This is a genomic window from Agrobacterium sp. SORGH_AS_0440 (assembly GCF_031453135.1).
GTDB lineage: Bacteria > Pseudomonadota > Alphaproteobacteria > Rhizobiales > Rhizobiaceae > Agrobacterium > Agrobacterium pusense.
In genome coordinates this window covers 1,139,580-1,195,522 of sequence record NZ_JAVIYR010000002.1, presented here as the reverse complement: position 1 = coordinate 1,195,522, position 55,943 = coordinate 1,139,580, and the positions used below count along the sequence as shown (strand labels likewise).

The 55,943-nt window shown below is 58.4% G+C and carries 58 protein-coding genes and 2 tRNA genes (2 of these 60 cut by a window edge); 33 read left to right on the top strand and 27 right to left on the bottom strand.

What is annotated here, in order from left to right; all coding sequences use genetic code 11:
* From QE453_RS15175 to clpP, 5 genes are all read right to left on the bottom strand, one after another.
* On the bottom strand, positions 1-884 hold the beginning of the coding sequence (locus tag QE453_RS15175) for an esterase-like activity of phytase family protein (RefSeq protein WP_309777376.1). Its footprint begins 1,315 nt before the window's first position; only the first 884 of its 2,199 coding nucleotides appear in the window; the start codon lies at positions 882-884; the stop codon falls past the left edge of the window.
* Between the two features lie 341 nt (positions 885-1,225).
* Positions 1,226-1,501, bottom strand: coding sequence for a DNA-binding protein HupB (hupB, locus tag QE453_RS15170; RefSeq protein ID WP_003502360.1), 276 nt, complete (start codon positions 1,499-1,501; stop codon positions 1,226-1,228).
* A 285-nt stretch (positions 1,502-1,786) separates the two neighbouring features.
* Positions 1,787-4,204, bottom strand: a complete 2,418-nt coding sequence (gene lon / locus QE453_RS15165; protein ID WP_004441301.1) for an endopeptidase La — start codon at positions 4,202-4,204, stop codon at positions 1,787-1,789.
* 414 nt (positions 4,205-4,618) lie between these two features.
* On the bottom strand, positions 4,619-5,896 hold the full coding sequence (gene clpX, locus QE453_RS15160) for an ATP-dependent Clp protease ATP-binding subunit ClpX (RefSeq protein ID WP_003521528.1): 1,278 nt from the start codon (positions 5,894-5,896) through the stop codon (positions 4,619-4,621).
* Between the two features lie 292 nt (positions 5,897-6,188).
* Positions 6,189-6,821, bottom strand: a complete 633-nt coding sequence (gene clpP / locus QE453_RS15155; RefSeq protein WP_004441299.1) for an ATP-dependent Clp endopeptidase proteolytic subunit ClpP — start codon at positions 6,819-6,821, stop codon at positions 6,189-6,191.
* A 447-nt stretch (positions 6,822-7,268) separates the two neighbouring features.
* Between clpP and QE453_RS15150 the strand changes: the two genes are divergently transcribed.
* The gene (locus tag QE453_RS15150; RefSeq protein WP_309777374.1) at positions 7,269-8,516 is read left to right on the top strand and encodes a GGDEF domain-containing protein; all 1,248 of its coding nucleotides are present in this window, start codon (positions 7,269-7,271) and stop codon (positions 8,514-8,516) included.
* 78 nt (positions 8,517-8,594) lie between these two features.
* Positions 8,595-9,842 carry a cytochrome P450 gene (locus QE453_RS15145; RefSeq protein ID WP_309760049.1) on the top strand — a complete coding sequence of 416 codons (1,248 nt, stop codon included), beginning with the start codon at positions 8,595-8,597 and terminating at the stop codon, positions 9,840-9,842.
* Positions 9,843-9,854: 12 nt separating this feature from the next.
* Here QE453_RS15145 and QE453_RS15140 read toward each other — a convergent pair whose 3' ends face one another.
* Positions 9,855-10,625 (bottom strand): SDR family NAD(P)-dependent oxidoreductase, encoded by a 771-nt coding sequence (locus QE453_RS15140; RefSeq protein WP_162471989.1) that lies wholly within the window; start codon positions 10,623-10,625, stop codon positions 9,855-9,857.
* Positions 10,626-10,714: 89 nt separating this feature from the next.
* On the opposite strand from QE453_RS15140, the gene QE453_RS15135 reads away from it, so the two are divergent.
* Entirely contained in the window at positions 10,715-11,029 is a 315-nt protein-coding gene (locus tag QE453_RS15135; protein WP_006697985.1) for a transcriptional regulator, read from the top strand.
* A 23-nt stretch (positions 11,030-11,052) separates the two neighbouring features.
* On the opposite strand, the gene QE453_RS15130 is transcribed toward QE453_RS15135, so the two are convergent.
* The 3 genes from QE453_RS15130 to QE453_RS15120 all read right to left on the bottom strand — a co-directional run bounded on the left by QE453_RS15130 (position 11,053) and on the right by QE453_RS15120 (position 13,204).
* The gene (locus tag QE453_RS15130; protein ID WP_006697984.1) at positions 11,053-11,397 is read right to left on the bottom strand and encodes a cupin domain-containing protein; all 345 of its coding nucleotides are present in this window, start codon (positions 11,395-11,397) and stop codon (positions 11,053-11,055) included.
* 15 nt (positions 11,398-11,412) lie between these two features.
* Positions 11,413-12,696: an O-acetylhomoserine aminocarboxypropyltransferase gene (locus tag QE453_RS15125; protein WP_022556029.1), complete on the bottom strand. Its 1,284-nt coding sequence runs from the start codon at positions 12,694-12,696 to the stop codon at positions 11,413-11,415.
* A gap of 73 nt (positions 12,697-12,769) precedes the next feature.
* Entirely contained in the window at positions 12,770-13,204 is a 435-nt protein-coding gene (locus QE453_RS15120; RefSeq protein ID WP_309777371.1) for a CoA-binding protein, read from the bottom strand.
* Between the two features lie 896 nt (positions 13,205-14,100).
* On the opposite strand from QE453_RS15120, the gene QE453_RS15115 reads away from it, so the two are divergent.
* The 6 genes from QE453_RS15115 (at position 14,101) to QE453_RS15090 (ending at position 19,066) form a co-directional block, all read left to right on the top strand.
* Entirely contained in the window at positions 14,101-14,937 is an 837-nt protein-coding gene (locus QE453_RS15115) for an EamA family transporter (protein ID WP_107339837.1), read from the top strand.
* Between the two features lie 251 nt (positions 14,938-15,188).
* Entirely contained in the window at positions 15,189-15,653 is a 465-nt protein-coding gene (gene rplM, locus QE453_RS15110) for a 50S ribosomal protein L13 (RefSeq protein WP_004441288.1), read from the top strand.
* A 2-nt stretch (positions 15,654-15,655) separates the two neighbouring features.
* Positions 15,656-16,123, top strand: a complete 468-nt coding sequence (rpsI, locus tag QE453_RS15105) for a 30S ribosomal protein S9 (protein ID WP_003521540.1) — start codon at positions 15,656-15,658, stop codon at positions 16,121-16,123.
* A 130-nt stretch (positions 16,124-16,253) separates the two neighbouring features.
* Positions 16,254-17,207: an agmatinase gene (speB, locus tag QE453_RS15100; protein ID WP_309777368.1), complete on the top strand. Its 954-nt coding sequence runs from the start codon at positions 16,254-16,256 to the stop codon at positions 17,205-17,207.
* A 70-nt stretch (positions 17,208-17,277) separates the two neighbouring features.
* Positions 17,278-18,210: an N-acetyl-gamma-glutamyl-phosphate reductase gene (argC, locus tag QE453_RS15095; protein WP_004441284.1), complete on the top strand. Its 933-nt coding sequence runs from the start codon at positions 17,278-17,280 to the stop codon at positions 18,208-18,210.
* Between the two features lie 10 nt (positions 18,211-18,220).
* The gene (locus tag QE453_RS15090) at positions 18,221-19,066 is read left to right on the top strand and encodes an aminoglycoside phosphotransferase family protein (RefSeq protein ID WP_309777367.1); all 846 of its coding nucleotides are present in this window, start codon (positions 18,221-18,223) and stop codon (positions 19,064-19,066) included.
* A gap of 6 nt (positions 19,067-19,072) precedes the next feature.
* Here the strand turns inward: QE453_RS15090 and QE453_RS15085 are convergent, their stop codons facing one another.
* Complete coding sequence (locus QE453_RS15085) at positions 19,073-20,176, bottom strand: COX15/CtaA family protein (protein ID WP_207589635.1); 1,104 nt, start codon at positions 20,174-20,176, stop codon at positions 19,073-19,075.
* Between the two features lie 140 nt (positions 20,177-20,316).
* On the opposite strand from QE453_RS15085, the gene QE453_RS15080 reads away from it, so the two are divergent.
* Both QE453_RS15080 and uppA read left to right on the top strand, forming a co-directional pair.
* Positions 20,317-20,529, top strand: a complete 213-nt coding sequence (locus tag QE453_RS15080) for a DUF2842 domain-containing protein (protein ID WP_022556022.1) — start codon at positions 20,317-20,319, stop codon at positions 20,527-20,529.
* 97 nt (positions 20,530-20,626) lie between these two features.
* A complete protein-coding gene (gene uppA / locus QE453_RS15075; protein WP_309777366.1) occupies positions 20,627-21,859 on the top strand; it encodes a polysaccharide biosynthesis GNAT family N-acetyltransferase UppA in 1,233 nt (410 codons plus the stop codon).
* A gap of 8 nt (positions 21,860-21,867) precedes the next feature.
* Here the strand turns inward: uppA and uppB are convergent, their stop codons facing one another.
* Positions 21,868-24,135 (bottom strand): polysaccharide biosynthesis protein UppB, encoded by a 2,268-nt coding sequence (gene uppB / locus QE453_RS15070; RefSeq protein WP_309777365.1) that lies wholly within the window; start codon positions 24,133-24,135, stop codon positions 21,868-21,870.
* 210 nt (positions 24,136-24,345) lie between these two features.
* On the opposite strand from uppB, the gene uppC reads away from it, so the two are divergent.
* The 6 genes from uppC to QE453_RS15040 all read left to right on the top strand — a co-directional run bounded on the left by uppC (position 24,346) and on the right by QE453_RS15040 (position 30,142).
* Positions 24,346-24,918, top strand: coding sequence for a polysaccharide export protein UppC (gene uppC / locus QE453_RS15065; protein ID WP_004441270.1), 573 nt, complete (start codon positions 24,346-24,348; stop codon positions 24,916-24,918).
* Between the two features lie 16 nt (positions 24,919-24,934).
* Positions 24,935-26,077, top strand: coding sequence for a polysaccharide biosynthesis type 4 glycosyltransferase UppD (gene uppD, locus QE453_RS15060; protein ID WP_035207901.1), 1,143 nt, complete (start codon positions 24,935-24,937; stop codon positions 26,075-26,077).
* 220 nt (positions 26,078-26,297) lie between these two features.
* Positions 26,298-27,851 carry a polysaccharide biosynthesis glycosyltransferase UppE gene (gene uppE, locus QE453_RS15055; protein WP_004441267.1) on the top strand — a complete coding sequence of 518 codons (1,554 nt, stop codon included), beginning with the start codon at positions 26,298-26,300 and terminating at the stop codon, positions 27,849-27,851.
* A complete protein-coding gene (gene uppF / locus QE453_RS15050; RefSeq protein ID WP_004441266.1) occupies positions 27,848-29,089 on the top strand; it encodes a polysaccharide biosynthesis O-antigen ligase family protein UppF in 1,242 nt (413 codons plus the stop codon). Before uppE ends, uppF begins: the two co-directional genes overlap by 4 nt.
* A gap of 77 nt (positions 29,090-29,166) precedes the next feature.
* Positions 29,167-29,316 (top strand): hypothetical protein, encoded by a 150-nt coding sequence (locus QE453_RS15045; protein ID WP_003521552.1) that lies wholly within the window; start codon positions 29,167-29,169, stop codon positions 29,314-29,316.
* 175 nt (positions 29,317-29,491) lie between these two features.
* Positions 29,492-30,142, top strand: coding sequence for a hypothetical protein (locus QE453_RS15040; RefSeq protein ID WP_244405039.1), 651 nt, complete (start codon positions 29,492-29,494; stop codon positions 30,140-30,142).
* A gap of 63 nt (positions 30,143-30,205) precedes the next feature.
* Here the strand turns inward: QE453_RS15040 and QE453_RS15035 are convergent, their stop codons facing one another.
* Complete coding sequence (locus tag QE453_RS15035) at positions 30,206-30,742, bottom strand: DUF1269 domain-containing protein (protein WP_004441259.1); 537 nt, start codon at positions 30,740-30,742, stop codon at positions 30,206-30,208.
* Positions 30,743-30,972: 230 nt separating this feature from the next.
* On the opposite strand from QE453_RS15035, the gene QE453_RS15030 reads away from it, so the two are divergent.
* The 3 genes from QE453_RS15030 to QE453_RS15020 all read left to right on the top strand — a co-directional run bounded on the left by QE453_RS15030 (position 30,973) and on the right by QE453_RS15020 (position 31,863).
* Positions 30,973-31,049 (top strand) — tRNA-Pro (locus tag QE453_RS15030).
* Between the two features lie 138 nt (positions 31,050-31,187).
* A complete protein-coding gene (locus QE453_RS15025; RefSeq protein ID WP_037089037.1) occupies positions 31,188-31,448 on the top strand; it encodes a hypothetical protein in 261 nt (86 codons plus the stop codon).
* Positions 31,449-31,659: 211 nt separating this feature from the next.
* Complete coding sequence (locus tag QE453_RS15020; RefSeq protein WP_044458772.1) at positions 31,660-31,863, top strand: hypothetical protein; 204 nt, start codon at positions 31,660-31,662, stop codon at positions 31,861-31,863.
* 192 nt (positions 31,864-32,055) lie between these two features.
* Here QE453_RS15020 and QE453_RS15015 read toward each other — a convergent pair whose 3' ends face one another.
* Together QE453_RS15015 and QE453_RS15010 are read right to left on the bottom strand one after the other, a co-directional pair.
* Complete coding sequence (locus tag QE453_RS15015; protein ID WP_006697968.1) at positions 32,056-32,610, bottom strand: dual specificity protein phosphatase family protein; 555 nt, start codon at positions 32,608-32,610, stop codon at positions 32,056-32,058.
* A 138-nt stretch (positions 32,611-32,748) separates the two neighbouring features.
* Positions 32,749-33,336, bottom strand: coding sequence for a YqaA family protein (locus QE453_RS15010; protein ID WP_004441250.1), 588 nt, complete (start codon positions 33,334-33,336; stop codon positions 32,749-32,751).
* 513 nt (positions 33,337-33,849) lie between these two features.
* Here QE453_RS15010 and QE453_RS15005 point away from each other — a divergent pair.
* Positions 33,850-34,494: an exopolysaccharide biosynthesis protein gene (locus tag QE453_RS15005; protein ID WP_309777364.1), complete on the top strand. Its 645-nt coding sequence runs from the start codon at positions 33,850-33,852 to the stop codon at positions 34,492-34,494.
* A 5-nt stretch (positions 34,495-34,499) separates the two neighbouring features.
* On the opposite strand, the gene QE453_RS15000 is transcribed toward QE453_RS15005, so the two are convergent.
* Positions 34,500-34,778: a hypothetical protein gene (locus QE453_RS15000; protein WP_044458770.1), complete on the bottom strand. Its 279-nt coding sequence runs from the start codon at positions 34,776-34,778 to the stop codon at positions 34,500-34,502.
* A gap of 176 nt (positions 34,779-34,954) precedes the next feature.
* Between QE453_RS15000 and QE453_RS14995 the strand changes: the two genes are divergently transcribed.
* Positions 34,955-35,029: transfer RNA gene (locus QE453_RS14995), tRNA-Asn, on the top strand.
* Positions 35,030-35,128: 99 nt separating this feature from the next.
* On the opposite strand, the gene QE453_RS14990 is transcribed toward QE453_RS14995, so the two are convergent.
* Positions 35,129-35,533, bottom strand: a complete 405-nt coding sequence (locus tag QE453_RS14990; protein WP_309777363.1) for a DUF2934 domain-containing protein — start codon at positions 35,531-35,533, stop codon at positions 35,129-35,131.
* Between the two features lie 170 nt (positions 35,534-35,703).
* On the opposite strand from QE453_RS14990, the gene QE453_RS14985 reads away from it, so the two are divergent.
* Positions 35,704-35,943: a hypothetical protein gene (locus QE453_RS14985; protein WP_309777362.1), complete on the top strand. Its 240-nt coding sequence runs from the start codon at positions 35,704-35,706 to the stop codon at positions 35,941-35,943.
* A 49-nt stretch (positions 35,944-35,992) separates the two neighbouring features.
* Here the strand turns inward: QE453_RS14985 and QE453_RS14980 are convergent, their stop codons facing one another.
* From QE453_RS14980 to QE453_RS14970, 3 genes are all read right to left on the bottom strand, one after another.
* Positions 35,993-36,436: a TIGR02594 family protein gene (locus QE453_RS14980; RefSeq protein WP_004441240.1), complete on the bottom strand. Its 444-nt coding sequence runs from the start codon at positions 36,434-36,436 to the stop codon at positions 35,993-35,995.
* Positions 36,437-36,549: 113 nt separating this feature from the next.
* Positions 36,550-37,107 carry a methylated-DNA--[protein]-cysteine S-methyltransferase gene (locus QE453_RS14975; protein ID WP_309778170.1) on the bottom strand — a complete coding sequence of 186 codons (558 nt, stop codon included), beginning with the start codon at positions 37,105-37,107 and terminating at the stop codon, positions 36,550-36,552.
* A gap of 134 nt (positions 37,108-37,241) precedes the next feature.
* Positions 37,242-37,511: a DUF982 domain-containing protein gene (locus QE453_RS14970; protein WP_004441235.1), complete on the bottom strand. Its 270-nt coding sequence runs from the start codon at positions 37,509-37,511 to the stop codon at positions 37,242-37,244.
* Between the two features lie 188 nt (positions 37,512-37,699).
* Here QE453_RS14970 and QE453_RS14965 point away from each other — a divergent pair, with 188 nt between their 5' ends.
* The 4 genes from QE453_RS14965 to sseA all read left to right on the top strand — a co-directional run bounded on the left by QE453_RS14965 (position 37,700) and on the right by sseA (position 42,487).
* Positions 37,700-39,139: a deoxyribodipyrimidine photo-lyase gene (locus QE453_RS14965; protein WP_309777361.1), complete on the top strand. Its 1,440-nt coding sequence runs from the start codon at positions 37,700-37,702 to the stop codon at positions 39,137-39,139.
* Positions 39,140-39,261: 122 nt separating this feature from the next.
* Complete coding sequence (locus tag QE453_RS14960; protein ID WP_309777360.1) at positions 39,262-40,299, top strand: cysteine synthase A; 1,038 nt, start codon at positions 39,262-39,264, stop codon at positions 40,297-40,299.
* Positions 40,300-40,311: 12 nt separating this feature from the next.
* Complete coding sequence (locus tag QE453_RS14955) at positions 40,312-41,049, top strand: alanyl-tRNA editing protein (protein ID WP_045534258.1); 738 nt, start codon at positions 40,312-40,314, stop codon at positions 41,047-41,049.
* Between the two features lie 16 nt (positions 41,050-41,065).
* Entirely contained in the window at positions 41,066-42,487 is a 1,422-nt protein-coding gene (sseA, locus tag QE453_RS14950; protein WP_309777359.1) for a 3-mercaptopyruvate sulfurtransferase, read from the top strand.
* Between the two features lie 70 nt (positions 42,488-42,557).
* On the opposite strand, the gene QE453_RS14945 is transcribed toward sseA, so the two are convergent.
* Positions 42,558-43,202: a dihydrofolate reductase family protein gene (locus QE453_RS14945; protein WP_309777358.1), complete on the bottom strand. Its 645-nt coding sequence runs from the start codon at positions 43,200-43,202 to the stop codon at positions 42,558-42,560.
* Positions 43,203-43,256: 54 nt separating this feature from the next.
* Positions 43,257-44,144: a DUF4344 domain-containing metallopeptidase gene (locus QE453_RS14940; RefSeq protein WP_112555038.1), complete on the bottom strand. Its 888-nt coding sequence runs from the start codon at positions 44,142-44,144 to the stop codon at positions 43,257-43,259.
* Between the two features lie 162 nt (positions 44,145-44,306).
* On the opposite strand from QE453_RS14940, the gene QE453_RS14935 reads away from it, so the two are divergent.
* The 3 genes from QE453_RS14935 to QE453_RS14925 all read left to right on the top strand — a co-directional run bounded on the left by QE453_RS14935 (position 44,307) and on the right by QE453_RS14925 (position 47,405).
* Positions 44,307-44,774, top strand: a complete 468-nt coding sequence (locus QE453_RS14935; protein WP_006697955.1) for a DUF1203 domain-containing protein — start codon at positions 44,307-44,309, stop codon at positions 44,772-44,774.
* Between the two features lie 99 nt (positions 44,775-44,873).
* Positions 44,874-45,209 (top strand): PilZ domain-containing protein, encoded by a 336-nt coding sequence (locus tag QE453_RS14930; protein ID WP_004441225.1) that lies wholly within the window; start codon positions 44,874-44,876, stop codon positions 45,207-45,209.
* A 207-nt stretch (positions 45,210-45,416) separates the two neighbouring features.
* The gene (locus QE453_RS14925; protein WP_037089026.1) at positions 45,417-47,405 is read left to right on the top strand and encodes a bifunctional 2',3'-cyclic-nucleotide 2'-phosphodiesterase/3'-nucleotidase; all 1,989 of its coding nucleotides are present in this window, start codon (positions 45,417-45,419) and stop codon (positions 47,403-47,405) included.
* 42 nt (positions 47,406-47,447) lie between these two features.
* Here QE453_RS14925 and QE453_RS14920 read toward each other — a convergent pair whose 3' ends face one another.
* Positions 47,448-47,990: a DUF2087 domain-containing protein gene (locus QE453_RS14920; protein WP_309777357.1), complete on the bottom strand. Its 543-nt coding sequence runs from the start codon at positions 47,988-47,990 to the stop codon at positions 47,448-47,450.
* A gap of 273 nt (positions 47,991-48,263) precedes the next feature.
* Complete coding sequence (locus tag QE453_RS14915) at positions 48,264-49,232, bottom strand: LysR family transcriptional regulator (protein WP_309777356.1); 969 nt, start codon at positions 49,230-49,232, stop codon at positions 48,264-48,266.
* 150 nt (positions 49,233-49,382) lie between these two features.
* On the opposite strand from QE453_RS14915, the gene QE453_RS14910 reads away from it, so the two are divergent.
* A complete protein-coding gene (locus QE453_RS14910) occupies positions 49,383-50,000 on the top strand; it encodes an FMN-dependent NADH-azoreductase (RefSeq protein WP_004441220.1) in 618 nt (205 codons plus the stop codon).
* Positions 50,001-50,189: 189 nt separating this feature from the next.
* Here the strand turns inward: QE453_RS14910 and QE453_RS14905 are convergent, their stop codons facing one another.
* Both QE453_RS14905 and ilvA read right to left on the bottom strand, forming a co-directional pair.
* The gene (locus QE453_RS14905) at positions 50,190-50,501 is read right to left on the bottom strand and encodes an HlyU family transcriptional regulator (RefSeq protein ID WP_309777355.1); all 312 of its coding nucleotides are present in this window, start codon (positions 50,499-50,501) and stop codon (positions 50,190-50,192) included.
* Positions 50,502-50,571: 70 nt separating this feature from the next.
* Positions 50,572-51,846 (bottom strand): threonine ammonia-lyase, encoded by a 1,275-nt coding sequence (ilvA, locus tag QE453_RS14900; protein ID WP_004441216.1) that lies wholly within the window; start codon positions 51,844-51,846, stop codon positions 50,572-50,574.
* An 80-nt stretch (positions 51,847-51,926) separates the two neighbouring features.
* Here ilvA and QE453_RS14895 point away from each other — a divergent pair, with 80 nt between their 5' ends.
* Together QE453_RS14895 and QE453_RS14890 are read left to right on the top strand one after the other, a co-directional pair.
* Complete coding sequence (locus QE453_RS14895) at positions 51,927-53,384, top strand: TrkH family potassium uptake protein (RefSeq protein ID WP_022555999.1); 1,458 nt, start codon at positions 51,927-51,929, stop codon at positions 53,382-53,384.
* 96 nt (positions 53,385-53,480) lie between these two features.
* On the top strand, positions 53,481-53,735 hold the full coding sequence (locus QE453_RS14890; protein ID WP_004441212.1) for a heavy-metal-associated domain-containing protein: 255 nt from the start codon (positions 53,481-53,483) through the stop codon (positions 53,733-53,735).
* A 391-nt stretch (positions 53,736-54,126) separates the two neighbouring features.
* Here the strand turns inward: QE453_RS14890 and QE453_RS14885 are convergent, their stop codons facing one another.
* Together QE453_RS14885 and QE453_RS14880 are read right to left on the bottom strand one after the other, a co-directional pair.
* Entirely contained in the window at positions 54,127-55,620 is a 1,494-nt protein-coding gene (locus QE453_RS14885) for an ABC transporter substrate-binding protein (protein ID WP_309777353.1), read from the bottom strand.
* A 230-nt stretch (positions 55,621-55,850) separates the two neighbouring features.
* Positions 55,851-55,943 carry the final stretch of an ABC transporter ATP-binding protein gene (locus tag QE453_RS14880; protein ID WP_022555997.1) on the bottom strand. Its footprint extends 918 nt past the window's final position, so the window shows 93 of its 1,011 coding nt (coding positions 919-1,011); its start codon lies beyond the right edge, outside the window — the gene reads right to left on this strand; the stop codon is at positions 55,851-55,853.

Genomic DNA, 55,943 nt, shown 5'->3' with positions numbered 1-55,943 from the left:
TTGGCGATGACGATACGGTCGTTGTCCAGCCACTTGACGGCGTCAGGCTCGCGCTTGCGGCCTTCCTGCTTGTCGGCGAATTTCAGCTGGCCATCAGTCTTGGTGTCGATGCCTTCCAGATTGACGGTGCCGGCAGAGAAATGCGTCTTCACCGTGCCGGTCTTGCCGTCGATGATGACGATATGGTTGTTTTCCTGAAGCGTCAGCGCGATCTCGCCATTGGCATTGATCGAGACGAATTCCGGCTCCGGATCTTCAGGGGAAATCTCAGCGAGACCGGTAACGTCGATCTTCTTCAGCGTCGCGCAGTCGGCAACGCCGTCCTTCAGGCCGACAGTGACGAGATAACCGGCTGGCATCTGCGGCAGGGCGCCTTCGTTCACCTCTTCATCACGTTCGTTTTCGATAGCGATGGCGGCAAAGGTTTTATCCGGAGACACCGCGACTGAATCCGGTTGACCGCCGAGATCACAGCTCGCCTCGATCTTCTTGGCAGCGATATCGACAGTCACGAGCTTGCCGGAGGGCTTGGCGCGGTTTTCCGAGGTATTGACGCCGGCGAGAACCTTGAGACCGGCCACGGCAACGGAGGTCGGCTCACCTTCCAGCAGCAATGCGCCGCCGGCCTTGGGAGCCTTGGCATCGGTGATGTCGATGAAGCCAATGCCCCCGAGCGGGCTGTCCGAATAGATCAGCGTCTTGCCGTCTTCGCTGGCGGTGATGATTTCAGCCGAGGTCACGGACTTGGCGTCCTTGTCCGCGGGCAGGTTCTTCGCTACCGGGAAAGAAGCAATGCGGTTAAAAACCGGCTCTGCGGCCGCCGGAAAGGCTGCAGATGTAAGCAGAGCCGCGGTCAAGGCCATCTGAGAAAATCGGAACGCCATTTTATCCCCCTTGGGTTCAGAAATATCCCAAGGCTTCTGCGTCACGGACATGACAGTGGCATGACACTTCATGGCCCGGAATCAAAAAGCCCGGCCGCAAAGGCCGGGCTTTCGTGTTTATGCGCATATTCCGTATATCGAAACGCCGTGTGTCCGGATGGAGGCTACACAGGCACGCCCGACTTTCATTCCATACCATTCGGCATAAACGGCGCCGCTCGAAAGAACTTTCGAAAGGCACGCTCCTTAGACCGGTTGATGGCCTGAGCGCGTCAAAACATGCTTCCTCGTGAACCTGAAAAGCCGCCGCCCGCCGCGGGCGTTACGGCTTTTCGGAAACCTTACGAGTTGACGGCGTCCTTCAGGCCCTTGCCTGCGGAGAACTTCGGCACGTTGCGAGCCGGGATATCGACTTCAGCACCCGTGGAAGGGTTACGGCCCTTGGAGGCTTCACGACGGCTGACGGAGAAGCTGCCAAAGCCGGCGAGGCGGATATCGCCACCGTTCTTCAGTTCGCTCTGTACGGTTTCGAATACGGCATCAACAGCGGAAGCAGCATCTGCCTTCGTGAGACCAGCCTTTTCGGCAACAGCAGAGACGAGCTCGTTCTTGTTCATGTTTCCACCCCTTTCAATGGTTTGAAACGACTCAAATTAAGCCGGCGCAGAATACGTTCGTATCCGCGCGCAGCAACTCAAAAGCGCTGGAATCGCCTGAAAAACAAGGGGTCTGCGGTTTTTTTCACAAAAAAGGCCGACATTTCTGCCGGCCTTCCCCATAATCGTGCCAATTTCGCATCACTTGCGCCGACCTGAAGCCGTACCTTCGTCGTGAAGCCTAACGCATTGAATCTACGCAGGACCTGTCGCGAGCACCGATTCCGGCCCTCGCGACGACGCGTCTCAATGCGCGATGGTCTGGCTGCCGTCATCAACGCCTTCGACCGTTGCGATCACCGGCGTCTCGATGCTGCCATCCCACTCGATGGGCTCCGGCTGGCGGATGAGGGCGTGCTTGATAACCTCGCCCATGCGCGACACCGGAATGATTTCCATCTCGTTCTTCACATTGTCCGGAATCTCCGCCAGATCCTTGGCGTTTTCTTCCGGGATCAGCACCTTCTTGATGCCGCCGCGAAGCGCTGCAAGCAGCTTTTCCTTCAGGCCACCGATCGGCAGAACGCGACCACGAAGCGTGATCTCGCCTGTCATCGCCACGTCCTTCGAGACCGGAATACCGGTCATGATGGAGACGATCGCGGTTGCCATGGCAACACCGGCGGACGGACCGTCCTTCGGGGTTGCCCCTTCCGGAACGTGCACGTGGATGTCGCTCTTGTCGAAGCGCGGCGGCTCGATGCCGAAGTCCACTGCGCGCGAACGGACATAGGATGCCGCCGCCGAAATGGATTCCTTCATCACTTCCTTGAGGTTGCCGGTAACCGTCATGCGGCCCTTGCCCGGCATCATCACGCCTTCGATGGTGAGCAGCTCACCGCCGACTTCCGTCCAGGCCAGACCCGTGACGACACCGACCTGATCCTCGCGCTCGGCCTCGCCGTGGCGGAACCGCGGAACGCCCAGATAATCCGGAACGTTTGCTGCGGTAACCTCAACGGACTTGACCTTGCCCTTGATGATCTCGGTGACAGCCTTCCGCGCCAGCTTCATCAGCTCGCGTTCGAAGCTGCGCACGCCCGCCTCGCGGGTGTACTGCTGGATGACAACCATCAGGGCATCATCGGTGACCGAGAATTCTTCCGGACGCAGGGCATGTTCCTTGATCGCCTTGGGCAGCAGGTGACGCTTTGCGATTTCGCGCTTTTCGTCTTCCGTGTAACCGGCGATGCGGATCACTTCCATACGGTCCATCAGCGGGCCGGGAATGTTCAGCGTGTTGGCCGTGGTCACGAACATCACGTCGGACAGGTCGTATTCCACTTCCAGGTAGTGATCCATGAAGGTGGAGTTCTGTTCCGGATCGAGAACCTCGAGCAGTGCCGACGACGGATCGCCACGGAAATCCATGCCCATCTTGTCGATTTCGTCGAGCAGGAAGAGCGGGTTTGCCTTCTTGGCCTTCTTCATCGACTGGACGATCTTGCCCGGCATGGAGCCGATATAGGTGCGGCGGTGACCGCGGATTTCCGCTTCGTCACGAACGCCACCCAGCGCCATGCGCACATATTCGCGGCCGGTCGCCTTGGCGATCGACTTGGCGAGCGAGGTCTTGCCGACGCCGGGCGGGCCGACGAGGCACAGGATCGGGCCACGGATCTTCGTCGCACGGGCCTGCACGGCCAGATACTCGACGATACGCTCCTTGACCTTGTCCAGACCGAAATGGTCCTGATCCAGGATCTTCTCGGCATTGTTGAGGTCCGCCTTGATCTTGGACTTCTTGCCCCAGGGCAGACCAAGCAGCCAGTCCAGATAGTTGCGCACGACAGTCGCTTCCGCGGACATCGGGCTCATCTGGCGCAGCTTCTTCATTTCCGCTTCGGCCTTTTCCTTGGCCTCCTTGGAAAGCTTTGTCTTGGCGATGCGCTCTTCCAGCTCGGCCATCTCGTCACGGCCGTCCTCGCCGTCGCCGAGCTCCTTCTGGATCGCCTTCATCTGCTCGTTCAGGTAATATTCGCGCTGGGTCTTCTCCATCTGGCGCTTGACGCGCGAGCGGATGCGCTTTTCGACCTGAAGAACGGAAATCTCGCCTTCCATGAAGCCAAGCGCCTTTTCGAGCCGCTGCTTCACGCTGACGGTTTCCAGCATTTCCTGCTTTTCGGTGATCTTGATCGACAGGTGCGAAGCGACCGTGTCGGCGAGCTTCGAGTAATCATCGATCTGACCGGCAGCGCCGACAACCTCGGGCGAAATCTTCTTGTTGAGCTTCACATAGCTCTCGAATTCCGAAACGACCGAACGCGAGAGCGCCTCGATCTCGACCGGATCTTCGGCAGGCTCCTGCAAAGGCGTCGCCGACGCTTCGTAGAAATCCTCGCGACCGGTGTAGCTGTCGATCTGGGCGCGGCCCTTGCCTTCCACCAGCACCTTCACGGTGCCGTCGGGAAGCTTCAGAAGCTGCAGGACATTGGCGACCGTGCCGACCTTGTGGATGGCTTCAGGCGCCGGATCGTCGTCGCTGGCGTTGATCTGGGTAACAAGCATGATCTGCTTGTCGGAGCCCATGACTTCCTCGAGCGCACGGATGGATTTTTCCCGCCCGACGAACAGGGGAACGATCATATGCGGGAAAACGACAATGTCGCGCAGGGGAAGTACCGGATAGGTACCGCCAGATGCCGCAGACGTGATGTTCGTCATATCATTTCCTTTCCATGGTCCCTTTCGGGACACTTTGCCGAACGTCTTGGGGGCGTCCGGCATATTCATTTCTCGAGACTGAAAGTGGAGTTTCGAAACACCGATTTCAAGTCGTCGGAGCAGACGGCCTTACGCGACGGCAGGACCGTGAAATTCAACAAAACTCAGCGCTGGCTAATACTACCGACATTTCCGGTTATCCTCGAAGGCTCAGGAACCGGGTCGCCGACGAAATTCACATTTCCGTCATATCGCGCTGCAAATCAGTTGTAAGACTTTATCAGCAAAGCGCAATCCGCTCCAAACGCAAAATCGGGCTTCGTCAAGTTAGCCGCAAGTTTCGTAAGGCCCATCTAATAGAAAAGGCCCGCACGGATGCGGGCCTCTGATTTCATCAAACATCACAGCAGCCGATTACGCCGAGACGTTGGTCTTTTCTTCCTGACGGTCCGCATAGATGTAGAGCGGACGCGCAACGCCGCTGACGACGTCGTTGGAAATGACCACTTCGCGCACGCCCTCCAGCGTCGGCAGTTCGAACATGGTATCCAGCAGGATCTTTTCCATGATCGAGCGCAGGCCACGGGCACCGGTCTTGCGGGTGATCGCCTTGCGGGCGATTTCGCGCAGCGCGTCCTCGTGGAAGGTCAGCTCGACGTCTTCCATCTCGAACAGGCGCTGGTACTGCTTGACCAGAGCGTTCTTCGGCTCGGACAGGATCTGGATCAGCGCATCTTCATCCAGGTCTTCCAGCGTCGCCAGGACGGGCAGACGGCCGATGAATTCCGGAATGAGGCCGAACTTCACCAGATCTTCCGGCTCCAGCTCGCGCAGCACTTCGCCCACACGACGGTCGTCTTCCGCCTTGACGGTCGCACCGAAGCCGATCGAGGTCTTTTCGCCACGGGCCGAGATGATCTTGTCGAGGCCGGCAAAAGCACCGCCGCAGATGAACAGGATGTTGGTCGTGTCCACCTGCAGGAACTCCTGCTGCGGATGCTTGCGGCCGCCCTGCGGCGGTACGGAAGCGACCGTGCCTTCCATGATCTTCAGAAGCGCCTGCTGAACGCCCTCGCCCGATACGTCGCGCGTGATGGACGGGTTGTCCGACTTGCGGGAAATCTTGTCGACTTCGTCGATATAGACGATGCCGCGCTGGGCGCGCTCGACATTGTAATCCGCAGCCTGCAACAGCTTCAGGATGATGTTTTCCACGTCCTCGCCGACATAACCGGCTTCGGTCAGCGTCGTTGCGTCCGCCATGGTGAAGGGAACGTCGATGATGCGGGCGAGCGTCTGGGCAAGATAGGTCTTGCCGCAGCCCGTCGGGCCGACGAGCATGATGTTCGACTTCGCCAGCTCGACATCGCCATTCTTGGAGGCGTGCGCGAGGCGCTTGTAGTGGTTGTGAACGGCCACGGACAGGATTTTCTTCGCCTGCTTCTGGCCGATGACGTATTCGTCGAGGATCTTGATGATGTCCTGCGGGGTGGGTACACCCTCGCGCGACTTCACCATAGACGTCTTGTTCTCCTCGCGGATGATGTCCATGCACAATTCGACGCATTCATCGCAGATGAATACCGTCGGTCCGGCAATGAGTTTCCGGACTTCGTGCTGGCTCTTGCCGCAGAATGAACAATAGAGTGTATTCTTAGAGTCGCCGCCGTTGCTGCCGCTGACTTTGCTCATATCTCTTTCCTTCCAGCACGCCGCAGGTCCGTCAAACGGATCGCGGTCAACTTACCGCCCGCAGATACGGCCGCCCTTGGGGTGCATTGCCGTATCCGCCTCGTTTCCCGGGGTACTAACCGTATCAGATACAGGAGCTGATAACCGGCGGCAACGAATTCCCCATTAAACCAAAGGCCGCGTCATAAAAAATCAACATAGCCTTTATAAATACTAATATCGCTTTCTGTTCCGGTTGAAAGCCCCGAAATTACTTTTGCGGGGTCAAACAAACGTCAAAAAGCGTCGCGCCTCAATTCGCGACGGCGCCTTCGATTTCCTGGCGCGAGGTCAGGATCTTGTCGATCACGCCCCAGTCCTTCGCCTCGTCTGCATCCATGAAATGGTCGCGATCAAGGGTTTTTTCAACCTCTTCGAGCGTGCGGCCGGTATGCTTCACGTAGACTTCATTGAGGCGGCGCTTCATCTTGATGATGTCGCGGGCGTGGCGTTCGATATCCGAAGCCTGACCCTGGAAGCCGCCCGATGGCTGGTGCACCATGATGCGTGCGTTGGGGGTGGCGAAACGCATTCCCTTTTCACCGGCAGCGAGAAGCAGCGAACCCATGGAGGCAGCCTGGCCGACGCAGAGCGTGGAGACCGCAGGGCGGATAAACTGCATCGTATCGTAGATCGCCATGCCGGCGGTCACGACGCCACCTGGCGAATTGATGTAGAGCGCAATTTCCTTCTTCGGGTTCTCGGCCTCGAGGAACAGCAGCTGCGCGCAGACGAGCGACGCCATCTGGTCTTCCACCGGGCCGGTGAGGAAAATGATGCGTTCCTTGAGAAGACGGGAAAATATGTCGTAGGAGCGTTCGCCGCGATTGGTCTGCTCAACGACCATCGGCACCAGAGCCATGGCGGTATCAACTGGATTTTTCATGTCCGTCCTTTGTCAACTCTGCCCGTTGCGGAAACCGCCCCGGAATCACTTCTAACCTTCATACTCCCTACATAGAGTGTCCCTGCCCCGTACTTCAAGACACGAAGCCGCATATCCTTAACGGCTCAACAGCGTTTGCAGGGCTTCGGAGGCCGGCCGCGGCGGGCTTTTGCACCCGTTCGTCCCGGCCGCAGCCATTTGTCTCCCCGCCATCAATTTTTTACCAAGACTGGCGAGGACCAAAAAAATGTACTTCATGCACAGATATAACTTCTAACCAGCAAGAACTCGTTAGTATTTGCTGCTGATACTGAAAAACGAATTTCGGTTCCCATCGGCGAACAGCCCTATCCGGGCGAAATGGCAGCTCAACAATTCAGCGGGAATAACGCACGTCGTGCGAGCTTCTCCGCTTTTGCCGCATGATGGCGCAGATAGGATTTTGCAATGCTGGATGCAAAGACGAGCACGCTACTATGGGCGGCGGAGACGTTCACCCTTGCCGTGCTTTTGGGAACGCTGTGGCTGCACCGCCCTTCCCGCCGGCACAATCTCTATTTCGCCGCCGGCTTTCTCGCCACCGGCTTCGGCACCGTCATGGTGGCGTTTCGCGGAGATATTTCCAGTTTCCTGTCCATTCAGGTCGGCAACGCGCTGGCGCTTTCCGCCTTCGGCTTCTGGCTCGCGGGCCTCTTGTCCCTGGAGAAGCGCAAGCTCGCTGGCTGGATTGCCATTCCGGTCCTCCTGTGGATCGCCGGAATGTTCGTCCCACCCGTGCGAGAAAACATGGTGGCCCGGATCCTGCTTTATCACGCCAGTGCGGCCACGGGCTATTTCATGCTCGCCGGTGTGCTTCTGGCAAATGGCGAGCGCAGGTCGCGCAGCAGAAAAGTTCTGGCGACGATTCTGATCCTGCAGGCTTTTGCCGGCGCCGTCGTCGCCTCCATTGTCATCCCGGCCAATGCGGCTGCGCCCAACGCCATTCCGCTGACATCGGCGCTCGCTTTTTCCGGCATGCTCGGCTTCACGGCCATCATCATGATCAGCGCCAAGATCATCATGGAGGATACGGAGCTTCGTCTCCACCGGCTCGCCATGACCGATCACCTCACCGGTGTCCTTAACCGGCGTGGTCTGCTGGAGGAGTTCGACCGCATCAAGAAGCGCTCACACGGCTCCAGCCGATATGTGGCGCTTGTTCTCTTCGACATCGACCATTTCAAGAAGATCAATGACAGATACGGCCACCAGTCCGGCGACGCTGTACTCGTGCATTTCTGTCAAATCGCGCAACGCGCGATCGGCGACCGCGGCCTTTTCGTGAGGATGGGCGGCGAGGAGTTCGCGCTGGTGGCGGAGGTCGAAAGCCCCTCCAGCACCGTCACGCTTGCCGAATCCATCCGTAACAATCTGCTTCTTTCGAAAATCACCTCACGCGGCGAACCCATCAAGGTGACGACCAGCGTCGGCATATCCGAGGCGATGATCAAGGACGCCGAGCTGAATGTGATGATGACCGAGGCCGACCGAGCGCTGTATGCCGCAAAGAAAGCCGGGCGCAATCGGACCGTAATCCACGTAAATTCGGCCAATGTCGTCGTGCCCGCCTCGGACCGTGACGAAAACCCTATGGATAACAATGCCGACCGGCAGGTCGCGGCGCTGAACCGGATATCCGCAATTGCCAGCCGGTGAAGGTGTAACCATTTGGTGACATATGAAGGAGCGCCTGCCGCCCTTCCCAAAGCGCCAGGCGCGGAATAAACCATCAGCATGACAGCGACGTTTCCCTTTCTCAAAATCGATTCCGCCACCCGCCACGTTTCACTCGATGCGCGCGACCCGGCTTTTTACAACGATCCCAACCCCGTCTACGCCGCCCTGCACGCGCAATGTCCCACTTTCTACTGGGAAGAGCAGCGGCAATGGTTTTTCACCTCTTATGACCATGTCAGCTCGCTGCTGCGCGACCGCCGGTTTGGACGACAGATCCTGCATGTGGCAAGTCGTGAAGAGATCGGCCTGCCAGAGCCGCTTGAGCATGTGAAGCATTTCGACCTTGCCGAGCAGCATTCGCTTCTGGAACTGGAGCCGCCGGAGCATACGCGGCTGCGCACGCTGATCAACCGCGCCTTCGTGTCACGGCATGTCGACAAGATGAAGCCGGAAATAGAGGAACTCGCCAACCGGCTGATTGACGCTTTCGAAGAGAAGGGCGAGACGGAACTGCTTTCCTCCTACGCCGATATCATCCCGGTAACGATGATCGCCCGGATGATCGGCATTCCCGAGGAAATGGGGCCGCAGCTGCTGAAGTGGTCGCATGCCTATGTCGGCATGTACATGTTCAAGCGCACACCGGAAGACGAGCTTCTGGCCGACAGGGCTGCGAAGGAATTTTCGGATTATGTGCGCAGCGTGATCGCCGAGCGGCGGGCCAAGCCCGAGGACGACCTGCTGAGCCACATGATCCATACCGAGCACAAGGGTCAATATCTGACCGACGACGAGCTGGTGTCCACCACCATCGTCCTGCTCAACGCGGGCCATGAAGCGACCGTTCATCAGATCGGCAATTCCGTGCGTATCATTCTGGAGAGCGGAATAGCGCCGCAGACCTTGTTCAGCGACGAGGCCGCCACGGAACGCACGGTGGAGGAAACCCTGCGGATCTGCGCGCCGGTGCACATCTTCCAGCGATGGGTTCTGGAGCCGGTCGAGATTGACGGCGTGCAGTTCAAGCGCGGCGACAAGGTGAGCCTGATCCTGGCTGCGGCCAACCTCGATCCGTCAAAATTCCCTGATCCACTGACCTTCCGGCCGGAGCGCAACGAAGGCGCCAATGTCTCCTTCGGCGCCGGCATTCATTTCTGTATCGGCGCGCCATTGGCAAGACTGGAACTGAACCTTGCCCTGCCACTGCTTTTCAAGCGCCTGCCGCGCCTGAAAATTGCCGAGCCGCCCAAGGTCAAGGATGTCTATCATTTCCATGGGCTGGAGCGGCTCGATCTCAGCTGGTAGCGTGTGCAGGCCTTAAATCTGGGCCAGACCGCCATCGACCGAAAGCTCGACGCCGGTGATGTAACTGGCCTTTGAAGAGGCCAGAAACAGAACGGCCTCAGCGATCTCGTCGGGGTCGGCCATCCGGCCGATCGGCGCGGCATCCTTCAGATAGGCCTCGAAACCGGCGATCTTTTCTTCATCGAGCTTCAGGCCGTTTTCCATGATCGGCGTGCGGGTCACGCCCGGGCTAACCGTATTGACGCGGATGCCCCGCGCCTTGAGGTCGTTGGCAAAACTGCGGGCGAATGAGCGAACGGCCGCCTTGGAAGCATTATAGGCGCTCAACCTCTCCAGGCCCTTGTTGCCGACGATCGACCCGGTGAGCACGATCGAGCCGCCATCGCGCAGGACCGGCAGCAATGTCTGCACGGTGTAGAATACGCCCTTGACGTTGATGTCGAAAATCCGGTCGTACAGCGCCTCGTGGGTATCACCGAGGTCATTGTTCTCGGCGATGCCGGCATTGGCGACCAGCACGTCCACCTTCCGGCCATCGGCTTCAATGCGCGCCTTGAGCCGTTCCAGATCGGAGAGCTTGGCAACATCGGACGCGAAGCCGATCGCCCCCTGCCCGAGCCTGGCGACCGCTGCCTCGAGATTGGCGGTATTGCGGCCCGTCACGTAAACGGCGGAGGCTCCGCCTTCCAGAGCCAATCTCGCGACGGAAAAGCCGATGCCAGTCGATCCACCGGTGACGACCACGACCTGCCCACTGAATAATCCAGACATTGCAAACTCCATGAATGTCGCAATTTCCGAATAACCATAATTCGGTATTTCGGTTTTATTGAAATATTGAAGCTTGTCAATCCATGTGCTAGAGGCGGTCCATGGCTCAGTTTTTTCATCCCGCACGCGAAGACATTTCGCTCACGGCCGTGCTCGCCGCTCTTGGCGAACCGGCACGCATGGGCATCATCCGAAAATTATGGGGCTCCGAGACCGGACAGAATTGTGGTGCCGCAGCACCCTGCCAGGACATGCCGCGTTCAACCCTGTCCAGCCATATGCGGATCCTGCGGGAGGCAGGCTTGATTCGAACCCACAAACAGGGTGTCGAGAATATCAGCGTCGTTCGTGTCGACGATTTGGAAGCCCGTTTTCCCGGGCTCCTTCAATCCATCATCTCGTTCGACCAGCAATAGCGTGACCGAGCGGATTTCCGCCGTCATAGCCTGATGACATAGTCTTTTCGTGTTGTCTCCACGACTTCCCAGGTGCCGGTAAAGCCGGGCCGCAGCACAAGCCTGTCGCCCGGTCTGAGGTCACGCGGGGGCCCGCCATCCTCGGTCAGGATGGAATGGCCCTCGAGGATGCTGAAATATTCCCATTCGTCATAGACGACACGCCATTTTCCGGGTGTGGATTGCCAGATGCCGGCATAAATTCCGCCCGGCGCTTCCTCCAGATTCCATGTGGTGAATTTGGGGTCGCCGGAGATCAATCGCTCCGGCGCTGGCGCACCATGCTCTGCTTCGAGGGGAGCATCTTCGAATGTCAGTAGGTTGCTCATCGCGACGCCGGCCTCTCAGACTTTTGCAAGCGATTGTTCAAGATCGGCAATGATGTCGTTAACATCCTCGATTCCGACGGACAGACGCACCACATCCGGACCGGCGCCAGCCGCCGTCTGCTGTTCCGGCGTCAGCTGGGCATGGGTGGTGGAAGCCGGGTGGATGACGAGCGAGCGCGTGTCACCGATATTGGCGAGATGGGAGAATAGCTGCAGCCCTTCGACCAGCGCCTTGCCGGCCGCATAACCGCCCTTGACGCCAAATGTGAAGACCGAACCCGCGCCCTTCGGCGAGTAACGCTGCTGGAGGGCGTGATTGTCGCTTTCCTCCAGGCCGGCATAATTCACCCAGCCGACCTTGGGATGTGCCTTAAGCCATTTGGCGACGGCAAGCGCATTGTCTGAATGGCGTTGAACGCGCAGCGGCAGGGTCTCAATTCCCGTGAGAATGAGGAAGGCGTTGAAGGGCGAAATCGCCGGGCCGAGATCGCGCAGGCCAAGCACGCGGCAGGCGATGGCAAAGGCGAAATTGCCGAAAGTCTGGTGGAGCACGACGCCGGAATATTCGGGCCGGGGCTGTGACAGGGCCGGAAACCGGTCAGTTGCCGACCAGTCGAAGGTTCCGCCGTCAACGATGATGCCGCCCATGGAATTACCGTGGCCGCCGAGGAATTTCGTCAGCGAATGCAGTACGATGTCTGCACCGTGTTCCAGCGGTCGCAGCAGATATGGGCTTGCCATCGTGTTGTCGACGATCAGCGGCAGGCCGTGCCGATGGGCAACTTCGGCAATTGCGGCGATATCCACAAAGATGCCGCCTGGATTTGCAAGGCTTTCTATGAAGACGGCGCGTGTGCGCTCATCGATCTGCTGTTCGAAACTGGCGGGATCGGTGGCGTCGGCCCAGCGAACCTGCCAGTCGAAACCTTTGAAGGCGTGGCCGAACTGGTTGATCGATCCGCCGTAAAGCTGACGGGCGGCGATGAAATTGTCGCCGGACTGCAGCAGCGTATGAAAAACCAGCAATTGTGCGGCGTGGCCGGAGGCGACGGCAAGCGCTGCGGTACCACCCTCAAGCGCGGCCACACGCTCTTCCAGAACCGCCTGAGTGGGGTTCATGATGCGGGTGTAGATATTGCCGAACTCTTTCAGCCCAAACAGGGCGGCGGCATGATCCGCATCACGGAAAGCGTAGGCCGTCGTCTGATAGATGGGTGTCGCCCGTGCGCCGGTCGTAGGATCAGGCTGTGCGCCCGCATGGATGGCCAGCGTTGAAAAACCGGGATTGCTGCTCGGCATGATGTTTCCTCCAATGGAATTCTGGAGGGATCATAATGCCTTGACGCCAAATGATAAGCCCAATCCGTACCAACTATCGTGCGATATTGAGACGCGGATACTCAATTGCCGGGCAACGGTTCATCACCACGTCAATGCCATAAGCCTCGGCCTTGGCGGCGGCATTATCGTCCCGCACGGATAGCTGACCCCAGATCACCTTTGGGCGTTGCGGCAGCAAGTTCGCCTCGTCGACAATCGCGGAAAGATATTCCGGCGCACGAAACACATCGATCATATCAACAGCCTCGGGAATATCGGCCAGCCGGGCATAGACCGCTTGTCCCAGTATCTCCTTGCCCGCCTGACCCGGATTGACCGGAAACACGCGATAGCCCTTGGACAGCAGGAAGCGCATGACGCCATGGCTCGGCCGATCCGGATTGGGCGAAGCTCCCAGCAGGGCGATGGTTTTGACATTCGTCAGGATTTTCCTGAGGTAATCCGCTTCGTAAGTATCATGCTGCATGTCAACTTATTCCTTTGGCATACCACCTGATCCAGAGAGGCGCAGGCGTCTGGAGCGTTGCTTTAATGCCCACCAGCCTCTCCTCTCCCGCATGGTTCCAGCGCCGGCAACCTTCACGCCGTTTCATGCGATGCCATTCTCATCTGGGACGCTCCGGTCGTCTCCGGAACCCCGAAAGCGCAAAAATTAATATCTCCGCCGGATCGGCACTCTGCAACCCCGTTTTCATCGACGCAAAATGATTTCACAAAATCGCGCACACACCGGATGTATTGAGTATTTTCATCCACTTTTCAAAAATTGCGCCGAACGGCCATCGAAACAGGCGGAAACAACATTAGCGTGCATTTCATGCGCTCTTCGTCTCCTGTTTGTTTTCATTCCGTTCACCGGTTATTTAGCCGCGACTAATTTTCAAAAAGTTATTTCGTAAACCAACCATTCTATAAGTCTGCAACGTTATAGTGGAGTTTCGATGGGGATTCTGAAATTTATTTTCATTGGTGATCATACGATTCTAGTCGCCCGCACGCTCATTTGAAACGCCAGACGCAATACCAACAACTGGGATAAATGGTGTGCTCGGTCATTTTTCAAGGAAATTCGCAGCGCGAGGCAGAGCCGAAAGCCGTGCATCAGGCGTTATTTTCCGGATTAAATCAGAAGCAGGAAAGCGTTTCTCATGCGCGATATTGGATCTCGTTTTTTCATGACGCATAGAAATAAAAAATTTGACGCGTGTCATAATCCATAAAAACAAAGCCCGTAGGCACCGGATTGGGGACGGCCTCGGCGAGGCGATTGAAAGCGTACACCTGCCCGTCCGGAAAATGACTTCCAGTTTCTGAGGCCAATGCTGTAGATTGCCCAAAAAGCCCGCGAGCGAGTCTCTGACTGTGACATTCGACATTCTTATTCTGGTGCTTCTGGGCGCTATGCTGCATGCCGGATGGAATGCGCTGGTCAAATCCGGTTCCGATAAATCGTTGGACGCCTCGTTGATTGCGGCGGGAGCTGCAGCCTGTTCGCTGCCGTTTCTGCCTTTCCTGCCGTTTCCCTCGCCATTCGCCATTCCCTTCCTGATCGCCTCAGCCGTCCTGCAATTCGCTTATTTCCGCCTTGTCGCCGCCGCCTATACGATCGGCGACATCGGCCTTGTCTATCCCGTCATGCGCGGCGTGGCACCCTTGATTGTGGCGGCGACGAGCAGCCTGTTCCTGAGCGAGATTTTGAGCCCGCTGGCGATTGCGGGCATCGGCGTTATCTCCGCGGGGATCCTGACGCTTGCTTTCGAGGCAAGGCGCGGGGGCGGAAAGGCGATCATGGTCGCCCTGCTCAACGCTTTCGTGATTGCGTCCTACACCTTCGTCGACGGTGTCGGCGCAAGGCTTTCCGGCAACGCCATCTCATACACGCTCTGGATGTCTCTGCTGCCACCCGTGCTGCTGTTCGGTTTCGCGTTTTACCAGCGGGGCGCTGGCCCCGTCGTCCAGCATGTCCGGCGCAACTGGTGGCGTGGCCTTATCGGTGGCGGCGGCTCCATACTCTCCTATGGGCTGGCGCTCTACGCCATGACCAAAGCGCCTGTTGCCGTCGTCGCAGCACTCCGGGAAACCTCCATTCTTTTCGCGCTGGTGATATCAGTGGTGATCCTGAAAGAACGCGCCAGCATCTGGCGCTACCTTGCCGGAGGCATCATTGCAGCGGGCGTTCTGGTGATGCGGCTGGGGTAAAACGAGGTCAGATGATGGGGTAAAATAATACCCCATAACCAACCGTTTGTTTTTACTTGATTATTTTTGAGACCTCCAAAATCGATCATATTGACGCTTTCGTTCGCGCACCGTATAAGCGCGCCAGATCGGATTCCAGCCGGAATAGGGTCATTTGCGGTAGCCCTTATCGGCAACCAAACCAAGCAACAAGAAACGCCCGTATGCTCTTCATGAAGAGGATGACGGGTCCACGTTAGAAAGTGAAATTCATGTCTACTTTCGTTCAGAAGCCCGCTGAGGTGGAGAAGAAGTGGGTCATCATCGACGCCGAAGGCCTCGTTGTTGGTCGCCTCGCCACCATCGTTGCAACCCGCCTGCGCGGCAAGCACAAGGCTACCTACACCCCCCACGTTGATGATGGCGACAACGTCATCGTTATCAATGCGGAAAAGGTTGCCCTCACCGGCAAGAAGTATTCCGACAAGAAGTACTACTGGCACACCGGTCACCCGGGTGGCATCAAGGAGCGTACGGCTCGCCAGATCATCGAAGGCCGCTTCCCGGAGCGCGTCGTTGAAAAGGCCGTCGAGCGCATGATCCCGCGCGGTCCGCTCGGCCGTCGTCAGATGAAGAACCTGCGCGTTTACGCCGGTTCCAACCACCCGCACGAAGCACAGCAGCCGGTCGTTCTCGACGTTGCCGCGCTCAACAAGAAGAACGTAAGGAGCGCCTGATAATGGCCGATCTTTCCTCTCTGAAAGACCTCGCCCCGGCTTCGGAAGCTTCGGCTCCCGTGCATGTCCGCAAGGTTGATACCCTCGGCCGCTCCTACGCGACCGGCAAGCGCAAGAACGCCGTAGCCCGCGTATGGGTCAAGGCCGGTTCTGGCAAGATCATCATCAACGGCCGCGATTTCACCACGTATTTCGCACGTCCGGTTCTGCAGATGATCCTCCAGCAGCCGATCGTTGCCGCTGCCCGCACGGGTCAGTTCGACATCATCGCTACCGTTGCCGGTGGTGGTCTGTCCGGTCAGGCCGGCGCCGTTCGTCACGGTCTGTCCAAGGCCCTCACCTACTTCGAACCGGGCCTGCGCTCCGTTCTGAAGAAGGGTGGCTTCCTGACCCGCGACAGCCGCGTTGTCGAGCGTAAGAAGTACGGTAAGGCCAAGGCCCGCCGTTCGTTCCAGTTCTCGAAGCGCTAATCGCTTCCAGGAACGGTTCGTTCAGAACTTCGAAAGGCGGGGCTTCGGCTCCGCCTTTTTTCATGGCCTCCTCCCTTGTTTTTTCATCAGGAAGACAGCAACCTCGGCGCAAATCGCAATGGGGTGATCAATGCCGGCCAAAACCATCGACCATGCCTTCACCGCAATGTCCCTGACATCGTCTGCTACGGACCCGACCCATGCCGGTGTCCTCTCCTTCATGCGGCGCAAATATACCAAGAACCTCAAAGGCGTTTCGACGGCCGTCTGGGGCATTCCCTTCGACGCGGCGACCTCCAACCGTCCCGGCGCACGTTTCGGCCCCCAGGCGATCCGCCGCGCTTCGGCGATTTTCGATAATGATCCGCAATATCCTTTCGCGCGCGATCTCTTCGTCCATATGCCGACCATTGATTATGGCGACTGCCTGCTTGACTACGGCAACCACTGGAAAACGCCTGACACGATCGAAAAGGAAGCGCGCAGGATCATCTCCAAGACGGATTACCTGCTGACGCTCGGCGGCGATCATTTCATCACCTGGCCATTGCTGAAAGCGCATGTGGCCAAGCACGGCCCACTCGCGCTGGTGCAGTTCGACGCGCATCAGGATACATGGTTCGACGATGGCAAGCGCATCGACCACGGCTCCTTCGTGGCCCGCGCCGTGCGCGACGGGCTGATCGATGCCGACCGCTCGATCCAGATCGGCATCCGCACCCACGCGCCTGACGATTTCGGCATCCGGATTCTCCACGGTTACGAGGTGGAGGACATGCGGGCCAGCGATATCGCGTCGCTGATCGTCAAGCACACGGGCGGTATGCCCACCTATCTCACCTTCGATATTGATTGCCTCGATCCCGCCTTCGCGCCGGGAACCGGCACACCCGTCGCCGGCGGGCCGACCAGCGCGAAAATTCTCTCCGTTTTGCGTGGGCTTGGCCAGCTCGATATTCGCGGCTCCGACGTCGTGGAGGTGGCACCCGCCTACGATCATGCGGATATTACCGCCATTGCCGGAGCGACCGTTGCAATGTATATGCTTGGCCTGCGTGCCGAACGGCTGGCCAAGGCTGGCTGACAAAGACGACGGCACTTGCCAAACTGATTCCGACTACCCTCGCAACCCTCTGAAAAGTCAGGACAAGGACATGACAGCGAAGATCTTCATCGATGGCGAACACGGCACCACGGGTCTGCAGATCCGCACGCGCCTTGCCGGTCGCCGCGATATCGAGCTGCTGTCCATTCCGGAAGCCGAGCGCCGCAATGCGGCGATGCGCGAGGATATGCTCAATAGCGCCGACATTTCGATCCTCTGCCTGCCGGACGACGCGTCCCGGGAAGCGGTTTCCATGGTGGCTGGCAACAATAATGTCCGCATCATCGATACCTCCACCGCTTATCGCGTTCATCAGGACTGGGCTTACGGTTTTGCCGAAATGGATAAGGACCAGGGCGAGAAGGTTCGCTCTGCCCGCCTCGTCGCCAATCCCGGCTGCTATCCGACCGGTGCTATCGCCCTTATTCGCCCGCTGCGGGCCGCTGGCCTCCTGCCGGACGGTTATCCTGTCAGCGTCAATGCGGTCTCCGGCTATACTGGCGGCGGCAAGCAGATGATTGCGCAAATGGAAGACCAGAGCCGCGACGACGCCATCAGCGCCAATAATTTCCTTTACGGCCTGACGCTCAAGCACAAGCACGTGCCTGAAATGACCATTCACGGCCAGCTTGACCGCGCGCCGCTGTTTTCGCCCTCCGTAGGTCGCTTCCCGCAGGGCATGATCGTCCAGGTGCCGCTGTTCGCCGCCGACCTTAAGGAAGGCACTGATATCGAAACGATCCATGCGGCACTCACCGCCCATTACGCTGGACAGGATATCGTCAGCGTCGTGCCTCTGGCCGAGAGCAAGGGGTTGGCGCGTATCGATGCCGAGGAATTGGCTGGCAAGGATACGATGAAGCTCTTCGTCTTCGGCACCGAGGGCGGCGAGCATATCAACCTCGTCGCGTTGCTCGACAATCTCGGCAAGGGTGCCTCCGGTGCTGCCGTGCAGAACATGGAACTGATGCTCTCTGCATGAGACGTTGCTCATGACCATGACCACGCCCTCTTTTCCGGCCTCGTGGAATATCGAGGCCGTAAAGCAGATTGCGGATACGCCTGCCGGGGTGGTCTACGAGCTTGTGCGCGATGACGGTTCCCTTGCGGTCGCCAAGGTTCTGAAGAAGAAAGTATTGACGGACAGCCTTCGCGGCGCGGATTTCATCGAATGGCGCGCCGGGATCGGCTGCGTGGAGTTGCTTGACCGCTCCGATGATATTCTTCTGATGGAACATGCCGGCACGGAGACCCTGCGCGACGTGCTGTTCCGCGACGGTGACGACGATTCCACCACGGAAATCGCAGCGGAGGTCCTGTTTCGATATCACCAGCCGTCCGAGCAGCCGCCGCCCTCAAGTCTGCTGACGCTGCCTCTCTATTTCGAAAGTCTGTTCCGCAAGGCCGAACAGGATCGTTCCGACGGCATCGACAGCGCCTATATCGAGGCCGCCGCGCTTGCGCAGGAACTGATCGGCCAGCAGCGGGATATCAAGCCGCTGCATGGCGATCTGCACCATGAGAATATCATGCGCAGCGATCGCGGCTGGATCATCATCGATCCGGCTGGCCTGATCGGCGATGCGGCGCTCGATGTCGCCAACATGTTCTCCAATCCGCTCGACCGTTTTGACCTCACCCGCAGCGAAGCGCGCATCGCCTCCATGGCGGCGATTTTTGCGAAGGCTCTCCAACGGGACGAACGGCTATTGCTGCAATATGCCTTTGCCTATGGCTGCCTTTCTGCCGCGTGGCATGAAGAGGACGAAAATGCGGAAGAACGCGACAACGAACTCGCTGTCGCGGCAACCATTAAGGCCGTCCTGAAACAGTTCTGAGCGAGTTCAGTCCCTGACTTCAACCGCAACTGGCGGCGGATATTCTCCAATGAATCCGCGCCAGTGGGCAACCGCAAAACCGAGCACGACCAGCGCCATGCCCTGATGGGCGAGCGCGACATGAATATCCACATGCATGAGCAGCGTGGTTACTCCCAGCGCCGCCTGAATGCAGACGAGCACGAAGAACAGCACCGCGCGGCGGGCGTGCGGCGTGCCGGGCAAGGCGCGCGCCATCGATGCCATATGCCACAGCGTGGCGGCAAACAGCGTATAGGCGCCCAGGCGGTGAATGAACTGCACCGTCTTGGGGTTTTCGAAGAGGTTGATCCACCAGGGCTGCTGCAGGAAGAGATCGCCCGGCACCAGCGAACCATCCATCAGCGGCCACGTATTATAGGACAGGCCGGCATTCAACCCCGCCACCAATGCGCCGAGATAGATCTGGAAGAGACAGAGCACCGTCAACAGCGCGGCAAAGCCCCTGCCCGTCTTTTCGTCGGTGGCCTCGGGGGAATGATGGGACAGGCCGCGCAAAATCCACATGCAGCCCGCAAAGATGAGGCAGGCGATGGTCAGATGTGTGGCAAGACGATATTGCGAGACATCCGTGCGGTTGACGAGGCCCGAAGAGACCATCCACCAGCCGATGAAGCCCTGGAAGCCGCCAAGCGCCAGTAGACCGACCAGTGGTAGCCGGAGGCGCTTTTCGACGCGGCCTGTCAGCCAGAAGAAGGCGAGCGGCAAAGCAAAGATGAGGCCGATGGCGCGGGCAAGCAGGCGATGCGCCCATTCCCACCAGAAGATCGTCTTGAACTCGTCGAGCGACATGCCCTTGTTGATTTCCTGATATTGCGGAATGCGCTTGTAGAGCTGGAACTCCTCTTCCCATTCCGCAACGGAGAGCGGCGGTATCGCGCCATGGATCGGTTTCCATTCGGTAATCGACAGGCCGGATTCGGTCAGGCGGGTTGCGCCACCAACGAGCACCAGACAGAAGAGTGTGAAAAGCACGAGGCGCAGCCAGACGCGCAGCAGGCGGCGGTCCTTCTCCTGCTTCTGCAGGGCAGCCTGCACCACCATTTCCGCGGAACCATTGGCCATCGTCATGCCGCTCGAACTCATCTTTCAGTCTCCTTCATACAGCCATGTTGATTAGCCCCAACCGGCACCACAAAACAAGGCCTCAGGGTTTGCGGCATCCGGTCGCGGCGCTATAGTCATGCACCTGTTCAATCACGGAAGATTTCATGCACCCTCGCCTCAGATCGCTTATCGGCACCATCGTCATCATCTGCCTCGTCGTCGTTTACGCCGTGGTGGCGACGGCCATTGCATCGGCGGCGCTGGCGCAATCGCCCTGGTGGGTGCATCTCGCTTACTTCGTGCTGACAGGAGTTTTGTGGATTTTGCCGGCGATGCTGATCATCAAATGGATGGCCGGGCCAAAAAAACAGGGCTAATGCGGGACCACCGCGTGACACCTCAAGGTCGCAATTTTATAAACCGATTGTTTGCCGCTCAAAGATATAGTCCGACCGAAACAACCGGAGAGAGTGGATGGCGGCTGAGGGGCCGGTCTTTACCAGCGACGAGCAAGCGCTGACCGCCGTGCAAAACGAGCGGCGGGGCGCTGACCGTCTGTCGGTCGATCTCGTCGATGACGCTTCCACCATCCATGTCGATTGGAAGCGGCTGGAAAACGATCCGCTCAATTCCCTGCATCAGGGTTTTGGGTGGTGCTCCATCTGGGCACAAACGCAGGACAGCGCGCTCCTGACGCTTCGCGGCCGGCAGGGCGGCAAGACGATCTTCCTGCTTCCGCTTGAAATCGTGCTAGAGGGCGGCATTCGCAAGGCGCGTTTCCCCGGCGGCCGTTTCAACAATATCAATACCGGGCTTTTCGACCCCTCCTTTGCCGAACAGGCCGGAGAGGAAATCGCGGCGGCGATTGCCCGCGAGGCGCGGAAGCTGCTGCACGGCCGGGCCGACATTCTGGCTTTGCAGAACATACCGCTGACGTGGCGCGGCAGGACCAACCCCCTGTCGCATCTAGCTTCGGTCGAAAACCAGAATCCGGCCTTCCAGCTTCCGTTGCTCGAAAGTTTCGAGGCCACGCTCCGGCAGGTCAATGCCAAGAGACGGCGGAAGAAATTCCGGATCCAGAGCCGGAGAGCCGAGGAAATGGGCGGTTACAGCCATGTGATCGCGTATTCGCCACAGGAAAGATGTGAATTATTGCAGGCCTTCTTCCGGCAGAAAGCCGCCCGTTTTGCATCGCAGGGCATTCCGGATGTCTTTCGCGACCAATCGGTAAAGGATTTCTTTTACGACCTGGCCAATTTTCCCGAGACGGGCACAGACAGTCTGCTGGAGCTGCATGCCATTCGCCTGCACGGCGAGAACGAGGGCGTCATCGCCGCAATAGCCGGTCTTTCGCGCAAGCAGGACCACATCATCTGCCAGTTCGGTTCGATCGATGAATCCGTTTCAGAACTCAGCCCCGGGGAATTGCTGTTCTGGCTGATGATTGAAAGGGCGTGCCACCAAAAGGCTGCGATCTTCGATTTCGGGGTCGGCGACCAGCTCTACAAGCGCAGCTGGTGCCCGCTTTTCACCGTGCAGCACGATATATTCCTGCCGATAACGGTGAAAGGTCGCGTCGCCGCAGCAGCCTATGTCGCGATCGCCCGAACGAAAAGCCTGATCAAATCCAATCCGGCTCTCTATGCGCTCATTCAGCGTTTCCGCGCCGGCCGGACGGCAGCAGCCTCGACAAGGGGTCTCGACTGAACAGCCGGTCAGGCCGCGCTCAGGTGGTCCGGCTTTCGCATGCCGGTCATCGGCAGAGCCTGCTCGTAGCCATGAGCAACCAGTTCTCCGAGCGTTTTCTCCAGCATCTCCCCGTCCTTGCCTGGAACCGAGACGATGATTTCTGCCGGCAGATTGCGCAGCATTTTTTCGAGGCTCGAAATCTGCACCGCTCCACACTCCACAAGCACCGTGTCGTAAGCGTCGGAAAGCGCACCGAGGATCATCGTCAGGCGGTCCAGAGCACGCATCGCCTCGCGGGGCTGCGCATTGCCGCGTGGAACGATATGCGCATCTGACAGACGGTCGCCGTGAATGGTTTCACCGAAGGCGGCCGCTCCTGCCAGAAGGTCCATGACACCGGGAAGTCCGGCTTCGGGCGACATCAGCCGCGTCGGGCAGGCGGATGCCGTCATGTCGACGAGAACAACCGAACGCCCCATTTCAGACAGTGCGCGCGCCAGCATGACGCTCGTGGTCGAACCGCTGTCACCGGCCGGAGATACAATGGCGGCGACGGGTTTGGCGAGCCTTGTGGACAGAAATCCCGCCACGGCGTCGATCGAAAAGTCACTGGCGGCATCGGCATCCTCATCCACCACCGCCTCTTTCGCAGTCGGGACATCTTCTGCCGCCAATGCTGGCGGCATGGCCGTGGCTGCGGGCGGGTCACGCCGTTTCTCTTCTACGGCGACGGGCTGTTGTGCCGCAACCGGCATGGCGCGGACGCCCGGCGCCACATTTTCAGCAGGTGCCGACGCCGGCTGCTCAGGCGCATCCGTCGTCTCATCCGCTTCAACCGGCCCGCGTGCAGGTGGTGGCGGATCGGAAAGTGGTGGAACCTGACTTCTTCCGACCGGTTTCAGCGCCCTACCCGTAAAGAGTTCCACCAGCATGACGACAATGCAGGACAGCAGAAATGCTGCGAGCGTGACAACGATGGTGATGGCACCGGTTTTCGGGAAATAGGGTTCGCGTGGCTCAACTGCCGTCGAAATCACACGCGCATCGGCCGGCGTGGAATCCGCAGAGCCAGCCCTCGATGTCGCCTCGCGATAGCGGGCGAGATAGGTTTCCAGAAGCTGCCTCTGCGCGGATGCTTCCCGCTCCAGGTCGTTAAGGCCCACCTGCTGCTCACCGGCACGCACGCTTTCCGATTTCAGCACGTTCAGTTGCTGCACCAGTTGCCGCTCCCGAAGGCGTGAGACATTGGCCTCGTTTTCGAGACTTGCCAGCACCTTGCGGGTTTCTTCCTGAATTTGCCTTTCGATGCCATCGAGCTGGTTGCGCAGCGCCCTTATGCGGGGGTGGCCTTCCAGCAGCGAAGACGAAAGATCGGAAATCTGGCTGCGGATGTTGGTTTCGTTTTCCTTCAGCCTCTGGATGGTGGGAGAAGCGACGACATCGGGAAAGGTATCGAGAGGACGACCGCTGGCAAGCGCGTTGCGCACGCCTTCTGCGCGCGCCTCCGCATTGGCGCGCTCGCCGCGGATACGGCCGAGTTCCGTGGAGATGTCGCTCAGCTGACGTGTGGCGAGCGTTTCGCCCTGCCCGGCCGACAAAAGATCGGAGGAGGCACGATAATCCGCGACCTTTTTGTCCGCCTCCCGCACCTTTTCCCGCAGCGTGGCTATTTCCGGCTCAAGCCAGCGCGCTGCTTCCGTGCTGGTATCGAGCTTCGCGCCGCTTTGCAGCGCGAGATAGGCCTTCATCATCTCGTTCGGGATGGCCGCAGCGAGCTTCGGGTCCTCTGAAGAAAACTCGACCGTGATGACACGAGAACTCTCGACCTGATAGACCTGCAATTTCTCGCGGAACGCCTTCAGCACCCGCTCTTCGGGCAGAACCTGGAGTGGATCCTTCTTGACGCCGACGGCAACCAGCAGGCTCGAAACCAGCGAAGGATGCGCCTCCGGATCGAATTCCTCGAGTTCATAGAGCTTCATGTCCCTGGCGACCTGCTTGATGAGGTCGACGGACTGCAGAATCTGCACCTGGCTGGATACTGTCAGTTCGTCCAGCACTGGCTCGGCCGGCGCGTTGGACTGCTGGGAAGCGCCAAAGGAAGCAGCACGGGATTCAATGAGCACGCGCGCCTCGCCCTTATAGGCGGGCGACATCATGCTGGAAAAGACAAAGGCGGCGCCGCTGGCCAGCAGCGTTATGGCCGCGATTCTTCCCCGACGCCGCCATATGGCCGCGACGAGTTGCGCAAGATCAATATCCACATCCCTGTCGTCAATGCGATCGCCGTTCATACGGGCTCCGTAACCGAGATAAACCTCGGGCGCTCAAATAAAGATGGTCAATTTTCGCGAAGTTTAAGTCTTGCGGGTAACACAACCGTTAATCACCGAGACTCCGACGAAATAAAGCCGATATTACCAGGCCTGACGCTGCGCGTTTACCGTGCATTAACCCTAACAGAACGATAAGAATGATCAAAGTTCGACTCGGAGCCAGATGAGATGCCGCTCGCCGGATCACGACATGTCACCGCACTGACGTTTGCCGTTCTGACGGCCCTTTCCGGCTGTTCGGCCTATCAGCCTGCGCCACGGTCATTCAATGAGGCCGCACTGCAACCCTATCACGTCGACAGCGGCGACAGACTGCGTATCAACGTGTTCGAACAGGCCGGGCTGACAAATACCTATACGGTCGATCAGGCGGGCTATGTCGCCTTCCCTCTCGTCGGCCAGGTGCCCGCGCGGGGCAAGACGCTGCCGCAGCTGGAAGCCGCGATCGCGGCCAAGCTTCGGCAGGGATATCTGCGCGATCCCGATGTCACGATCGAGATAGATCGTTATCGCCCCGTCTTCATCATGGGCGAAGTGGGCCGTCCTGGCCAATATTCCTATGTGCCGGGCATGACGGTGCAGAACGCCATCGCCATTGCCGGCGGCTTCAGCCCGCGCGCCAATCAGGCAGATGTCGACGTCACCCGCAAGATAAACGCGGAAGTGATGACGGGCCGGATCGGTATCACCGCACCCATTCTTGCGGGTGATACCGTCTATGTGCGTGAACGATTCTTCTGAAAGGGGCGCGGCGAACGTGTCGGACGACGGCCCTCCCCTGCGCATCATTCACTGTTTTCGCTCGCCGGTGGGCGGCGTTTTCCGCCATGTGCGTGATCTTATCGAAGAACATGTCAGGCAGGGCCACAAGGTTGGCATCGTCTGCGACAGTTCCACCGGCGGCGCGCATGAGGAGAGGCTTTTCGCGCAGATTGCGCCGATGCTGGAGCTCGGCCTGACGCGCCTGCCCATCCGGCGCTCCATTACCCCGGGCGATCTGCTGGCGCTTTGGAAATCCTACAAACACATCAAAAGTTTGCGGCCGGACATTCTGCACGGGCACAGCGCCAAGGGTGGCGCTTTGGCCCGGCTGATCGGCTCATTGCTGCGGGCGAACAGGTATCGCGTAGCCCGCCTCTATTCACCGCACGGCGGAAGCCTGCATTATGCCCGCAACACCCTGAAGGGACAGCTCTTCCTGCGGCTGGAGCGGTTTCAGGAACGGTTCACCGATGCGCTCTGTTTCGTCTGCAAGTTCGAGCAGGCGGCCTATGAAGCCAAGGTTGGCAAACCGCGCACCCGTACCGCGATGATCTATAACGGCGTACAGGAAAACGAGTTCGAACCCGTCCCCGCGCAAGAGGGCGCGGCGCATTTCCTCTATATCGGCATGCTCCGCGACCTTAAGGGGCCTGACCTCTTCATCAAGGCCTTCGCGGAAATGGAGCGCGGCATCGGCCGGCCGATGTCCGGTGTCATCGTCGGCGATGGACCGGACAGGGACAAATACGCGGCGATGATCGACAAGGCCGGTCTTTCCCGGCGCATTTCCATGCATGCCGCCATGCCCGCCAGACAGGCCTTCGCCCTGGCCACGACGGTGGTGGTCCCCTCGCGCGCGGAGGCCATGCCCTATATCGTGCTGGAGGCACTTGCAGCGGGAAAAACGGTCATCGCCTCCCATGTCGGCGGGATTCCCGAAGTCTTGGGAGAAGAAAGCGACGCGCTCGTCCCGGCCGGCGACGTCGAGGCGCTGGCGAGGGCCATGGCCAGGGATGCCGAAGATGCCGGTTGGGCGAAACGGATCATGCCCCACCCCGACAGCTTCAGGGCGAAGTTTTCGACGCCGGTCATGGCGGATGACATGATGAAGCTCTATCGCGACCTGCTGTTGCTCTAAAATCATTTCAAAAGCACGATTTTTGATTGTATATTCCGTCATCCTCAAGAAACCCATCATAAACGTTTCTTAGCATGTTTCGGCTAGTTTCCAGATCGTGGAGCGCCGTGCGTCCGTCCGGATGCATCAGGCCCGCTCCACCACTTTGAAGTTGCGTATCGTCCGGTCGGAAATCGATGCCGATTTTCGCGCCGATGCGCTGGAGGGTGCGGACCAGGCAATGACCAAGGCTGACAAGGATAGACTGCAATTCGATCTGGCGTCGTTGCGCAAACAGATTTCCGAGCAAGAGGCCAACGGGCCTTCGACATCGGAAGCCGTCGTTCTCAACCCCCTCGCACGGCAGATTGCCAACCAGCTTCGCGGCGGCAATCACTCCCCGAACATGGTGATAGGCCAGTTGCGGCTTCTGGAATTCACCATGCTCGTGGTGATCGCCGCCATCATCAACGGCGTCGCCGCCGATCGGGGTATTGAGACCTTCTTGGCGGTTTTTGGCGGCGGCGTACTGGGGGCCGCGCTCTGCGTCTTTCTTCTTCAGGCCGGCGACTGTTATCAGTTGCCGACGCTACGCACGCCACTGTCGATGTTCGCTCGCATTCAGGGCGCGGTCTGCCTGTCTTTCGTTGGCACAGCCTGTTTCCTTCTGCTCTTTTTTCCGGATGCGCTGCATTCCTGGCAAGCCTTTGGCATCTGGTATGCAATTGCCGCGATCGCCATTTTCACCGGACGACTGATCCTTGGCTTCGCCATCCGCCACTGGGGCCGCAATGGCGTCATGGAACGCCGGGCGGTCATCGTCGGCGGTGGTGATGCTGCCAAGGATCTCATTCGCTCGCTCGAGCAGCAATCCGACAACGACATCCGCATCTGCGGCATCTTCGATGACCGGCAAAGCGCGCGCTCTCCCGACGTCGTCGCGGGTTATCCCAAGCTCGGCACTTTCGCCGAACTGGTGGAATTCGCCCGCCTGACCAAACTGGATATGCTGATCATTGCCCTGCCGTTAAGCGCCGAGGCACGCATTCTCCAGCTTTTGCGAAAGCTTTGGGTGCTCCCGGTCGATATCCGCATTGCGGCGCATGCCAACAAGCTGCGCTTTCGCCCGCGTGCCTATTCCCACGTCGGCAAGGTGCCGATGCTTGACGTTTTCGACAAACCGATCCGGGACTGGGATTCCGTCGCGAAGCGGCTGTTCGACATCACCTTCAGCCTCATCGGCATCGCCCTTCTGTGGCCGGTCATGGTGGGCGCGGCAATCGCCGTCAAAACGACGTCCAAGGGGCCCATCCTCTTCAAGCAGAAGCGCCATGGCTTCAACAATGAAACCATCAACGTCTGGAAGTTCCGGTCCATGTATACGGAACTCAGCGATCCGACCGCAAAAAAGGCCGTCACCAAGAACGATCCGCGCGTAACGCCCGTTGGCCGCTTTCTGCGCAAGTCCTCGATGGACGAGCTGCCGCAGCTTTTCAACGTTCTTCATGGCGACCTATCGCTGGTCGGGCCCCGCCCGCACGCGGTTCATGCCCAGACCGGCGACCTGAAATATACCGAAGTGGTGGAGCATTATTTCGCAAGACACAAGGTCAAGCCCGGCGTAACCGGCTGGGCCCAGATCAATGGCTGGCGCGGAGAAATCGACCATGGCGACAAGATCAAGTTCCGCACCGAATATGATCTCTATTACATCGAGAACTGGTCGCTGTTTCTCGATCTCAAGATCCTGTTCCTGACGCCGATCCGGCTGCTCAAATCGGAAAACGCCTATTGACCCACACCGGTTACCAGCACGCCCCGGATTTCGATGCGCCTTTGGCTGCCATGCGGCTCATCGGTTCGTTCTTCATTGCCTTCGGCGTGTTTCTTTCCGGCTTCGTTATCTCCGAGCCAGCGCCCTATGAGCTGATGATGGTCGGGCAAGTGGCCCTGTGGTTTCTGCTTGGCCTGCGACTTTCACGCACCGTCGTCCTGCTGCTGTGCCTGTTGCTCGCCTTCAATATCGGCGGATATCTCTCGCTCACCACCATGGCCGACCTGGATGAGGGGCCGCTTTATCTCGCCGTTTCGACATTTCTGGCGCTGACTTCGGTGTTTTACGCGGCAATCATCGAGGACCGATACCAGCGGCTGCTTTTGATTTTCCGGGCGTGGCTGGCGGCGGCGGTGATCACCTCCCTGCTCGGCATCATCGGCTATTTTCATGCCATTCCGGGCTTCGAAGTCTTCACCCTTTACGATCGCGCCAAGGGAGCCTTTCAGGATCCGAACGTCTTCGGTCCCTTTCTGGTGACACCATCGCTTTATCTCATCTACGGCCTGCTGACCGGCAAGACGATGCACGCACCCTGGCGAATCCTCGGCCTGCTGATCCTGTCGCTTGGCGTGTTCCTGTCGTTTTCGCGTGCGGCCTGGGGGCTGTTTCTGTTTGCCACCGTACTGCTCGTCTTCGTCATGATGCTGAAGGAACGTACGGCGGCGTTTCGCCTGAAAATCCTCGTGCTGTTTCTCATCGCCGCCGGACTGATGGTAGCGGCTGTCCTCATCGCGCTGCAGTTCAAACAGGTGGCCGATTTGTTCTCCAGCCGCGCCTCGGCCGTGCAATCTTATGATGGCGGCCATCTGGGACGGTTCGCCCGCCATTATCTCGGTTTCCTGCTGGCGATGGAACATCCGCTCGGTATCGGCCCGATGGTGTTCGACAATATCTTTCCCGCAGCCGAGCACAATATCTGGCTGAAAAGCCTGACGACACATGGCTGGTTCGGCTTCGTCATCTATCTCGTCCTGATCTGCTGGACCATCGCCGCCGGTTTCAGACATCTCTTGCGCCCGCGCCCGTGGCAGGCCTTCCTGATCATTTCGTGGGTGGCTTTCGTCGGGCATGTGATGATCGGTGCTGTCATCGATACCGACCACTGGCGACACTTCTTCCTGCTGCTCGGCATATTGTGGGGTTGCATGGCACTGGAAAAACGCGAAGGCCTGCGCCGGCGTGCGGTTGGCGCATAAACAGCTGACCTTACGGAACCTTCCACGATTTCATGCGTTTAGCCCCCGATTCTGATTGTCAAACGGGGAGACATCTTATGACGCAGACCAATAATCTCTATCTCATCATCGGCGCGCTGATTGTCGTCATCGCAGGCCTTGGCATTTACGTCTGGCATGAAGAAAGCAAGCCCAAGGGGATCGAGATGAATATCGGCCCGAATGGTGTTTCCGTTCAGGAAAACTGAGCCGCAAGCGTCGCGCAAAGTCCGACCATTAAACCGGGTGCGTTCCAGCCAAAAAACGGCCGGAACGCACCCGGTCTTCTTATGAAAGAGGACAAATGGCAGGAATCGCAGATTCACGCCGCGCCGGCCCGGTACGGATGATGCGTATCTGGTCCGATCATGGACATCCCGCGCAATGGTCTCCTCCATCGACCTTTCCACACGTCTCACCGCCACCAAACTGGCCCTCAAGGCCATCAGGGAACAGGAAGACAACTCCGCTGCGACTTCCACATCATCACGGACGACGCTCCTCAATTCCTATGGCATCGACACCACCACCTCCACCTCTTCCAGCAATACGCGGCTGACGCAGCTTCTGGCGCAATATGCGCAAACCTCGGGCAATGAGGCGGAGAGCGGTGATACGGACAAGACGGCCGCTTCCGGCGACATCACCCAGGCGGACTTCATGAAGGATCTGAAAGCGACGCTCGAAGAACTTTCCGGGGATCCCGCCAAGGCGGCGCAGGCCAAGTCGATGCTGGAAGCATTGGCTGCCGGCACGCTGACGGTGTCCAACCCGGCGGACGGCGTAAAGATCAAAGCGTGGGATGTGACAGACGACCCCAAGACCGCCTCGAAACCCGCCACAGCGATCGCAACGGCGGGCTGGAGCGACTTCCTGAAGGATCATCTGAAACGCGATGGAGCGGCCTATGCAAAGGGCGCCAACGGGGCTTATATCGATGGCATTTCCGGCGACAACGCGTTTTTTGGCAGTGTCGGCAGCCGTTATTATTATCTCACCTGGCCGCAGGCTAAGGACGGCACACTCACCGTTTGACAGCAACGGCTGACGCAGAAGCGCTGCGACATCGATGATGCCGCAGCGTTGCTTTTATCCGTTTCAGGCAACCGGTGTAGCAGGCTGATGGCTCCCGCCCGAAAGTGCTTTCTGTAGTTCGGCTTCCTGCTCCGGCGAGAGCGATGTTTTGATAACCCTGCCGCGCAGCCCTTCCAGTTCCGCCAGAACCTTTTCCGGCTGCACCTTTCGGATCAATACGAAAAGAGCCGACGACCCGTTTGGAATGGTCTCGCCCAGGGATTTGATGAAATCGTCATCGATGCCGTAATCCGTCAGCGAGCCCGCAAGCGCGCCCGTTCCCGCGCCAATGGCACCGCCGATCGCAAATCCCGCCAGCGGGTTGAGGAACAGCAGGCCGACGAGGCCGCCCCACAGGCCACCGGACAGAAATCCGGAACTTGCACCGATCGCTGTCAGGTTGACGCTCTGCTTCAGATGAACCTTGCCATTTTCATCGCGAACCACGACAACGGCATCTTCCAGATCGACCAGATACTCCTTCTTCAGGCTCGCAAGCTTCAGAAGGACCCGGTCGGCCTCTTCCGTTCCGTCAAAACCGACAACGACAAGTTCGGACATTGTTTGTCTCCCTGAGTTTCAATTCCGCTGCGAATGAACGTTAGAGATCGCGGCAGGTTCCGGCCATGATGAAAAGATGATGTGTCAGGTGTTTGACAGCCACGCAGCCGGCAAAACGCGGTGCTCCATTGATCCCATTCCCGCAGTCCACATCCTTTGTTCGTTTTTTTTAGAAAAGGCCATTTTCCGCTTGCGCCCTAACAGGCTTCTATATAAACGGCTTTCAGGTTCGGAGCGTAGCGCAGCCCGGTAGCGCACTTGACTGGGGGTCAAGGGGTCGTGGGTTCGAATCCCGCCGCTCCGACCATTAAATCAGATAGATAGCCAGTTCCCCCAGAGCTGGCTATATTTGTTTTAGCGCTCCAGTAGCGAGCGTTATGCGCAAGTTTCAAACATCCCGTTCGGGTGTGCATTTATTCAAGCCTTGAGAACGAAGTGTGCTGAGATGGCAAAAAAAACGAAAATAGAACACTCGGAATTTTCAGGCGAGTTTGAAGACGAGGGTATCACTGTCCTTGTTGACATCTACCGGCCCGCGGGCACCCAGCAAGACTGGACCCTGGAAGTTATCAGCGAGCACGACGATGTCACCACCTGGGACGAACCTTTCGCAACCGACAAAGACGCATGGGAAGAATTCCTGGCTACCTGCGAAAAAGACGGGATTCGCAGCTTTCTGGATAGCGAGGATCCTTCGGTCCATTAACCCATCGGGCGACGCCGCGCTTGGGTTGGGTTAAAGCTCCTGTAGGACCCCAGGCTCACCGGCCCATTTTGCTTAGGTGCTCACCGGCAAATTCTACAAAAAAAAGCGGGCGCGATATGCCGTCGCCCTCCGTAAAACGACGATGTGCATTGCCGTGTTGACTCTCTGCTAAAATTAGAACATTTAGTGAACAAAAGAGAGGTCACCTACCATGTCCGACGCTAAAAAGATCACTCCCATACGGCCTGACGACATAGCGGGATACGTCATCCAGTGTCATGACGGTGATGCAAGGGCGGCCGTTGAGGCGCTACTCGGCGAAATCGAGCATTTGCAGGAGCAGCTGTCCCTTGCCGTCGCCATCATGGGAAAAGGATATACGCGCGGGTGGACGCCGGACATGGATCGCGACTAGAAATCGCCTTATCCACAGCTGGTCTCCGATACCCATGACGCGGTCAAGTCGCACAGATTCCACGCTCCGATAAGAGCTTCCCCTGCCGACAGAGAGCCGAAGCGCGGGTGGACAATTCACAGAAGCATTACAGCCAATGGCGCTTCAGAAACGGAGCGTTATCAGTTGCTTCCCGACCGGTCGAAGCCTTGCTCAATATTCATTGGAAGCGATGGCAAAGTCGTCAGTGATCGGCATATCCTCCACATTTTCCCAGGTCCGGTCCATGGCATAGGTTTGCGAGAGATAGGGAATGCCGATGTGGCCATAGCGAACCGAGAGCTGACTTTCTGCTTCCTTTTCTCCAAGACGCGCGACGCGACTGAGATAAAGCGCGGTCGCGAGGCCCGTCCTGTCCGCACCCGCCTTACAATGAATGAGAATCGGTTTCGGCGCGTCGCGCATGATCGCGACCAGCTCGTTTACCTGGCTCATGTTGAGCTCCTGGCTCGCGGACATGCCAAAATCAATATGATTCAATCCGAGTTTGCGCGAGGTCTCGACCTCATCCCGGTACCACGCCTGGGATTCATTTGACCCGCGCAGATTGATCACAGTCCTTATTCCGTGATCCTTGGTGTAGCGAACAAGTTGCTCGCTGCTCGGCTGGTTGGAGCGATAAAGCTGCCCGGCCATCACCTCGTGGAAGTTGCCGAGGAGTTGAATGGCATAGAGATATCCGCCTGCCGCAAGCACGACGAGGCCCATGCCCCCAAAGGAGCACTTCCAGAATCTTCGCATAATAAAACGGTTCCCTGATTGGACAGGGGAACCGATACAGGTGGATTCTGACAGTAGGCTGAAAGTTATGCGACAGTATTGTAAGAGTAGAAAAATTGCTTTCGATCAACGCACGAAAACGTAAACCGCGTAGATGGCGATAAGTGCCGCCGCCGCCGCGGCCGTGATGGCGCCGAGGCGTTTTTCGATGAAATGGCGGACCGATTCACCGTATCTTTGCAGCAAACCGGCAAGGATGAAAAAGCGCGCGCCGCGCGTGACGACCGCCGACAGAATGAACAGGCCAAGGCTGATATTGGCCGCGCCCGACAAAATGGTAACCACCTTGATTGGCGGCAGGTGCGCAAGGCCCGATGTCACCAGCAGAAGAACGATGGTTTCATAATCCACCGAGTTCTTCAGATGCTCGAAGCTGTCGAGCTTGCCGTAAAATTCAAGAATCGGCCGGGCAATGCTCTCAAATGCGTAATGACCGAGGAACCAGCCCGCTATGCCGCCCAGAACCGAGGCGACCGTGGCCACGAGCGCGTAAAACATCGCTTTTTTCGGCTTCGCCAATACCATGGGCAAAAAAAGCACGTCGGCAGGAACAACGAAAACGGAGCTTTCCACGAAAGCCACGATTGCCAGCCACCACACGGCGGTTTTGCGCGCGGCGAGCGCCATCGTCCAGGCATAGATGTTTTTCAGCATTTTCATGTCCCCGGGGAAGAATGGTCAGGAGGCAGACGGAGGCAAGACACAGGCGGAATTTCACCCGGTCAATCAACGGCAGGCGGCGGGTCCGGAAACCCGTCACGAAGCAGGATTAGAGACAACTCAAGAGAATGGCAAATGTTGGAAGATTTATTTTTGCATCGCGGAAAATGAAAAAGTCCCACGATTCCAATCCATACCGGAGATTGGTTGCTGCGATGCGAAATTTCATCTCTAGGTAGATGAACTCGCCTTTTTGCTGTAGAATAAGAGGTGGCGGGAAGAGGAGGAAGTTATCATGGACTATGTCAACTTCGTTACATCAATAAATCCGGTCATACTTGTCATTCTGCTCGTGGTTCTTCTTGCAGGGGCCTATAGCAACTGGGTTTCGCATTAAATCTTTCGGACGGCATGACCAAATGTGAAGAGGCGCGTTTCCATCTGTGATAGGCATCGGGCCAGAGGAATGGTATCAATCCTGGAGTTGAACAACTTCCGGGAAGCGGCATGTCGAACGAATTCGCATTCACTGATACGTCTGAAGAGCTCAGCACCACGCTTGAAAAGCTGATAGGAAAACTACAGGGCCAGACGATCACATTGCGCGAATTGATGGAAGCGATCGGTGAACAGGGCCTGCTGCTCATCTGTGCCATAGCCTCCCTGCCATTTCTGATCCCGGTTTCCATTCCCGGAGTCAGCACCGTTTTCGGCGCCGCAATCATTCTCGTCAGTCTCGCGATCACGCTGAACCGCCTGCCATGGCTGCCGGCGAAAATTCTTGACCGGCAGATGGAAACGGCAAAGCTGGTCCCGGCGCTGCAGAAGGGTGTGGCGATCGTATCGAGACTGGACCGCTTTATCCGTCCACGCATTCCGGCGCTGACGACGGGCGTCATCGCCAACAGGATAAATGGCCTCGCCCTGATGACGGCGGGCGTGCTTCTGATGATGCCGCTCGGCTTCATTCCCTTTTCCAACACCCTGCCGGGCATTGCGATCCTGCTTTTCTCAGCGGGCATGATCCAGCGGGACGGCGTCACGGTGCTGGGCGGTTACCTCTTTCTGGGGCTGACGACGATTTATTTCGCTGCACTCGCCTATGCCGCCTTCTGGGCAGGCCAGGGTATCAGCAGCTCCATCGGGGCGTAGCAGGATTACTGTCGGTCCGGGTCGCGGGGCTCCCGCCGGTTCCGCCGCGATGCCCACCAGATCACCAGCCTTCGCCGTTGGCGACGAACAGCCGGCAGGTCGTGGGAAAGCACGACAAGGCCGACGGGAACCATCCAGAAACCCAGAATGGGCAAAAAGCCCAGCGTACCGCCCACGACCAGCGCCGAACCCGTTGCGATCCTGCCGACGCGCGAACGTGGCATGGCAAGGCTCCATTTTCCGAGATTGAGACGACCCGTTCTGTGGTCGATTCCGAATTTCATTCCAATCCGCCCTTCAGCATCTGGCCTGTGGATAATTTTTTCAGCGTCGATAAGCCCGGAAAATCGGGACTCCGGAGGGATAAAACAAGAGGAATGCGTTTTTTTTGAAAAAAGCGCTTGGCAAATCGGAAAAGCATTTGTATTACCCCGCTCACACCGCGCCAAGCAGCGCACGTTCCCTGGTAGCTCAGCGGTAGAGCATTCGACTGTTAATCGACAGGTCGCCGGTTCGAATCCGGCCCGGGGAGCCATTTTTCTCAAAAGCGTGTCAGCCGAGCGAAGTGCAGCTGCAATTCGCCCGGCGTGAACTGGAAGTTTTCGTGACTTCCTGCTGTGCGGCCGTCAAGCCATCAGCTTTTCTTGACCGCCCGTTTTGTTGCCTTCGTGGCGTTGGTCAATGCCGGTGGATCGCTGGCCGGAAAACTCTCCTCAAGGCTTTCGGTCAAATCGTCTTCCTTGTTCTTGTCCGTGGATTTCTGCTCTTTCTCCAGCGATTTTACCGCAGGAGATTTTGCCTTTGTCGAATTGGCTTTTTTCGTGGGCGACTTTTTTGCAGGCCCCTTCTCCCCTGACGCGGTGGCGGAAGCGGACTTCTTCACGCCATTTCCGCTTTTGGGTTTTGCCGGTTCCGCCTCCGCGGAGATTTCCCGTTCCGCCTCGATCCAGTGTCTTTCATGATGCCCGTCGGGTCTTCCTTCCCTCTCCCATATTGCGCGCGCTTTTTCACGGATTGCGGCTTCGCGGTCGTGGCTCATAACGGACCTCCCTCTTTGCGTTGCACCAGCTTCAATTGTGCCATTGAAAAAACAAAAAAAGCCAGAGTTAGTTCCGCATCGACCTGCGACGAATGAGCATTTTGGCGAGAAAGGGAACCGGCATCGGCTGCCGAGCGTTTGGCCTGCAGAAACCAGCAGGAGATCGCTTCATGAACACCCCGCAGAAGCCGAAACCCGAACCGCTTGATATTGAAGACGACGACGTTGCGCGTTTCGAGACAGACAGCGAGTTGAAAGACAAGGAAGGCGAGATTTATCCGGACGAGAGCATGAACCTGCGTGCACGCCGGCAGGCTGCAAGGCAGCACGAGGATGCTTTCATTGTCGCCACCGATCTGGAGGACGACGACCAGCGCGAGGCGGCGCCAGGCACGAGAGAACAGCCTTAAAAGGAAAAGGCGGGTCGAGGCCCGCCTTTATCAAGGGAATGCAGGGAATTTATCGCCGAACCGAAACGATGGCCTTGCGGTTGAAATTCGAGACCTGCACCCTGCCCGATTGGTTGCCGCCCAGGATTTGTGCGGTCTTGCCGCTCATGCTCTTTAGAATACCAGCATGATATCCCCGGCCGTTGCGGATGACGACGACATCACCGGGCTTTGCCTGGCCAACCGGGACGGCATAACCGAAGGAACTCCAGGATTTCGCAAATCCGTAGGATTTGGGTGATTGCCGGCCGGCCTTGCTGGCTACGGCATGCAGGAAAAGGCCGCACCACGGCGTACTTCTCGGATTTGCCCCAAGAATGTTCTTGAGGCTCTTGTTGTTCTTGGACTCATGCAGCCCGGTGTATTTCTCAGCCTGGTTCAGCATGCCAGCCGAGGCCGGTGCCACGACTGTAAAAGACAAGGCAACGGATAGAATTAACGCGGATACTCTCAAACGTCTCGCCCTTATGTTAGCGGGCGTTCGTGTATTGTGACAATTTAGCGACAATTTGACGAGAAATGGGCAGAAATCAGACGCCTATTCATGCGGGCTGATCTGTCATTGCTTCAGAACAGGCTGCCCTGCGCATCATCCGCACGGCTACGGCCGGCATTTTCAAGGTCCAGCATCCGCAATTTGGTAGTGGTTCCGCCCGGTGCGGAGAAGCCGCCAATCCTGCCACCTGCGGCAAGGACCCGGTGACACGGAATGATCAGCGGCACCGGATTTTTCGCCATTGCCTGGCCGACGTCGCGTGCTCTCTCCATGCCAAGACCGAGTGTCTTCACGATGCCGCCATACGTCGTCGTGTTGCCCCAGCCGACCTGTCGCGCGACGGCATAGACGTCGAGAAAAAATCGTTCCTGCCCGGCGAGATCAAGGTCCACGGCCTTAAAATCGATTGCCTCACCGCCGAAATAACGGGTGATCATCGCAATCACCTCACGTGTCCGCGTCTCGGGAACGGCGATGGAGGCGGACGGCAGGCGCTTCTGAAGGAGCTTTTCCGTTTCGCCGGCGTCCGCTCCCGGCAATTGCAGACGCACGATACCTCGCCCCGCCCATGCGAGGCCGCAATGGCCAAGCGCCGTTGGAAAAACAATATAGCCGTAGTGGCTGCCCATCACCGTCACTCATTCGCCTTTACGCCTGCACGATGCCATATCCCGCATTCGAAACAACCCGTTTCCTGCCACACAACAAAAAAGGCCACCCGTTTTGGGCGGGTGGCCTTTCACACGTCAGTTCCAAAATCGGCTCAGGATGCGATTTTTTCCGGCTCCTCAACGAGGCAACGCGCCTGCCGGCTGGCGGCGACGAAGGCCGTGCGGGCTATCTCTCCCCCCACATCGCCCATGAGCGAGGCGCGGCACAGGCGAAGCGCCTGTTCGTGCGCCTTGTCTCCCCGCTCGGGCCACTCATGCTGGAGAAAATCGAAGGCTTCGTAAACGCCTGTGAAAATTCGAGGGGCACCGTTTTCAAGGGAGATGGTAACGGGCTTTTCCCACTTAACGTCATTCAGCAACATTGATTGCACTTCCATGCTCTATTAACCCGCGACAAACGCCGGCTCCTCCAGTTGGTTCCCTTCACCTGCGGTTTCAAGAGCGAAAAAATAACCCTCGAGAAACCATGTGCCCCATCTTTCCATTCTAGCCGATTTGCGGAACAAAGCGTTTCAACACTCGTTCAAACGGAAGTGAACCGGGCCCTCCCATGCAGACAAAAGCCTCTCCCGTCATCGTGTGGTTCCGCAAGGATCTGCGCCTTTCGGACAACCTCGCTTTGCTTGCGGCGGCCGACCATAAAGGTCCCGTCATCCCCGTCTATATCAGGGAAAAATGTTGCGGCGCGCTGGGGCGTGCGCAGAAATGGTGGCTTCACCACTCGCTCACTGCGCTTCATGCCGCGCTCAAGAAAACAGGCAGCCGCCTCGTGCTTGCCAGCGGCGACGCCGAGGAGGTTTTGCGCAGGCTGATCGCGGAAACCGGCGCAGACACCGTATTCTGGAACCGCCGCTATGATCCTGAAGGTATTTCGACCGACAAGACCCTAAAACGCGCGCTCCGGGATAAAGGCCTGACGGTACGAAGCTTTTCCGGGCATCTGCTGCATGAGCCATCGAAGCTGCAGACCAAATCCGGTGGTCCCTACCGGGTCTATACACCGTTCTGGCGCGCTCTGGAGGGCGGCGAAGAGCCCCACGCGCCTGCGGATGCGCCAGACAGACTCAACGCGCCCAGGAACTGGCCAAGATCGGAAACGCTCGACGAATGGCAGCTGCTGCCCAAAAGGCCTGACTGGGCAAGGGAGTTTAGCGATATCTGGACGCCTGGCGAAGACGGGGCCCGGGAGAAGCTCTCCGATTTCATTGACGGCGCACTGAAAGGTTATGAAGAGGGCCGTGACCTGCCGGCGAAGGACGCGACTTCCCGGCTTTCACCGCACCTCGCATTAGGAGAAATCTCACCCGCCACCGTCTGGCATGCGACGAAGGGACTTTCCCGCCACATCGCCTCAAACGATATCAGCCGTTTTCGCAAGGAAATCGTCTGGCGGGAATTCTGCTATCACCTCCTGTTTCATTTTCCCGAGCTGGACGAAAAGAACTGGAACGACAGTTTCGACGCCTTCAGCTGGCGGGACGATGACAAGTCCTTCATGGCCTGGACGCGCGGCATGACCGGCTATCCGATCGTGGATGCCGGGATGCGGCAACTATGGCGCCACGGCACGATGCATAACCGCGTCCGCATGATCGTGGCGTCCTTCCTCATCAAGCATCTGCTGATCGATTGGCGCAAGGGTGAGAAATGGTTCCGCGATACGCTCGTGGACGCCGATCCGGCCTCCAATGCCGCCAACTGGCAGTGGGTGGCGGGTTCGGGAGCGGATGCCTCGCCATTTTTCCGCATCTTCAACCCTATCCTGCAAGGCGAAAAATTCGATGGGGACGGCGATTATGTCCGCCGTTTCGTACCGGAGCTTGCAAGGCTAGAGCGCAAATATATTCACAAACCATTCGAGGCCCCGAAAGAGGTGCTGACCAAAGCGGGCATCACGCTCGGGGAAACCTACCCGAACCCCATTGTCGACCATGGCAGGGCGCGGGAGAGAGCACTTGCTGCCTATGCCAGAGTGAAGAAGAAGACATAAAACTGGGTATCGGCAAAATTTTGCGTGGCGAAGCCGAAGCCGGGAAGATAATTTCTTGCCTTGAAGCGGTTGTAACGGGACATAACGGCACCTAATTTCCGCTCAGACAAGAAGGCTCAATCATGACCATTCACCCCTCTGCGCTCAGTGCCATCGGCAATACGCCGCTCATCCGTCTGAAAGCTGCTTCTGAAGCGACGGGGTGCGAAATCCTCGGCAAGGCGGAATTCCTCAATCCTGGCCAGTCCGTAAAGGATCGCGCCGCGCTCTACATCATCCGCGACGCCGAAAGGCGCGGACAATTGCGCCGGGGCGGCACCATCGTGGAAGGCACGGCGGGCAATACCGGCATCGGCCTTTCGCTGGTCGCCAATGCGCTCGGTTACAGGACGGTCATCGTCATTCCCGAAACGCAGAGCCATGAAAAGAAGGACGCGCTGAAGCTTCTCGGCGCAAAGCTGGTCGAAGTCCCGGCAGCTCCCTACTCCAACCCGAACAATTACGTGAAAGTATCCGGCCGGCTAGCGAGACAGCTTGCGGCGACGGATGAGAACGGCGCGATCTGGGCTAACCAGTTCGACAATATCGCCAACAGACAGGCTCATATCGAGACCACTGCTCCCGAAATATGGGACCAGACGGATGGCAAGGTCGACGGTTTCATCTGCGCGGTCGGCTCCGGCGGAACGCTGGCGGGTGTGGCGGACGGCCTTCGCGATTTCAATCCCGACATCAAGATCGGCCTTGCCGATCCCGAGGGAGCGGCCCTCTACGAATTCTATAAGAATGGCGTCCTGAAATCGGAAGGCACCTCCATCACGGAAGGCATCGGGCAAGGGCGCATCACCGCCAATCTCGAGGGTTTCACACCGGATTTCTCCTATCGCATTCCGGATGCGGAAGCGTTGCCCATCCTTTTCGATCTGGTAACGAAGGAAGGCCTGTGCCTCGGCGGCTCCACCGGCATAAATATCGCCGGCGCAATCCGGCTTGCCCATGAGCTTGGTCCGGGGCATACAATCGTGACGATACTTTGCGACTACGGCAATCGTTATCAGTCGAAGCTCTTCAATCCAGAGTTCCTGCGGTCCAAGGGCCTTCCCGTTCCGCAGTGGCTGGCAACGAAAACCGATATTTCGGTTCCGTACGAAACCGTTTGAGGACATGCCGAAATGCCTGTGAATGCCCTGTTCCGTGACGATTTTTATCTTTCCACCGCAGAAGCGATCGTCACGGCGGTGCATGAGGACGGCGGCATCGAGTTCGACCAGACCTGTTTTTACGCCACCTCGGGCGGCCAGCCTGGCGATACCGGCTTTCTCGAGCGCGCTGATGGTTCGCGCATCGCGCTCGGCATTACAAAGCATGGCACCGACAAGAGCGTCATCATCCATGTCCCGCTTGAGGATCAGCCGTCTCCTGAAGTCGGGGAAAAGCTGACGCTGCATGTGGACTGGCCGCGTCGTTACAAGTTGATGCGCATGCACACGGCCTGCCATCTGCTCTCCGTCGTCTGCCAATGGCCGATCACGGGAGCAGCCGTTGGTGAGGACGAGTCGCGTGTCGATTTCGACATGTCGGAGACTATTGACAAAGACGACGTAACCGCCAGGCTGATGGAACTGGTGAGAGCCAATCATCCCGTTTTCCTGCAATGGATCACGGACGAGGAGCTTCAGGCCAATCCCGGCATTGTCAAATCCAAGAATGTGCGTCCGCCAATGGGCCTCGGTCGGGTCAGCCTCGTCTGCATCGGCGCAAATTCCAGCATAGACAGCCAGCCCTGCGGCGGCACCCATGTATCCGAAACGCAGGAAGTGGGCGATATTCACATTGCCAAGATAGAAAAGAAGGGCAAGGAGAACAGGCGGTTCCGCATTCGTTTCGGCGCGCCTGAAGCTGTTGCCTGAGATCGGGAGAGACATCGTGAGCACGGATAAGAGCCGTTTCGTCGTTTCGGCGGACTGGGTTGAGAAACAGCTCGGCACGCCCGGGTTTCGCATCGTCGATGCCTCCTGGTATCTGCCGGCGCATAAGCGCAACGGCGCAGAAGAATATGCGGCAGGTCACCTTCCTGGCGCCGTGTTCTTCGATCAGGATAAAATCGCCGATCACACAACCGGCCTGCCGCACTCCCTGCCCTCGCCTGAATTTTTCGCGGAACAGGCCGGCGCGCTCGGCCTCAGCGAGACCGATACGATCGTGGTCTATGATGGTCCGGGCTTCTTTTCCGCACCCCGCGTCTGGTGGATGCTGCGGGTAATGGGCGTGCGCAAGGCCTATGTGCTGGATGGCGGGCTGGACGGCTGGAAGCGCGAAGGCCGGCCGCTGGAAACCGGCGCGCCGCAAATTGAGCCCACAACCTTCACACCCGATTTCAACGAAAAGCGTGTGACCTCGCTTGGCACCATGCGCGGTATTGTCGACAGCGGCGAAAAGCAGATTGCAGATGCCCGCGGTGCCGGCCGCTTTACCGGCGAGGAGGCCGAGCCGCGTGCGGGCATGCGTTCGGGCCATATGCCCGGTGCACGCAGCCTGCCGGCGACAGCCTTTTCCGAAAACGGCCACTTCAAGGACCTTACGGCAATCCGCAAAATGGTGACCGATGCCGGCATCGATCTTACGAAGCCCGTCGTGACGAGCTGCGGTTCGGGTGTGACGGCAGCCGTCATTACCCTGGCGCTGGAATCGCTCGGTCATCAGGACAATTCTCTCTATGACGGCTCATGGTCGGAATGGGGCGGATTACAGGACACGCCGGTGGTTACCGGTCCGGCGGATGCGATCCCCACGCTGTCGCACGGCCCATTGAAGGCGCACGTGACGCAGCTCGAAATGACGGCACCGCCGAAGGTCAGCCTGCCGATCCCCGTCAACATCCAGACGGCGCTGATGCGGGTCAACAATATTCCCCTGCATTTTTACCGCTATCTGTACTGGCGGGTTGGAAAGCGATGGCATTGGCAAAAGCGCATGCGCATGAGCGATGCTGAACTTTCCGCCATCCTACGCGATCCGAAAAACAGCGTTACGGTTCTTTATATGAACGGTGCGCCCGCCGGTTTCTTCGAGCTGAACAAGACAAGCGACGAGGTGACAGAGCTTTCTTATTTCGGGCTGCTCGAAGAAGCGATCGGCGCTGGTGTCGGCAAGTGGTTCCTGTTGCAGGCGCTTTACGCCGCCTGGCAGGACAATCCGCAGCGGGTGACGGTGACGACCAACACGCTCGACCATCCGCGCGCCTTGCAGCTCTACCAGATGATGGGCTTTTCGCCCGTGGGCACCTATGAGGCCTGGGTGGAGCCGTTGGCCGATACGGAGCTCCTGGAGATATCGCTACGCAATTGAGGGGTAGCGGTTTACGCGCCTTATCATCCCGTGTCGTTCACGGGAGGGATGGTAAAAAGGGACGCGGCGCTCACGCTTTGTCGATAATCAGATGTGTCGCGCCCTCGCCCGCCACCGTTCCCGTGCAGCGGTAACCGAGGGCGGGCCAATCCATGCCTTCGAATAATTGCTCGCCGCGACCGAGAAAAACCGGCGCCAGCGCCAGATGCAGCTCATCTATCAGGCGCGCCGCTATATATTGCCGGATAGTGGAAACCCCGCCGCCGATGCGGACATCCCTGCCATTTGCCGCCGCCAGCGCCATGTCGAGCGCCGCCTCGATGCCGTCGGTCACGAAATGGAAGACAGTACCGCCCTGCATCGTGAAGGACGGTCGCGCGTGATGCGTCAGGACGAAGACTGGAACATGATAAGGCGGCTCGTCGCCCCACCAGCCTTTCCAGTTTTCATCCGGCCATGCGCCGCGCACCGGCCCGAACATGTTGCGGCCTAAAATCCATGCTCCGATATTTTCAAAGCTCTTTTCGGAAAAATCCTCGTCGGTGCCGGTCGAGCCGCCGCCTTTACCGAACATGCGGTGAAAGGTGCGGGTCTTGAAGGCCCATTGGTGCAACTCTTCACCCTTCACACCCAGCGGGTTCTGCAGACTTTGATCTGGTCCTGCCCCATATCCGTCAAGCGAGATGGCGAAATTGCGAACGACAACCTTCGGCACGGCACTCTCCTCCATCATGAGGAGGCCAGGCTATCGGCGACTGCAACCCTGGCCTCAGATTTCCCGTTCCAGATTAACCGCGGCAGTCGGGATCTGCCCGCCGGCTGCGCCCTTGTCTTCGGTGACCGTGTTCAATAGATGATCGGCAATGAGTTCCGCCTGGAACTTGCCGAGTTCATAACAATAGGTGATCTCGCGCTTTTCCGCCGACCAGTAGACATCGGGGCGACCGCATGACTTGGCCGTCAGCTTCACGTCCCCTTTCAGGCCATAACCGCCAAAGCTGCGGCTGATGAGATCGAGGACCTTCGATTCCTTGATCATGATGGCATAGGGTTCAAGTTCCGGATCGCGCGGCGGCACGTAGCTGACGGAGAACCTGGAAGGCGTCTGACTACGGTGGGGCGCGAGAAAATTCTCCCAGGCCGAAGCGACCGCCGGATAGGCCGCGGCGCATTTGTCAAATTCGGCATTGGGAAGCCCCATCATGGCGGCGAGATCGCCATAACCGTCCTTGTCGCGGCCCACCATCAGGCAGGCCATGTTGCGGTCGCGGCTCCTGTCGGGCACCAACGCGGAGAAGACAGGGGCTTCGTGCTCAGGAAGCGTCTCCGCCTCACGTGCAAGATACCAGCTGTCGGTGGCGTTCACGAGCGCGGTGTCAAGCCATTCTTCATTGGCCTGCAGGATCAGCGTTCCTGCCAGTTGGTCGGCCGGGGCCTGTACACTTCCCGTGTCCGCCGTGCCGAAATCCGAGATCAGCATGCGCGCGCCCTCATGGTAGAGCGAAAAAATCGCGTTGCCGATGACGAAATTGACCGCCTGCTGGAGCTGATCGTCGGACAGGCCGTCGAGACCGGAGGCGACCTGCGCCTCGGCATCAATCGGAGCCGTCAACGATACGAAAGCCAGCGGAACGGCGGCCAGAAAACGACGGAACATAAAATCAGACCTTCCGGGAACGAGGAGCGTCACTGATTCCCGAACCTAACGAGTCACGCAATGGGCTGGTTGCATCAGCTGTCAAGAATCGGGTGGATAGCAGCGCGTTTCGGGACCATAGCTGCAAAGAAGCAACGCCGATCCCAGCCAGAAGAGGCCGCCATGACCAATATCGTTTTCACCGCAATGCCGGCTAAGGACGCCGAGGATTTCCGCGCGGGCGCCGCCGATGCCTATGGCAATCGACCGGAAACAGCCGTTTCTCCCGGCGGCATGCCGTGTCGCCACTGCCTCGACCAGATCGGCGCGGGTGAAGCCATGCTCGTACTCGCCTACCGGCCGTTTCCCTCGCTGCAGCCCTACGCCGAGACGGGGCCGGTCTTCCTGCATGCCGAAGCCTGCGATCGTTATCCACTGACAGATATCCTTCCGCCGATGCTGGACAGCCCCGACTATATCGTGCGCGGATATGGCGACGATGACCGTATTGTCTATGGCACGGGTGCGGTAACGGCCACCGGCGAGATCGTCTCGCGGGCGCGGGCACTTCTGGGGCGCGAAGACGTCGCCTATGTCCACGTCCGTTCCGCACGAAACAATTGTTACCAATGCCGTATCGCCAAAGCATAATCACAGCATTGTCTAGAATTTTAACCGAACGGCTAAACGGGTTTCAAACTTTTACAGGTTAATCTGCACGCATCGGAAACAATTGATTTGAGTAGCAAAATGACAAACAACCTCAATATGGCGACCCGGACCGCGCCTCGCAGCAAGACAAGGATCTTTGCGACTGTGCATTATTTCAGCCAGTCGACCAGAGGACGTGTCGTCGATCTGTCGGCAACCGGAATGGCGCTCGAGCTGGACGGGCCTTTCGCTGCCGCCAAGGGTAGCCGGGTCAAGGTGCAGAGTGAGGATCTGGGCTTCATCGAGGGCGTCGTGCAGTGGCAGCACATGAACCGTCTTGGCCTGCAGCTCAAGCTTTCCACCAACACGCTGGCGCAGCTCTCTTCCTATTTCCGTTTCTTCCACGAAGACGTGAAACCGACACTGGCCCGCTGATCCGGAGCATTACAATGCGCGGAACAAATGACGCGCATTTTCCAGTGCGGCGGGACCTGCGCCGCACGTCACTGACAAAAAATTTATCAAACGGTTGAAAACCGGCCCATCTGTCATGGGCCTGTCATTTTGGTGATGGACTCCTCTGCGATTGCTTCTACCCTGTCGTCTTTAAAGACAGAGCAAGCTTCATCCGAAGGAGTTCCCATGTCGTCGCTTCTCGCCCTCCACCCCATTACCCGGCGCTCACTTCTGGGTGGCATTGCAGCCACTTCGGCGCTCGTGATGTTGCACCCTTTTGCTGCGCGTGCGGCGGCCAACCAGGCGCATCTGCGCATCATGGAAACGACCGACATCCATGTTCACGTCTTTCCCTATGATTATTACGCCGACAAACCGAACGACACGATGGGTCTGGCGCGCACCGCCTCGATCATAGACACCATCCGCGCCGAAGCCGGGAACTCGATGCTGGTGGATAACGGCGACTTCCTGCAGGGCAACCCGCTCGGCGACTATATCGCCTATGAGCGCGGCATGAAGGCCGGCGACAAGCACCCTGTCATCAATGCCATGAACGTCTTGGGCTACGATTGCGGCACGCTCGGCAACCACGAATTCAATTACGGTCTCGACTATATGTCGAACACGCTGGCGGGCGCCGGTTTCCCCTATGTGTGCGCCAACCTCACCAAGGGGCAGCTGGCTTCCGATCCGAAGAACGACGAGCTGTTCTTCAAGCCCTATGTCATTCTGGAAAAACAGATCCGCGATGGCGGCGGCGTCACCAGCCCGGTCAAGGTCGGCATCATCGGTTTCGTGCCGCCTCAGATCATGATGTGGGATTCCAAGAATCTCGAGGGCAAGGCGCAGACGCGTGACATCGTCGAGGCGGCGAAAGCCTGGGTGCCTGTCATGAAGGAGGAAGGCGCGGATATCATCATCGCCCTTTCCCATTCCGGCATCGACGGCAAGGGCCAGACCGAGCGCATGGAAAACGCATCGCTATATCTCGCAGCTGTTGAAGGCATTGATGCGATCTTCACCGGCCACCAGCACCTTGTTTTCCCCGGTCCGAAGACCTGGGACGGCATCGAGGGTGCGGATGCGGTCAAGGGCACGCTGATGGGCAAGCCGGCTGTCATGGCCGGCTTCTGGGGCTCCCATATGGGCCTTATCGACCTGCTGCTTGAAAAGGATGGCAAGAGCTGGAAGATCGTCGACTTCACCTCAGAAGCCCGCCCGATCTACCATCGCGATGAAAATCGCAAGGTCGTTGCTGACTATACTGACAAGCCGGAGGTTCTCGCCGCAGCCAAGGTGGATCACGAAGCGGCCCTTGCCTATGTGCGCCGCCCGGTCGGCAAGACATCCGCGCCGCTCTATTCCTATTTCGCGCTGGTGGCAGACGATCCGTCCGTGCAGATCGTCTCCAACGCCCAGACCTGGTACATCAAGGACATGCTGAAGGAAGGGCAGTATAAGGATCTGCCCGTACTTTCGGCAGCAGCACCGTTCAAATCGGGCGGTCGTGGCGGCGCGGATTATTACACCGATGTCCCCGCCGGTGACATCGCCATCAAGAACGTCGCCGATCTCTATCTTTACCCCAACACGGTGCAGGCAGTGTTGATCAACGGGGCGCAGGTGAAGAACTGGCTGGAAATGTCCGCCGGCATGTTCAATACGGTTGAGGCCGGTGCCAAGGATGCGCCACTGCTCAACCCAGACTTCCCGTCCTATAATTTCGACGTGATCGATGGCGTGACTTATCAGATCGACATTTCCAAACCGGCGAAATTCGACAAGGACGGCAAGGCGGTCAACCCGGACAGCAACCGCATCGTCAATCTGCAGTTCAATGGCAAGCCGATCGATCCCGAACAGAAATTCGTGGTTGCGACCAATAACTACCGTGCAAGCGGCGGCGGCAAATTCCCCGATATCGCCGGCGACAAGGTGATCTTCGTCGCGCCCGATACAAACCGCGACGTGATCGTGCGCTATATCATCGATCAGGGCACCATCAACCCGTCCGCGGATGCCAACTGGTCCTTTGCACCGGTGGAAAACACCACCGCCGTCTTCGAGACCGGGCCCAAGGGACGCCATTACGCAGCCGACATCAAGGGCGCCAGGATCGAGGATGCCGGCGACGGCGCGGAAGGTTTCGCGAAGTTCCGCCTGATTCTTTAACGACAGTGCCCTCCCGGCGACCTGTCGCCGGGAGGTATTTTCCTAGTCGCGCCCAGCCAACGCGCGTAGCAGCATCGGCAGTTCCTGCGGCGGCTTCTGTTCGATACGCCGATAGTCGCTGCCGTCACGGTTACGGCGGATGAGTCTCAGGCCAACCATGTCGCGCCTCAGCATGGCCGCATCCCCGAACAGGTGCAGGCTATCCAGAAAGCTGCTGAATTCTCGCTCGGAAAAACTCTGCCCGGCGGGAATTTTTGCCCAGAGATACCAGAGGCACAGTTCCTGATGCGACCGGCGGGCCGGCCATTGCATCAGCCGGCCGGCGGCATCAAAGACACGAACGGTCTTGAGCACCCTGTCCTCATTGACGGCTGGCAGCAGCTCAGGCTGAGCGGTTGTGCTTTCGGCGGAAGAGATGCGGTCAGCGCGCAGATGCTGGAAATTTCGAAAACCGGCGGCCCGGCTCAGAAGATTGAGCATCTCCACATGGCTCGGCTGGCGGTCCAGCCTGCCGATCTGCTCGCGCACGGATTTGGCAAAGGTCGAGAGATCGGCGATATCAATGGAAAGGATCGAACGTGGCATGACTTACCCTCAAGTGCCATTCCGAAAAGGTGTCGCTGATCGCCGGCTTCCGACAAGGCACGGGATAAGTGCTGTCAAACCATAAATATGCAGGTTTAGCTTCCCATGCGGGACGGCGATGCCTCGGTGAACTGCAGACCGTGATTAGGTATAGGCAGGCGATCCGCCCACGTCAATTGGCCTCTGCGGCATAGCGCCTAGGTTGCCGCGCGTTTCCTCTCCCAGCCGGGGCGAAGAAGCAGGCCCGGCCGGTCCACATATAATTAGCCAATATCACTCAGCGGCGACAGCAATGGACCTCTGTTTGCTGGCAGCAAGCATACCACTGAAATCCTTATGGTTCGGGCAGGCGGACAGGCGCTGCTGAAAAGCCTCGGCGAGCCATTGCCCCGCCGGACCCGCAGGCGAATCCACCCGTCGCAGTGCAAACAGCGGATATTCCCCCTGCTCATAGGCCTCGAGTTCGAGCGCCTTGAGGCTGCCATTGGTAAGATCGTTGCGGACGATCGATGCGGGCAGACCGCCCCAGCCGAGACCGCCCTTGATAAGCTGGTATTTGGTGGCGATGTCGCTGACCCGCCAAGTCTTGTAGGAGAGAACATTGAAATCGCGGCCCTTGGTCAGGCCGGAGGCATCGGTGACGACAAGCTGAACCTCCTCGCGCACGTCGGCGAGAACAAGCGGGCGTTCGATCTGCGCCAGCGGGTGATCCGACGCGACGACCGGCAGCATGAAGGAATGGCCCACCTTTTCGACGACGAGCTCATCATCCTGGCGCAGCATCGCCCCGCCAATGCCGATGCCTGCCTTGCGGGAGAGCACCATGTCCATGACCATGCCCAGCTCGCCAACATTGAGGCTGAGGGCTACGGTTGGGAACTGCGTACGAAAATCCCGCAACACAGCCACCACGGCCTCCGCCGGCACCATGGTGCTGATAGCTACGGAAAGTTCCGCTTCCAGCCCCTGTTTCAGCCCCTTGGCGCGGGCACGCATTTCCTGCAGGCCAGCGACGATGCGCCTTGCATCCTCCAGCATGGCGCGCCCTTCGTCCGTCAGCTTCGGCTGGCGCACCCCGTTGCGCTCGAAAAGCGTAACCTCAAGCTGCGCTTCGAGATTGGCGATGGTGTAACTGACCACCGACTGGGCACGATTGAGCGCCCGCGATGCGGCGGAAAAACTGCCGGTCTCGGCAACCGTCAAGAATACCTGCAATTGATCGAGCGTTGGGTTCGCGTCCATGTCCCATCCATTTCATCGATAGATTGCTTCCACATTATCACAGTTTTCTTGATGGCAGTAATTTTTCATATAGAGCGCAAAGGCAGGGCATCGTGCTCTCCCGCCCTCCCAAGGCGCCCGTCAATTCATCGCATATGCAAGGAAAAGACCATGTCCAACATTCTTCTCATCACCTCCAGCCCGCGCGGCGAGGAATCGGTTTCGAACAAGTTCGCCGGTGAGCTCGCCAGCAAGCTGAAGGCCAAGTCGGCTTCCAACACCCTTGTCCACCGCGATCTCGCAGCTGACCCGATCCCGCATCTCGACACCGTCAAGACAGCCGCAATCCGCAAGGCACCCGATCAGCGCACGGCTGAAGAAGCGGTTGCAGCCGATTATTCCGACAAGCTCGTTGCAGAGCTTCTGGCCGCCGACACCGTCGTCATCGGCACCGGCCTCATCAACTTCAACATCTATTCCGGCCTGAAGTCGTGGATCGACAACGTCGCCCGCGCTGGCCAGACCTTCAAATACACCGAAACCGGCCCGGTCGGTCTCGCCACTGGCAAGAAGGTGTACATCGTCCTGGCGGCTGCCGGCGTTTACTCCGAAGGCCCGGCCGTTTCGATGAACCATGCCGTTCCCTATCTGAAGACCGTTCTCGGCTTCATGGGCATGACCGATGTGGAAGTGATCTACGTCGAGGGTCTGGCTTTCGGCCCCGAAGCAGTCGAAAAGGCTGTAGCGGCTGCCGAAGCCAAGGTGGAAGAACTGGCACAGGCCGCCTGAGGCATTCATTCAAAGGCAATCCCGGCATGACCGCCGGGTATTGACCGAACTCCGTACCGTAACGGCCGTGGACCCTGTCCCGGCCGTTATTCTTTGCCGCGTAGGCCACGCACCTGATTCAGATAACAAAGCATAGAAATGCTGCCGTCCCTGAAGGCCGCATCGTTCAGGCACTCAATGCAGCCGTCATCATTTTCCCGGGAAGAGAGATGAGCCGTTCTGATCGATAATCAGCTTCGCCTTGCGGATGGTGAACTCCACCGCATCATCGAGGCTGGTGAAGACGTCGGCCCGCACGAATTCATGCACCAGCACCTCGTCACCGGCCTTTTTTTCAATACGGCCAGCCAGGCGGAACTGGCCACCTTCCTTGATCGGGGTCGCATAGATCAGATAGTCGCCATGCGCATGCGGTTCTACCTGCGCCGTCTTCTGCGGGGCGTCGGAAGACGGCTGGCCGGAGCCGAAGGCCGAGAGGATTTTGGAAAAAAACGATGCCATGGCTTGCACTCCCTCAATTCGTGTCACGTTTGAAGGGCGGATGACACCCGCCCTTCCCTGCCTCCTCCGATCAGATGATCAGGTTTGACAGGATGTCATTTTCGGTGATGTCCTCATAACCGAGGCCGGCCGCTTCGAAGCGCTCCAGCAGGCCGGCGAAGTTCTCCTTCGCGCTGGTTTCGATGCCGATAAGGATCGAGCCGAAGTTGCGGGCTGATTTCTTCAGATATTCGAAACGGGCGATATCATCATCCGGACCAAGCAGGTTGAGGAAATCGCGAAGCGCACCGGGACGCTGCGGCAGGCGCAGGATGAAGTATTTCTTCACGCCCGTGTAACGCATGGCGCGCTCCTTCACATCCGGCAGGCGCTCGAAATCGAAATTGCCGCCGGAAACCACGGCGACGACCGTTTTGCCTTCCAGCTTTTCGCGGCCGAGCTTTTCCAGCGCGGCGATCGAGAGCGCGCCTGCGGGCTCCAGCACCACGCCTTCGAGATTCAGCATCTCGATGATCGTCACGCAGATGGCATTTTCCGGGATGAGCTGGACCTGATCGGCCGGGAAATCCTTCAGCGCCTTGAAGTTGAGGTCGCCGATGCGGGCGACGGCGGCGCCATCGACAAAATTATCGATCTTGTTCAGCGTCACCGGTTCGCCACGTTCGAGGCTTTTCTTCAGGCTCGGTGCGCCTTCCGGCTCGCAGAACACGAAGTTTTCCTTGCGGACCGTCCCGGCCAAAAATCCGGACAGGCCAGCCGAAAGACCGCCACCGCCGACAGGCATCACGACGATGTCAGGCTTAGTGCCATCCGGGAGCTGGTCCATGATCTCGGCAGCGACAGTTGCCTGGCCCTCGATGATATCCTCATGGTCGAACGGCGGCACCATGTAGCCGTCATTGTCCTGCACGTGCTGGCGGGCAGCAGCGTAACACTGGTCGAATATATCGCCCACCAGACGGATGGAGATGAACTCGCCGCCGAAGATGCGGGTCTTTTCGATCTTCTGCTGCGGTGTGGTCACCGGCATGAAAACAACGCCATGAACGCCGAAATGGCGGCAGGCGAAAGCAAAACCCTGGGCGTGGTTTCCAGCCGAAGCGCAGACGAAAATCTTGCCCTTGCCGGCCTTGGCCACCGCCTTGCGCAGAAAATTGAATGCGCCTCTAATCTTGTAGGAACGAACCGGGGACAGATCCTCACGCTTCAGCCAAATCGACGCGCCATACCGACGGCTGAGATGTTCATTCAACTGCAGCGGCGTTTCCGGGAATATTTCCCGCACTTCCCGCCGCGCTGCTTCCACAAGCTGCTTGTCCACGATAGTCAATCCATTGAAATTCATAATGGCACCCGCTATGCCATAGGAAGGCGTCCGAGACAAAGACTCATTTCAGCGCGGCCACGAACTCCGGGTTTCATTTCTTGAACAGTAACCTTCTGCGCTCGGTCATATATGTAGCGTCCATCTTCGGGCTCTATCTCGCCACGGCCATGTTCCTGCCCGCACTGACGGATCTTTATTACGGCAATGACGACTGGATGGTGTTCGCGCTTTCCGGCTTCATGTGTGGTGGGTTCGCGCTTGCCTGCGCGCTCGCCACGCGCGGGCCGATCGCTTCGTTCAACAAACGTTTCGGCTTTTTGCTCGTCAACCTGCTCTGGCTGGTGTTTTCCATCGTCGGTGCAGTGCCGCTTTATCTGTCCGAACTCGACCTGACGCCGGGCCAGGCGCTTTTCGAGTCCGTCTCAGCCATCACGACGACCGGATCCACCGCCATTTCGGGTCTAGACAATGCGCCGCAGGGTATTCTCCTGTGGCGGTCGCTGCTGTGCTGGCTCGGCGGCATCGGTATTGTCGCACTCGGCCTCTTCATCCTGCCGCTGCTGCGCGTCGGCGGCATGACCTTCTTCCGCATGGAATCCTCCGACACCGGCAACGACCGCCCCTTCGCCCGGCTGGCAAGCTTCACCCGGGCTTTCGTGGCGATCTACATCGTCATGACGCTCGCCTGTACCATCGCTTATGATTTTGCCGGCATGTCGCATTTCGATGCGCTGAACCATGCCATGTCGACGGTTGCGACGGGCGGCTTCTCCACCCATGACGCGTCCTTCGCCTATTTCAACAATACGGCGCTGCTGTGGATCGCCACCATCTTCCTCATCTTCGGCAGCCTGCCGTTCTCGGTCATGATCCTGCTCGCCGTGCGGCGCCGGCTGGAGACGCTGCGCGACCCGCAGATCGCCGTCTTCCTCGGCTACCTCTGTGCGATCTCGGTTGCCGTTGGTGTCTACCACCATTTCAGGAACGGCGTGCCGCTGGATGATGCGCTCAGCCATTCCTTCTTCAACATGACTTCCATCCTGTCGACCGGCGGCTTTGCCAGCGATGACTACACGCTGTGGGGGCCCTTCGTCGTCGTCGTTGCCTTTTTCGCCACTTTCATGGGCGGCTGCTCGGGCTCGACGGCCGGCGGCATCAAGGCCTATCGTTTTCTCATCATCTTCAACGTGGCGCGGGCCGGGCTCAAGAAGCTGATCTATCCGAACGCCGTCTATTCCGTGCGCTACGGCCAGCAGGTGGTCGATCCGGAAACCATCCGCACCATCTTTCTCTTCATCAGCTGTTTCATCGCACTTTGGATTGCCGGCAGTCTGGCCATGAGCCTGATGGGCTATGATTTCCTCACCGCCACCTCGGCTGTGGCGACCTCGCTTGCCAATGTCGGCCCCGGCATCGGCCCGATCATCGGCCCGGCAGGCAATTTCTCCACGATCAGCGAACCGGCGCTCTATCTCCTGTCGATCCTGATGCTGCTGGGGCGTCTGGAAATCCTGACGGTTCTGGTGCTACTGATGCCGATTTTCTGGAAGAGCTGAAATCACTGGCTTTTGGCGAATAAAGCGCTTGACCTTCCCACGTTGGAATAGTCCACGCTCTCCCTGTTACGAATTCCCAATCACGGAGAACCGCCTATGTGCACCGCTCACCAGCATCACCCGGAAACCACTGCCGCACCCGTCAATGCCGACCTTTCTTTCCACGTTGAAGACATGACCTGCGGGCACTGCGCCGGTGTGATCAAGGGTGCGATCGAGAAGACCGTTCCCGGCGCTGCCGTACATGCCGATCCGGCAAGCCGCACAGTCGTGGTTGGCGGCATCTCCGATGCGGCACGTATCGCAGAAATCATCACCGCGGCTGGGTACACGCCGGAAGCACGCGCCTGATCAGACGAGATACCGGCGGCGCTTTCATACAGCCGCCGCCGGATCGCACTGCCTGCCCCGCTTCGCGCTGAATTGTGTGACGGGTTTGGACGGCATCCATCCCTCTCTCCTCCCGGACGGCAAACGCCCTCTCCCTTTCAATCAAGGGTGACGGAGGAGGTTTTCCCTGTTTAATGAAACGAATCTGCCCTCCTCCGTCGTTCCGGCCCTGAGCCGGAATCAAGCTGACGTGCGTCTGCACGGCGGGAAGACTCCTTTAAGTCCAAGGACCTGGGCTGGCTGGATTCCGGCACAGTGCCGGAATGACGGCGGAGAGGTTCAGGGGCCTTCTCATAAAAGAGACCCGGCTCTTGCGAACCGGGCCACACCTCGTCAGCAATGTCACATTGGCTTATTTCACCGCCAGATCCTTGGTCATGATGAAGTAGTTGATCGGATGCGGCCTGAAGTTCTCGACCTTGTCCGAATAGGCGTCGAAAGCCGTCTCGTGGATGAGGTAGACGGTGACCGCTTCATCGTAAACCCTCTTCGCCGCCTCGGCATAGATGGCGTAACGCTTGGCCGGCTCGGCCACCGCATAGGCCGATTTGATCAGCTTGTCCGTCTCTTCGCTGCAATAATGCGAGATGTTGTAACCGCCTGTGCAGGTGTAGTCGGCGTTCAGGAAACCGATCGGCTCTGCAACGTCAGTGGCGTAACCGCGCGACAGAAGAACCATGTCGAAGTTGCCGGACAGGAGATCGGGCTCGATCGCTGTGTAATCGGCAACGCGAACATCGACCTTGATGCCGATTTCCTGCAACTGGGCCTGGATAACGGCGGCAACATCCTTGAGTTCGGTTCTTTCCGTGTAGGCGAGAAGCGTCAACTTCAGGCTGCCGGGAGCAACTCCGGCCTCTTTCAGCAGAGCCTTTGCCTTCTCCAGGTCATAAGCGGGTGTGACGTCTTGCGGCGCCCACGGCTCACCCGGTGCGAAGGGCATCGTTGCGGGCTTCACCACGCCTTCATAGATGCTGTCCGCAATACCGGCGGTATCGATGGCAGCCCGGATCGCCTGCCGAACCTTGATGTCCTTGAAAGGCGCCTTTGAATTATTGAGCAGCATTTCGGTGATCCGCGGCACGGTGATCGGCGCAACCTTGACGCCCTTGGCCGCTTCAACGGTCTTCACTGTCCAAGGCGGGATCATGCGCGAAATCTGCACTTCACCGCTTCTTATCTGGGTGGCGCGCGTATCGGCGTCCGGAATAAAGTTCACGCGGCCGCCCGAAAGCTTCGGCATACCGGCCCAATAGTCATGGTTTGCGGTCAGCTCCATATATTGGTTGGCATCGACCTTGGTAATCTTGAAGGGTCCGGTGCAGGTTCCGATCGGATCGACCTTGCCATCCTTATAGGCTGAAGGCGCGAGGATCGACGTTGCCGGACTTCCCATTTGCGCTGGCAGCAGCACCGATGGCTCGATGGTCGTGATCTTTACGATATCGTCACCATCGGCATCAACAGCGGCGATCAGCTTGGGCGAGAAGGCGCGCGCCGGAACAGGCGCTTTCAGAAGATTGGCGAGTGCATTGACCGCGGCTGCGGCATTGAGCGGCTCACCATTCTGGAATTTCACACCCTTGCGCAGCTTGAATTCCCAGATCTTCGGCGCGGTCTGCGTCCAGGATTCGGCAAGGCCAGGCTCCAGTGTCGCGTCATAACCGACACGAACCAAACTTTCGAAACATCCCGCCCGCGAGCCGAGATAGGCATCGTCGGAAGCCATCTGCCAGCCGGTCTTGACGCCGGTATAATCGTCATAGGTGATCGTTCCGGCTGTCGCCGCATGTGCCCCGAATGAGACAACAACGGCGCACGTCGCCAAAAGTGCGTGCTTCATCATAGAAGATTCCCCTTTTATTTTTGATGACAACGCTCACATCTCTTACATTTTCTCGAAAATTCGCTTATTCCATAAAATTACAACAATAATACCCTATGGATATCTTTCGATTATCCATTCGAATATCATCTATTTTACGTTTTATACTCGGAATTTTATTCCGATATTAAGCTTCAAACACACAATTCATCTGTTTTCGCAGCACCAGAGAACTGTAGCTGCGTCGTCCTTCAACCCAGTTCCTGCCAGCGGTGGCAACGCGCGAAATGCTCGCCGGAAACGCCTTCCAGAACGGGTTCTACCTCTCCGCATATTGCGGTCGC

Bases quoted from the DNA above. Each gene is read 5' to 3' on its own strand.
- QE453_RS15145 (WP_309760049.1), top strand. From the start codon at position 8,595: ATGACAGCGACGTTTCCCTTTCTCAAAATCGATTCCGCCACCCGCCAC.
- QE453_RS14990 (WP_309777363.1), bottom strand. From the start codon at position 35,533: ATGAGCCACGACCGCGAAGCCGCAATCCGTGAAAAAGCGCGCGCAATA.
- uppB (WP_309777365.1), bottom strand. From the start codon at position 24,135: ATGAACGGCGATCGCATTGACGACAGGGATGTGGATATTGATCTTGCG.
- QE453_RS15125 (WP_022556029.1), bottom strand. From the start codon at position 12,696: ATGCCGAGCAGCAATCCCGGTTTTTCAACGCTGGCCATCCATGCGGGC.
- QE453_RS15025 (WP_037089037.1), top strand. From the start codon at position 31,188: ATGGCAAAAAAAACGAAAATAGAACACTCGGAATTTTCAGGCGAGTTT.
- QE453_RS15005 (WP_309777364.1), top strand. From the start codon at position 33,850: ATGTCGAACGAATTCGCATTCACTGATACGTCTGAAGAGCTCAGCACC.
- QE453_RS14975 (WP_309778170.1), bottom strand. From the start codon at position 37,107: ATGGGCAGCCACTACGGCTATATTGTTTTTCCAACGGCGCTTGGCCAT.
- uppE (WP_004441267.1), top strand. From the start codon at position 26,298: ATGACCAAGGCTGACAAGGATAGACTGCAATTCGATCTGGCGTCGTTG.
- QE453_RS14955 (WP_045534258.1), top strand. From the start codon at position 40,312: ATGCCTGTGAATGCCCTGTTCCGTGACGATTTTTATCTTTCCACCGCA.
- speB (WP_309777368.1), top strand. From the start codon at position 16,254: ATGCCGGCCAAAACCATCGACCATGCCTTCACCGCAATGTCCCTGACA.
- ilvA (WP_004441216.1), bottom strand. From the start codon at position 51,846: ATGAATTTCAATGGATTGACTATCGTGGACAAGCAGCTTGTGGAAGCA.
- QE453_RS15150 (WP_309777374.1), top strand. From the start codon at position 7,269: ATGCTGGATGCAAAGACGAGCACGCTACTATGGGCGGCGGAGACGTTC.
- QE453_RS14965 (WP_309777361.1), top strand. From the start codon at position 37,700: ATGCAGACAAAAGCCTCTCCCGTCATCGTGTGGTTCCGCAAGGATCTG.
- QE453_RS15080 (WP_022556022.1), top strand. From the start codon at position 20,317: ATGCACCCTCGCCTCAGATCGCTTATCGGCACCATCGTCATCATCTGC.
- QE453_RS14925 (WP_037089026.1), top strand. From the start codon at position 45,417: ATGTCGTCGCTTCTCGCCCTCCACCCCATTACCCGGCGCTCACTTCTG.
- QE453_RS14935 (WP_006697955.1), top strand. From the start codon at position 44,307: ATGACCAATATCGTTTTCACCGCAATGCCGGCTAAGGACGCCGAGGAT.
- QE453_RS15140 (WP_162471989.1), bottom strand. From the start codon at position 10,625: ATGGAGTTTGCAATGTCTGGATTATTCAGTGGGCAGGTCGTGGTCGTC.
- QE453_RS15135 (WP_006697985.1), top strand. From the start codon at position 10,715: ATGGCTCAGTTTTTTCATCCCGCACGCGAAGACATTTCGCTCACGGCC.
- QE453_RS14910 (WP_004441220.1), top strand. From the start codon at position 49,383: ATGTCCAACATTCTTCTCATCACCTCCAGCCCGCGCGGCGAGGAATCG.
- QE453_RS14940 (WP_112555038.1), bottom strand. From the start codon at position 44,144: ATGTTCCGTCGTTTTCTGGCCGCCGTTCCGCTGGCTTTCGTATCGTTG.
- argC (WP_004441284.1), top strand. From the start codon at position 17,278: ATGACAGCGAAGATCTTCATCGATGGCGAACACGGCACCACGGGTCTG.
- uppA (WP_309777366.1), top strand. From the start codon at position 20,627: ATGGCGGCTGAGGGGCCGGTCTTTACCAGCGACGAGCAAGCGCTGACC.
- QE453_RS15130 (WP_006697984.1), bottom strand. From the start codon at position 11,397: ATGAGCAACCTACTGACATTCGAAGATGCTCCCCTCGAAGCAGAGCAT.
- QE453_RS14915 (WP_309777356.1), bottom strand. From the start codon at position 49,232: ATGGACGCGAACCCAACGCTCGATCAATTGCAGGTATTCTTGACGGTT.
- QE453_RS15090 (WP_309777367.1), top strand. From the start codon at position 18,221: ATGACCATGACCACGCCCTCTTTTCCGGCCTCGTGGAATATCGAGGCC.
- QE453_RS15015 (WP_006697968.1), bottom strand. From the start codon at position 32,610: ATGGGCCTCGTCGTGCTTGCGGCAGGCGGATATCTCTATGCCATTCAA.
- clpP (WP_004441299.1), bottom strand. From the start codon at position 6,821: ATGAAAAATCCAGTTGATACCGCCATGGCTCTGGTGCCGATGGTCGTT.
- rplM (WP_004441288.1), top strand. From the start codon at position 15,189: ATGTCTACTTTCGTTCAGAAGCCCGCTGAGGTGGAGAAGAAGTGGGTC.
- QE453_RS14985 (WP_309777362.1), top strand. From the start codon at position 35,704: ATGAACACCCCGCAGAAGCCGAAACCCGAACCGCTTGATATTGAAGAC.
- rpsI (WP_003521540.1), top strand. From the start codon at position 15,656: ATGGCCGATCTTTCCTCTCTGAAAGACCTCGCCCCGGCTTCGGAAGCT.
- clpX (WP_003521528.1), bottom strand. From the start codon at position 5,896: ATGAGCAAAGTCAGCGGCAGCAACGGCGGCGACTCTAAGAATACACTC.
- QE453_RS15020 (WP_044458772.1), top strand. From the start codon at position 31,660: ATGTCCGACGCTAAAAAGATCACTCCCATACGGCCTGACGACATAGCG.
- QE453_RS14905 (WP_309777355.1), bottom strand. From the start codon at position 50,501: ATGGCATCGTTTTTTTCCAAAATCCTCTCGGCCTTCGGCTCCGGCCAG.
- QE453_RS15085 (WP_207589635.1), bottom strand. From the start codon at position 20,176: ATGACGATGGCCAATGGTTCCGCGGAAATGGTGGTGCAGGCTGCCCTG.
- lon (WP_004441301.1), bottom strand. From the start codon at position 4,204: ATGACGAACATCACGTCTGCGGCATCTGGCGGTACCTATCCGGTACTT.
- uppC (WP_004441270.1), top strand. From the start codon at position 24,346: ATGCCGCTCGCCGGATCACGACATGTCACCGCACTGACGTTTGCCGTT.
- QE453_RS14930 (WP_004441225.1), top strand. From the start codon at position 44,874: ATGACAAACAACCTCAATATGGCGACCCGGACCGCGCCTCGCAGCAAG.
- QE453_RS15010 (WP_004441250.1), bottom strand. From the start codon at position 33,336: ATGCTGAAAAACATCTATGCCTGGACGATGGCGCTCGCCGCGCGCAAA.
- hupB (WP_003502360.1), bottom strand. From the start codon at position 1,501: ATGAACAAGAACGAGCTCGTCTCTGCTGTTGCCGAAAAGGCTGGTCTC.
- QE453_RS14890 (WP_004441212.1), top strand. From the start codon at position 53,481: ATGTGCACCGCTCACCAGCATCACCCGGAAACCACTGCCGCACCCGTC.
- QE453_RS14920 (WP_309777357.1), bottom strand. From the start codon at position 47,990: ATGCCACGTTCGATCCTTTCCATTGATATCGCCGATCTCTCGACCTTT.
- QE453_RS15040 (WP_244405039.1), top strand. From the start codon at position 29,492: ATGGTCTCCTCCATCGACCTTTCCACACGTCTCACCGCCACCAAACTG.
- QE453_RS15120 (WP_309777371.1), bottom strand. From the start codon at position 13,204: ATGCAGCATGATACTTACGAAGCGGATTACCTCAGGAAAATCCTGACG.
- QE453_RS15000 (WP_044458770.1), bottom strand. From the start codon at position 34,778: ATGAAATTCGGAATCGACCACAGAACGGGTCGTCTCAATCTCGGAAAA.
- QE453_RS14970 (WP_004441235.1), bottom strand. From the start codon at position 37,511: ATGTTGCTGAATGACGTTAAGTGGGAAAAGCCCGTTACCATCTCCCTT.
- QE453_RS14885 (WP_309777353.1), bottom strand. From the start codon at position 55,620: ATGATGAAGCACGCACTTTTGGCGACGTGCGCCGTTGTTGTCTCATTC.
- QE453_RS14960 (WP_309777360.1), top strand. From the start codon at position 39,262: ATGACCATTCACCCCTCTGCGCTCAGTGCCATCGGCAATACGCCGCTC.
- QE453_RS15035 (WP_004441259.1), bottom strand. From the start codon at position 30,742: ATGTCCGAACTTGTCGTTGTCGGTTTTGACGGAACGGAAGAGGCCGAC.
- QE453_RS15045 (WP_003521552.1), top strand. From the start codon at position 29,167: ATGACGCAGACCAATAATCTCTATCTCATCATCGGCGCGCTGATTGTC.